Source organism: Marinobacter sp. THAF197a (genome assembly GCF_009363275.1).
Taxonomy (GTDB): Bacteria; Pseudomonadota; Gammaproteobacteria; order Pseudomonadales; family Oleiphilaceae; genus Marinobacter.
On record NZ_CP045324.1, the window covers coordinates 2,353,388 to 2,411,058 of the forward strand.

Genomic DNA, 57,671 nt, shown 5'->3' on the forward strand with positions numbered 1-57,671 from the left:
TGGGACCAGGTCAGCGGGTCTTCGAAATCGTGGCCGATGTGCTTGTAGAATTCTTTGTACTCTTCGTCCTTGATCTCGTTACGGGGCAAGGTCCACAGGGCGGTGGCGTCGTTAACGGTTTCCTCTTCGCCCTTCTTGTCCTCTTCCTCGGCCTCGGCCTTCATTACCACTGGGAAGGAGATGTGATCAGAATACTTTTTGACCAGGCTGCGCAGTTTCCAGCCGTCGGCGAATTCCTTGGCGTCGGACTTCAGGTGCAGAACAATCTCGGTGCCGCGCTGTTCGCGATTCACCGGCTCGATGGTGAACTCGCCATCGCCTTTGGATTCCCAGTGCACCCCTTCCTCTGCCGGTGCGCCGGCACGGCGGGTGAATACGTCGACTTTGTCGGCAACAATAAAGGCGGAGTAAAAGCCCACGCCGAACTGGCCGATCAGCTTGCTGTCTTTTTTCTCGTCACCAGACAGTTGCTTGAGAAATTCGGCGGTGCCAGAACGGGCGATGGTGCCGAGGTTGGCGATGACGTCGTCACGGGTCATACCGATGCCGTTGTCGGCCAGGGTGATGGTGCCGGCGTCTTTGTCGTAATCCAGGCGGATTTTGAGGTCGGAGTCGCCTTCGTAGAGTTTGTCGTCTTTCAGGGCGGCGAAGCGGAGTTTGTCTTCGGCGTCTGAGGCGTTTGAGATAAGCTCACGAAGGAAGATTTCCTTGTTCGAGTAAAGAGAGTGGATCATCAGGTGAAGCAGTTGCTTCACTTCGGTCTGGAATCCCAGGGTCTCTTTGTTTGTTTCTACCGTCATGGCTGTGTTTTTCTCCTACTCGGTCTATCTTGGGTGGAGCGGCGTGTTCGGGGCATGCTTTCCAAAACACGCTGTGAATACTTCCCTGTACGCTCTGCTCCGCCATCCATGGCTCCGCAAGGTTTTGGAAAGCATGCCCCGAACACACCACCCGACTGTTGCGCAATGTCGAAATCTGCACGGAGTCTGGGCGAGCAGGTGGGGACAGGTTTCCGGAACCGTGCGGAGCCAGGGATGGCGGAGCCCGAGCCGAACATGGACGTCTTGAGGCGTGTTTCGGAAACCTGTCCCCACCTGCTTGCCTGCACCGATACAGATCGGGATGACCAAAGAAATGGGGGCCGGCCGGAGCATTTCAACCCCGGCCTGGGGGCAAAAATCAGTCTTCGAGCAGGAAATGGGCCCGGGCAGTGGCAATGGGTTGGGAACGGGACTTTTGCCAGGCGGAGATCATCACATTGGCAACCCGGTTGCCCTGGCGGGTAAGGCGGCATTCTGCGTAGGTTTCGCGGTTAAGACCCGCACGCAGGTAATCCAGGGAAAAGTCGACAATTCTTGGCATCCGCAGTGTGTCCTGGGACATGATCAGGTAGATCGCTGCCGACATTTCCATGAAGCCACCAATCACACCGCCGTGAATCGCCGGCAAAATCGGATTGCCCAGGTTCTCTTCCTTCTTTGGCAACCGGAAAATCAGGTCGTCTCCGAAGCGGTCGCATTGCAAGCCAATCCAGGTGGCGTAAGGAATGCTCTCCAGCATGCGGGAGAAGTCGCCGGTTTGTTGGGTGTATTTGAGGATTTCCGGGTCGGTCATTCCTCGCCTCCGGTGATCAGGTCTCGGTAGGATTTCGGGGTGGCTTCTTTGCCGATTCTCATGAACGTGCCAACACAGTTGGCAATCGTCTCACCGCCCTCCTGATAGGCCTCGCAGCGGGTAAAGATGATGTTCTTGGTAATCTTGTAGGTCTCGGCCCGGGCGTAGACAGGTTTGTGGGGTTCGGCCGGGCGCATGTAGTCCACCCGCAAATCCAGGGTCGGGCAAAGTTCGAAGTCTTCCAGGGCACAGATCATGACCGACCCGGAGGCGGTGTCCATAAGGGTGGTAATGGCACCACCGTGGATGACGCCGGTGTCCGGGTTACCAATGATCTTGTCGCTGTACGGCAGTTCCATGACCAGATAACCCTCGCCCGCTTCCTTTGCACTCAGGCCCAGTTCACAGGCCTGGTTGAGGGTGTTCACAAACCGGTTAACCCGGTTAATTCGGGTTTCATCGTTCATTCAGGGATGTCCTGCAATTCAGCTTTTCGGAGTGGTTTCTGTAGCCTGCTTACCGGGCACGGGTTCTTCGAACACTTTCCCGGCACGCAGGGCAGCCAACGCATCAGACTGGAATTCCCGACGGTAGAGTACGACAACCACCAGGGTAGAAGCCGCTATAAACACCATGGGATGGATAAACCAGGCCACCACGGCCAGGGCGTAATAATAGGACCGCAACCCGAGGTTAAACGCGTCTCCTGCCAGGTTGCAGATGTTGCCGGCACTGCGGGCAAAGGCCTCCCGGGCGGCGGGGCTGGTTTTGGTGTCGTCCGGTAGGGGCGCGCTCCCTATCATCACCGCCACAAAGTTGTACATGCGCATGGACCAGGTGAACTTGAAGAAGGCATACACAAACACCACCAGCAACACTACCAACCGCAGCTCCCAGATTTCCCGGGTCGGTACGGCGCTGAAAGGCATGGTGGCGAACACTTCCATGGCTTCACGGGTGTAGCCGAGTGCAGTGATGATACCAGCCAGTATCAGCAGGCAGCTGGATGCGAAGAAGGCGCCATTGCGCTCCAGGTTACCAACCACAGAAGCGTCCGATATCCGGTTCTCCCGCTTGAGCATTACCCGCATCCAGTCTTCACGGTACATATCCAGCGTGTTCGAGAGGCAGGCGCGAGTACTAGCCCGATTTCGGGAATACCAGGTGTAGCCTACCCAGCACACCAGAAACCAGAACAAAGCGATTAGTTCCAGGTAATAGCCCATGCGTGGTTATCGATCCGTTGTAACGTATATGGCAGAGAGGTTGCGTGACAATGATACGCGAAGGTGCATGAACCGGCCACAACCCGGGTGGTCTGACACTAAAACACCGGTCGTACTGTGCTATATAATGAATCACTCAAATCAACAATTGCGCGTCCACGGAATCGGGCGCCCAAAGGAGTCGGATGTGAACCCCGGACAAATTCTGAGACTGACGTTACTCTCGGTTATGTTTCTTGCCATTGCGGGCTGTGCCGTAAACCCGGTCACCGGCAAAAAGCAGCTGTCTTTGATTCCCGAAAGCCAGGAATTGGCGCTCGGGGCCGAGCACTACACCCCAACCCAGCAAACCCAGGGTGGGCAGTTTTATCTGGACCCGGAATTGACAGTCTATGTTCGCGAGGTCGGCATGAAGCTGGCCCGGGTTAGTGATCGCCCCGATTTGCCGTACGAGTTTGTGGTACTCAATAGCAGCGTGCCTAATGCCTGGGCTTTGCCTGGGGGCAAGATCGCCATCAACCGGGGCCTGCTGGTCAAGTTTGAGGATGAAGCCCAGTTGGCCGCTGTGATGGGACATGAGATTGTCCACGCTGCGGCGCGGCACAGCGTGCAACGCATGCAACAGGGCATGCTGATCAGCGCTGGCGTAGCCGGCCTTGGTTTTGCGTTATCTGATAACGAATGGGCCGGGCTGATCATGGGCGGCGCGGCCGTGGGCGCACAGCTGGCCCTGGCACAGTACAGCCAGGGTGATGAGCTGGAATCCGACCATTACGGCATTCGTTACATGAAAGCCGCCGGTTACGACCCTCAGGCAGCGGTTGAGCTGCAAGAGCTGTTTCTGGAATTATCCCAGGGCCGGCAGACAAGTTGGCTGGACGGCATGTTCGCCACCCACCCACCTTCAGCCCGGCGGGTTCGGGAGAACCAGGCACTGGCCTCAGAGCTGGGAACCGGTGGCTTCCGGGGCCGCGACATTTACCAACGGCGCATTGCCCTGCTGAAAGAGCTCCAGCCTGCCTATGACGCCCACGACAAAGCCATGGAACTGGCATCCAAAGGTGATATGAACGCAGCCCTCGATTCCATCAACAAGGCAATCGAGCAGGAACCCCGCGAAGCTATGTTCTTCGCACTCAGGGGCCGAATCTACAAAGAACAGAAGCAGACAGAGAAAGCCCAGGCGGATTTCGACAAGGCGGTGTCGCTGTACCCGGAGATGTTCCAGTACCAGCTATACAACGGCCTGAACTCGCTGGCCATGAATAATCTGGACAAAGCCCGTGGACACCTTGAGAGGGCCAATCAGGTGGTGCCCACCTCCATTGCCTATCTGCGGCTTGGAGATATTGCCAGCCGTCAGAACCGTCGGAATGACGCCATTGGGCATTACTCGAAAGCCGCCGAAGCCGGTGGTGATGTGGGTGAGGAAGCCAAAAGAAAACTCGCCGATCTGTCTCAATAGGTGACAGGTAGCACAGCGAAAACCGGGGGCTTAACGCCCCCGGTTTTTTTATGGCTAAAGCATTTGCCACACTGACGCAGAAAAGCCGTCACAGATTGCATTGACTTTTAGAGCAATAACTCTAAAAATCAGTCAAACAAACAACAATCGGATGGCGATCATGCTCGTAAAGCGACTTCAACCGATGATTTCCCACGCAAGGCGGTCCTATGTGGAACTTATGTTCCAGGTAATGGGCCGGGCCCTGCAGGCAATCAGCGAAGTAGACGAACAAACCCGAAACGAAACTCGCGCCCTGCCCGAAGGATTTCTGTTCGAGATGCAGGTGATGCCCAATGGCCCCAAGCTGATCGTTGAGCACACCGGAGATGGCAAACTGCATTTCCACGGCGACAGTGCTCCCCGGCCGGTGGACCTTTCCATTCAGTTCAAGCATATGGCCCATGCATTCCTGGTACTGTCCTTCCAGGAAAAGACCTCGGTGGCCTTTGCCAACGACCGCATGCTGGTAGATGGTGATGTCAGTTACGCCGTGCGTATGACCCGTGTGCTCAACCGCCTGGAGTCATTCATCCTACCCAAGCTGGTCGCGCAGCGAGCGGTCAAGGAATACCCGGCCAACCTGCATCTGCCTGAAAAACTGATCAGCGGAGCCCGCATCTACCTGAAAGTCGCCACCAACTTTGTCGAGACAGTGAGAGCATAATGACCAACAAATACTACGAGTTCTTCTGCCCGGTAAAAGTGATTGCCGGCAAAGCCGCCCTGGAACACATTCCGTTTGAATTGACCGGCCTGGCAGCCAAGCGCCCGATGATTGTTACCGATAAGGGTGTTCGGGCGGCAGGCCTGCTTGACCCTGTGATTGCCGCTTGCGAAGAAAGCGGACTGGAAATCGTCTCTATTTATGACGACGTACCCCCGGATTCCTCCACAACGGTTGTTCGCGATATCGCCACGGTTTACCGCAAGGAAAAGTGCGATTCCATTATTGCCGTGGGCGGCGGTTCCGCCATTGATACCGGCAAAGCCGTCAACATTCTGGTCTCCGAAGGTGGCGATGACATCGCCAAGTACAGTGGCGCAGGTATTCTGAAGCATCCCCTGAAGCCCTTCTTCGTGGTACCAACCACAGCCGGAACGGGCTCTGAAGTCACATCCGTTGCCGTGATTACCGATGAGAAAAAAGGCGTGAAGCTGCCGTTCACCTCATCGTTCCTGTTGCCGAATGCGGCGATCATCGACCCACGGATGACGCTGACCCTGCCTCCCCATATCACCGCCGCAACCGCCATGGATGCCATGACTCACGCGGTCGAAGCGTTTACCTGCATGGCCAAGAATCCGCTGAGCGATGCCTACGCCACGGCTGCCATCAAAAAGGTGAGCCAGTCACTTCTGGCGGTGATGGACAACCCCAAAGACGAGAACGGGCGGCTTGAACTGGCCCAGGCCTCTACCATGGCCGGCATTGCCTTCTCCAACTCCATGGTTGGGCTGGTACACTCCCTGGGCCACGCAACCGGCGCGATCTGCCACCTGCCCCATGGCCTGTGCATGAGCCTGTACCTGCCGTATGTGCTCGAATTCAATATTGAAAGCATCCGTGAACCCCTGGGCGAACTGCTGCTCTACCTGGAAGGCCCGGAAGTATACTCGGCAACCCCTGCAGCCCGCCGTGCCGAGGCCAGCATTTCCGCCATCCGCAAGCTCAGGGACGCACTGCATAAACGCTGTGAGCTGCCCCGTACCCTGAAGGAAACCGGCAAAGTGCTGGAGAGTCAGCTGGAGGCCATCGCCGAAATGGCGCTGGATGACGGCTCCATCATGTTCAACCCGCGGGAAGTCACCAAGGAAGACGCCCTTTCGGTGCTGCGGCGCGCCTGGGCCTGATCGCAGAGTTGGCTGGGCTGACCCATCGTTCGATGGGTTAGCCTAAAGTCAGATTCACAATGATTGATTTATAGGAGGAAGTCGTTACTATTTAGCAACGTTCTGGCAGGGAGTTGGCCGGGTAAGTTTGATCGATATACCGCAGTGGCCTGCAACAACCTGAGTTTCTTTGAATGAAAGATCTATTGTCCAGAGCATCGCTTTTTTCACGCCGTAGCCTTGCCATCCTGACGGCGAGCCTGTGCCTGTCCATGGCGGCACACAGTGGCGAAGACCAATCCGGGACCTTCCGTTTCAACATATCCCCCAACGGCTATCCCCCATACCTGATTGTGGATGGTGAGAAGCCCTCCGGCATCATGTGGGACGTGGTCGCGCTGATCGTGCCGCGCCTCGGTTACGATCTTGAGTTCATGAAAATTCCAAGAAAGCGGGTCGACCAGATGCTGGCCGACGGTTTTCTGGACGGCACCCCCCGTGCCATCGAATGGACGGAAAAGCCCGAGCAGTATCTGTTCACCAACCCGGTTGTCCATGTAGAGGAAGTGTTCTTCTTCGCAAACGGCGCCGAATTTGAGTACAACCACCCGAGCGACCTGTTCGGAAAAACCGTGGTTACTCACCTGGGCTACATGTACCCAGCCCTTGATTCCTACTTCGAAAGTGAACAGATTCGGCGTTTTGACGTCTCCCGTGACCGGGATATGTTCCGGTTTCTGCTGCACGGCGAGCGCTTTGATACCGCCCTGGCTGACCGACTTGTCGGCCAGTGGATTCTGAAAACCGAAGGCATGGCAGAACATTTCAGCAGCTCCGAGACTGCCATCAGCCAGTATGGTTTCCGGATCATGGTTCGCCCGGAGTGGACGGAGTTCGTGCAGGCCTTCAACGAGGAGCTGCAGAGGGTTCGCGAGAACGGCGAGCTACAGGCCATTCTCGCGAACTATCGCTGACAGTTTATTCCAGCCGCCGCAACAGCAGCATGGGTGACACACTGAGAACCGGGCGCAACTGCCAGCGCCCGAACAACGCCAGCAGCACCGCGCTGATGAAAGGAATGGGCAGCATCACCTGCCAGTGCCAGCGGAAATTGCCCTCAAACATCCGGAGCTGTAGCGCATAGACCGCAGCCTCTGCCGCAAGAACCCCCATGATACCCGCCACAAAGCCCAGCAAGGCAAACTCCAGCATGGTACTGCGGGCAAGCAACGACTGCTGACCGCCCAGGGTGCGAAGCAAAGCGCCCTCCCGCTGACGATCCCGCAGTGTGGCGCTGACCACCGCCGCCATCACCACCAGAGCCGCCGCCAGGATCAACGCTAGAATGGCTTCGATGGCTTGAGTAACCTGGTGCACAATCTGCCGGATACGCTCGATGATATGATCGATCTCCAGTACCGAGACGGTCGGGAACTGGCGTGAAAACTCGTTCAGCGCCACTTTGTTACCCTCATCCAGATGGAAACTGGTAATCCAGGTGCCAGGCATATCCGTCAGCCCGCCGCCCGGCGGGAAGGCCATATAGAAGTTGGGTTTCATGCTGTCCCATTGCACCGTACGAATGCTTGTGACCGGTTCTGTGACTGTTTCCGAACCGATGGTGAAGGTCAGGCGATCCCCCATGACCAGCCCCATACGTTCCGCCAGCTCTGCCTCAACCGACACACCGATGGTGTCGCCGGGGGCAAACCACTCGCCGGCGACAATCTCATTATCTTCAGGCAGCTCCGCCATCCAGGTCAGGTTCAGCTCACGGTTCAGGGCACCAATGCGTTCATCCTTGCTCACGGCCTCCAGAACCGGCTGATCATTCAGTTCCGTCAAACGCCCGCGCACCATGGGATAGATTGTATCCAATGGGGCGTCACGCTCTGCCCAGAAGGCTTCCACATCGTCCACGGCATCCGGTGCAATGTTAATCAGAAAGTGATTAGGGGCATTATCCGGTAACTGGGCCTGCCAGTCGTCGAGCAAAGAGGTGCGTACCAGAATCAGCGTGGCCGCCAGCATCAGTGTCATGGCAAACACCGCCATTTGCGCCATGCTGGCCTGCCGATGCCGGTACAGACCTACCAGGGCCAGGCGCCAGGCGTTGCCGCCGCCCCGTACACGGCGCAGAACCGCCACCATCAGGCCACCAACCAGCGCCAAAACGGCCAACAGGAGTGCCAGGCCGCCCAACAAGGCAAACACCAGTGCAACCTCGCCAGCGTATAACCAGACCAGACCAAACACGGCCAGAATCGCAATCGCAATATCGGGGATCGCGTCTCGCCCACTTTCCCCGGGCTGCGCCCGCAAAACCCGCATGGCAGCCACGTTACGCAGCCGGCGAATGGGCGGATAGGCAAACGCGAACAGGGAAACCAGGGCCGTGAGCAAGGCCGGCAGCAGGGCCGAAGGCGCCAGATGGAAATCGACCGGCTGCTCCAGCACGTCACTCAACAGGCGAACCAGAATCCAGAACAGCGGCAGCGCCACCAGAAGACCACCAATCACCCCGGCGATACCCCACAGCGCCAACCGGCGCAGGTAAAGGCCGCCAATTCCCCAGCTAGACAGCCCGAGGGTCTTAAGAAGTGCCACGGTATCCCTCTGAGACAAGGCGTACTGACGGCTGGCAACCGCCACAGCCACTGCCGCCAGCAGAACCGCCAGGCTGCCACCGAGCAACAGGAAACGTTCAGCACGCTCCAGGGACCGGGAGAAGGTTTCGCCATCGCGTACGCTTTCCCATTCATGGCTTGGTTCCAGGCGCGGCTCCAGCCATTGATAGTAATCGTCAAGCAGGTTGTCCGGGCCGGCGAACAAGTACACGTACTCGGCACGGCTGCCTTCCTGTATCACGCCGGTGCCGGGCACATCGTCCACATGAATCATCACACGGGGTGCCAGGGAAGAGAGCCGGAAGCCGCCATCTGGCTCCCGTATCAGCAGGCTGGTGATCTCAAGTTCAAGATTGCCCACTTCGAGCGTTTCACCAATCTCCAGCTCCAGCAATCGCAGCAACCTGGGGTTGACCCAGATCTCGCCCCTCCCGGGGCCGGCGGCCACGGTTTGGCGAGCAGCATCCGCACCTGGCTGAATTTCGATCTCGCCACGCAACGGGTATTCGTCACTGACAGCCTTGACCGACACCAGCTGGAACCCACCCTCACCAAAGACCATGGTGGAGAATTCAATCAGCTGGCCGGTTTCCAGGCCCCGGTCACGGGCTTCGTCAATCCATTCACCCGGCACTGGCCGGCCATTTTCCGCCTCAAGCTGACGGTCCGCCGCCAGAAAGGAGCTGGCCGAAGACACCAGGGTTCTCTGCAGCTGGTTGGCGAACAGGGCAATGGTGGCGACGGTAGCCACGGCAATCACCAGGGCCACCAGCACAACCCGTACATCACGTTCGCGCCAGTCCCGGCGCACCGACATCAGTTTTTTTGCAGCCGCCATCAGTCAGCCAACTCCCGGGCCGCTTCCGGCTCTGTCAGCACACCGGCTTCAATGTGAAGTTGCCGGCCACACCGGGCTGCCAGGTGTTCATCGTGGGTGACCATGACCAATGTAGTGCCCTGCTCCCGGTTCAGATCCATCAGCAGATCCGACACCGCCTGGCCCGTGCGGTTATCCAGATTGCCGGTGGGCTCATCGGCAAACAGGATCACCGGGTCTGAAGCAAAGGCCCGGGCAATGGCGACCCGCTGCTGCTCACCACCAGACAATTGCCGTGGCGTGTGGCTCAGGCGCTCGCCCAACCCTACACGCTCCAGCAGCTCTTTGGCCCGCGCCTCCGGCGATTCCATCCCCGCCAGTTCAAGGGGCAGCATAACGTTCTCCAGCGCGCTCAGCGCCGGCAACAGCTGGAATGACTGGAACACGAAGCCAACCCGGCTTGCCCGGAGCTGGGCGCGCTGGTCTTCCGTCAGGCTGCTGATTTCAGCACCGTCCAGCTCTACTTTCCCTTCGGTCGGGGTGTCCAGCCCGGCAAGCAATCCGAGCAAGGTGGTTTTTCCGGAACCGGAGCGGCCAACAATGGCTACGGACTCTCCCCGATTGATTTCCAGACTGACCCCCTGCAAGATCGTCAACGTATCAGTTTCCAGGCTCACCCGGTGGGTAAGATCGGTCACCCGTAACATGGGGTTTGTGGCGGCTAACTTGGGATCCGTCATCTGGTTCACGGTGGCTCCGTTGTCTGGTGCTGTGTTTTATTGAATCTGTAAAGGGTATACGAATTTACTATGAATACGGTATCGGCGTTGGTCAGATCATTTGCCCTCTCAGCACTGATGTTGCTGTCGCTCTCCGCCCTGGCCAGCCAGAACACACTGCTGGTAGTCGGCGACAGCCTCAGTGCCGCCTATGGCGTGCCATCCGAAACCGCCTGGGTTCAACTGCTGAGGGACAGGCTTGATGAACAGGGCCTGAACTGGAACGTTGTGAACGCCAGTATCAGCGGCGAAACGACCGATGGCGGCCTTCGGCGGCTGCCTGACCTGCTTCAGAAAAACCAGCCAGACGTCGTGATCATTGAGCTTGGCGGTAACGACGGCCTGCGCGGCTTTCCACCGAATGTGATCGAATCCAACCTCGCCGACATGATCGAGCAAGTGCGGGATGTAGGTGCCATCCCGGTGCTGGTGGGCATGCAGATTCCACCGAACTATGGCCAGCGTTACACCCGCATGTTTGCGGACATCTTCCCGAACCTGTCTGACCGCTACGACACCCCCCTGGTTCCCTTCTTTCTTGAGGGCATCTACAACGCCGATGGGTTAATGCAGGAAGACGGCATTCACCCCACCGAAGCCGCCCAGCCGGTGCTGCTGGACAACGTATGGCCTCAGCTGGAGCCGTTAATTCTGGACAGGAACCCCAGCGCCCTGCGCTCAGACCAGTAATAACCATCACGGGCGTGTTCAACAAACCCCACATGCCCTCCCCACTTTGGCGCTTCAACGGTAACGTAGGCGCCGAGAACCTTACGGCCTTCCGGGAAACACCGGGCTGACAGGAAGGGATCGTCTACCGCATTAACCATCAACGCCGGTACCCGTATGTCCTTCAACCGAAACAGTGCCGAGCAGCTGGCCCAGTAGTCCTGGGCATCCCGGAAGCCATGCAGGGGTGCGGTGTAGCGGTTATCAAATTCGTGAAAGTTGCGGATGTTGTCGAACCCGGTTACGTCAATCAGGTCCGGAAACCGACGGGCCTTTTCCTGCATTTTGCCGTGCAGATCCCTCAGAAAGCGCTGCATGTAGATCCTGCGACTGGGCAGGGCCAGCATATCCGCGCTGCCAGCCAGGTCTGCGGGCACTGAGTAGGCAACGGCACCGCTGATGCGACTATCAACCCGCTCGCCCTGCTGGCCGAGGTAAAGCAGGGTGAGGTTGCCGCCCATGCTGAAGCCAGACAGGAACAGGTTGCTGTAGTGGCCTTCCAGCGCGTGGGACACAACCGTATGCAGGTCTTCCGTGGCGCCGCTGTGGTAGAACCGGGGTTGGTGGTTCATCACCCCTCCGCAGGATCGGAAGTTCCAGGCCAGCACATCCCAGCCATCCGCCATTAGTGCCCGCGCCAGCCCGAGCACATAGGGGCGCCTGCTGTGGCCTTCCAGACCATGGGACACGATGGCCAGGCGGTCACTGCCCTGACGGTACCAATCCAGGTGCAGTTCGTCGTTATCCGGCGTAGCCAGAACAGCGGCTTCCGGCTGTGGCATGGTCACGTTCCGGAACAGCGTTGGCCACACAGACTGGATGTGCCCGTTACGTAACCAGACCGGTGGGCGGTAGCCCGATTGACTGCGCTTGTGCAAATTTTGACCTTTCTTTTCAGGGGGTTGACGAACACTATTAAAGAACTTAATATGCCCGCCACTTGATGCTGTTCCCCGATAGCTCAGTTGGTAGAGCAACGGACTGTTAATCCGTTTGTCCCTGGTTCGAGCCCAGGTCGGGGAGCCACTTATTCCGAGAAAGCCGCTGATTCAACATCAGCGGCTTTTTCATTTCTGCCTCAGAAAACCTCTTCCCGCTGCATGAATTCCTTCAGGACCTGGTACAGGGTATAGCCATCCTGGCTCCCGATCATTTCCCGGATGGAATGCATGGCGAACTGCGGCACACCGATATCCAGCGTGGTCACGCCCAGATTACCGGCGGTCAGCGGCCCAATGGTGCTGCCGCATCCCATGTCACTGCGCACGACAAAGGTCTGGTGCGGCAGGCCAAGCTCATCACTGATATGCCGGTACAAAGCGGCCGACCGACTGTTGGTGGCGTAGCGCTGGTTGTGGTTAACCTTGATGACTGGCCCCTGGTTCAGGATCGGACCGTGGTTTTCATCGTGTTTGTCCATGAAGTTGGGGTGCACGCCATGGGCGTTATCCGCAGAGATCATCATGGAGCGGGCAATCGCCCTACCCTTGCCAGCGCCACACCAGCGCTCCAGAACGGCTCCCAGGAACGGCCCCTGGGCACCCTCCGCCGACATGCTACCCACTTCTTCGTGGTCATTGCACACCAGAAGCGCGGCTTCATCTCCAGAAGTGTTCAGCAGGGACTGCAGGCCAATGTAACAACTGAGCAGGTTATCGAGACGCGCCGACGCCAGAAACTCCTGGCGCAAACCAACGAAAGACGCGCCCTGGGCATCGTAGAAACTCAGTTCATAGCCCAACACTTTACGAATCTTCAGGCCGGATTCACTGATCAACTGCTCACGCAGCAAGTCAGCGAATGACGTTGTATCGGTTTCCGGCAGTTGCATAACCACCGGAGGCAGGTCTGTCTGGGCATTCACCGACCGATTGCTGTTGGCTTCCCGGTCCAGGTGAATGGCCAGGCTGGGAATAATCGCCACCGGCTTACGGAAGTCCACCAGAGTGTCCCGAACCTTACCGTCCTCATCCAGAACCGTGACCCGGCCAGCCAGCGACAGATCCCGGTCAAACCACGGGTTCAGCAACACGCCGCCGTATACTTCCACACCCAACTGGAAAAAGCCCTTGCGGCGGATTTCGGGGTTTGGCTTTACCTTCAGGCAGGGGCTGTCGGTATGGGCACCCACCATCCGGATGCCGGAAGTCACTACGTCATTCTTGCCGGTGCGGAAGGCAATAAGGGAGGAGCCATTGCGAATGGCGTAATAGCCCCGGCCCTGCTCCAGCGCCCACTCTTCCCGCTCATCCAGCTGCTGAAAACCGGCGGCATCAAGCCGGGATTTCATGGTACTGACTGCATGCCAGGGTGTTGGTGAGGCATTCAGAAATTCAATCAAGTCATTATTAAATTCAGTGTGTTCCATGATCTTCCTGATTGCATGATAATGGCTGCTACAGTATGGCATGAAGCCGGCCCAGCTCCTACCAGGCTGCCGGTTAGTCCCTATACGCACCCACTGATCAACGCCGGAGCCCACTGTGTCGATACCCCGATTCCTGGACATCGAATACTGTCAGACTGACGACGCCCTGTTTCCCGTCGCCATGGCCTGGTCGCTGGCAGACGGCCAGATGAAAACCGTGGTTATTGCCCCGGAGGAAGCCTGGTTGCCAGATGACAGCGACCTGGGGGACTTTGACCTGCTGTACCTCGAAGAACAGGGCGTGCCACTGCTCGAACTGGTTCAGGAACTCCATCAGGACCTGCCAGACCAGACCGTATACGTGGATGGCATAGACCCGGATGAAATTCTGATCGACCTGATTTTCAGTGCCGTCAGCCAGGATGCCCCTTTCGAGATTGCTCCAATTTCCGAACTGATTACCGGCATCGACCGCGACACCCTTGAAGACCGCCGTCGGCAACTGATGTTCGACGAAGGCCTGGAACCACAACTCCCGGAGAATGGCGTTTACGCCCTGCTGATGCTCGCGCAGGAGGAAGGTCTTCTGGCGGACCTGTAACCGGGCCAGCTGACACGGGGAAGTGTGACCGGCGTCTGCGTAACAAAGCGTTACACAAGGCAGAATCTGGCGTCAGCAACGTTACTGACAGGAAGCCGGATAATAATGAACAAGGTCGCACTACGTTTCCTCAGCTCCAGCCTGATGGCCATCAGCCTCGCCCCATTGGCGGCACAGGCACAAGATACTCCTCGTTCTGACAAGCACTACGTTGGCCTTCTGGTAACGGCGTTGGAGCACCGCTCAATCGGCGACCGCACCAAGGAGGATGCCTGGGGGCAAGCCGGCACGCTGGTTATAGGCGGCCACCTGAACGACCTGATTCACGCAGAGATCCGCCTGGGTGGCGGCTTCAATGATGCCGATGTCTCCGGTGGCGACCTGACCCTTGCGGTCGATTATTTTGCCAGCTGGTACATGGGCCTGCATTACCCGATCACCGATTATGCCAACGTTTACGCCCAGGCGGGCTTCACCCACGTAAAAGGCGAGGCGACCCTGGCCAACCGTGAGGAAGGCTACAACGCCCAGTTCCGGGACATCGAAGGCGATTACCCGGACAGCAGTTTCAGCATCAGCTGGCTGGCGGGGGTGGATTTCGAGGTGGTGAATAACACCTTCCTGGTGTTTGAGGGTGGGCGGTTGTTCAAAGACACTGGCAGTAGTGCCAATACGTTCCAGTTTTCTACGGGCCTGCGCTACGAGTTTTGAGTGTGCTGCTTTCTTCGGTACCGGTTAAGAGGGCCGGATATCCTTTCCTGGAAACGCTACGAGCACATCCATGTGCGCTTCGCTCCGGCCATCCATGGCCTCCGAGATTCCAAGAAAGGATATCCGGCCCTCTTAACACATACTTGAGTGCAGGCCGCTGTTAATCCGACCTTTAATCGGTGAGCTTGTGCTGGATATGCCAGCAGCGGTGAATCTTCTGGTTGCGTTGAAAATCCTTGTCCAGAGTACTTGCCGTTACCTCTTTGACTTCAAACTCTGCTTCAAGATCTTCGTCCAGTTTGAACTTCCGGAAATTGTTGGAGAATATCAACAGACCATCGCTGGATAACCGCTCCATACACTGGCGCACCATGGTGCCATGATCCCTTTGGATATCCAGAACCCCGGCCATTCTTGCTGAGTTCGAGAACGTGGGCGGGTCCATGAAGATCAGGTCGAAGGTCTGGTTGGCGGTTTTGCGGTCCGCCAACCAGGACAGGCAATCCGCCTGCTCTACCACGTGCTTCCTCAGATCGGCGCCGTTGAGGGCCAGGTTGTCCTGGGCCCAGCTCACGTAGGTTTTCGACATATCCAGGCTCAGGGACCGGCTGGCGCCGCCAACGGCAGCGTGTACGGTGGCTGCACCGGTATAACAGAACAGGTTCAGGAAGCGTTTCCCTCTGGCGTGTTGCTGTATCCAGTGGCGCACAGGGCGGTGGTCCAGGAACAGGCCGGTGTCGAGGTAGTCTTTCAGGTTTACCTTCAGGGTACAGCCGTGTTCTTGCACGTTGAAGTATTCGCCGGTTGCGGCCTGTTTCTCATACTGTTTGGTGCCGGTTTGGCGCTGGCGTTGTTTGCAAACCAGATTCTCGGGGTCAACGTCCAGCACTTCCGGTATGACCGCCAGAGCCTCGGCCAGACGTTCCCGGGCGGCTTTTTCGTCGATAGACTTCGGAGCCAGGTACTCCTGCACGTGTACATTGCCATCGTATAGGTCGATGGCCAACGCGTATTCAGGCATATCGGCATCGTAAAGCCGGTAACAGCTGATATTCTGCTTCCGCGCCCACTGACCAATGGTTTTCAGGTTCTTCTTCAGGCGATTGCGTAGCATGTCTGCCCGTTCGGGGTTGGCAATGCGTGGCATAACCTGCCCTGGCGCAGCCGGGTCTCGCGGTGTTCGGGCATTTTCGGGCTGCACATCGAACAACAACAGCTGCGCTGGCAGCTTGCCGTTGAACAATTTGTATTGTTTGAAGCTTCGCAGGCCAATCGACTTACCGAATTCCGGTGCACCGGTGAACACGGCCAGGCGCCAACCCGGGAGTTCACGCAAGACGGTTTCACCCAGGGTTTGATAGAGCGCGGCCAGCTCTTTGCGCTCGCTCAAGCGTTCACCATAGGGGGGATTGGTCAGCACCAGCCCCTTATCCGCCCAGTCCGGCTGCCGCTCAAAGGCAGATACCGGCCGCGGATCTACGCTTACGATGTTGTCCAGACCAGCCCGGCGCAGGTTGTTACGGGCCGTGTCGATCACCCGAGCGTCCTGATCGAAACCGGCAAATGCCGGTATGCGCTTGTTTTTGCCTTCATGTGCGCGGCGCTCAACTTCCTGGCGCAATGCCAGCCAAAGTTCCGGCTGGTGCCCAGGCCATTTTTCAAATCCAAAACGCTCTGTTTTCCGGCCCGGCGCAATGTCTAGCGCCATCAATGCTGCTTCAATCACCAGAGTTCCGGAACCACACATGGGATCAACAAAGTCGCCGCCGGCGTCTGCAATTTCCGGCCATCCGGCCCGCAGCAGCAACGCGGCCGCGAGATTTTCCTTCAACGGCGCAAGGCCCTGTTCAGTTCGGTATCCCCGCATGTGCAGGCTATGCCCGCTAAGGTCCAGCCCAACCGACAGCCGCCCCCGGTTCAGGCGGGCAGAGATGGTGACATCCGGATCTTTTGGCGCGACCGAGGGCCGTGGCAGGCCCGCGCCCCGAATGCTGTCTACGATACCGTCTTTAACTTTCTGGGCACCGAACTGTGTGTTCCGAATTTCTTCGTTCTGCCCCAGGAAAGTTACTCGAAAGCTGCCGTTGACCGGAATGTGCGATTGCCAGTCCAGAGCCACCACGCCCTCATAAAGTTCGTCCGCACTGCGGGCATCCACTTCGGCAATATGCAGGATGACCCGGTTGGCCAGCCGGGACCACAAACAGGCGCGATATCCGGCTTCCAGCTCCCCTTCTACCCAGACGCCCGCCGGCGCGTTGCGCACTTGAGCCAGGCCAAAGCTTTCGAGCTCATCGGCCAGGAGATACTCAACACCCTTGGGGCAGGTTACGAAAAAGACATGCTTGGACAAAATCAACTCCTGGTTTTCTGGATAGAGCCGGTAAACCGCCGGAATAGCGGTAAAACCCGAATTCGGGCCGTCATCGTTATTTCACAAACCTATAAGAAAAGCTTCATATAGATGAAATAAATAGTGTACATCCGCGCAAGGTTCGTCTTACCTTGTAGTTGACGCGTCGTTCTGGAAGCCAACTTAACCGTGCTTCCGTTAACAGGATCCTGACTGCTCTGGCCGGAACTGGCAATAGTGGGTTATCCCGGATGGGTGCCTCCTTTACCATGGCCACGGCAGATGTGTACACGCTTGTTCTGTTAATCCATCAGTGAGGAACGGCATGAAAAGACAGAAGAGAGACATGTACGCTCGTGCATTCAAGCGGGGTTATCTCGCTGGCGTGTCCGGCAAATCCAAAGACAGCTGCCCGTTAGACCAAGCAGAGGTACGCCAGGAATGGCTGAACGGGTGGCGAGAAGGCCGCACAGATAACTGGGAGGGCATGACCGGCGTCTCCGGCATCCACAAACTTGCCAACGTAACCGCAACGTGACCGCGGTGTTGGCATACCCCGTTTAACCTGATCTCTTTTAGTTGTAGCTACACCACAATCTGACGCAGTAACCAGAGCAACCAAAACGGGGCCTCCCGCCCCGTACCATGCGAAGAAGCGCTACGGGGTTCGTTCCCCGCAAGGGCCCGCTCAGCGGGCCCACCTTCTTTCTGGCCTCACTACTTATGCTGTTCTTTCCTGATCGCTTCTACTGCTTCGTTAATCAAAGCTGGGCCTTTGTAAATAAAGCCGGTGTAGATTTGCACCAGTTTCGCCCCTGCCCGGATTTTCTCCGCCGCACTCTCGCCATCAGTGATACCGCCAACGCCAATAATAGGGATTCTCTCCCCCAACTCGGCGTGCAACCCCTGAATAACCCGTAAAGACGCCTCGCGCACCGGTGCACCACTCAAACCGCCAGCTTCCTGCTCGTGCTTGTGTCCTTGCACCGCTTCCCGGCTAATGGTGGTGTTTGTGGCGATCACACCATCCAGGCCTGCCTCGAGTAATGCCCCGGCAACAAAGCGAATGCCTGCATCATCCATATCCGGGGCAATCTTCACGGCCACCGGTACATAGCGACCAGTATTTTTTTCGCAGATCGCCTGTTCGTCTTTGATCGCATGCAGTAGCTGCTTCAGCGAGTCGCCGAACTGCAGATCACGCAGCCCCGGGGTATTCGGCGAGGACACGTTTACCGTGATGTAGTCGGCATGGGGGTAAACTGCGGCGATACCCTTGCGGTAGTCCTGTTCGGACTGCTCATTCGGGGTATCTTTGTTCTTGCCCACGTTAATGCCCAGGATACCGCGATAACGACGCTTCTCAACATTGCTCACCAGATGACCAAGGCCTTCATTATTAAAGCCCATGCGGTTGATGATGGCCTGGTGCTCGGGCAGGCGGAACATCCGCGGCTTGGGGTTGCCCGGCTGTGCCAAGGGTGTGACGGTGCCCACTTCAATGAACCCAAAACCCAGGGCTCCCAAGGCATCCAGGTGGTCAGCATTTTTGTCCAGGCCCGCGGCCAGGCCTACCGGGTTGGGGAACTCCAGCCCCATGATATTAATCGGGCACGGCTCCGGGCGCCTTGAAACAACATTGAGAATACCGGTTTTGTAGGCCAGATCCAGGCCACTGAGGGCGACATTATGGGCCTGTTCCGGGGGCAGCCGGAAAAGTAAATTGCGTAGAATGCTGTACATCTTGGAGCTCCTTGCCGAGGGGTGGCCGGAGTATACCGGAAGTTTTCCACACCATCCTCCCGAACCTTCAATACAACGTAAAAGCCCATGCCTCAGCGGTTGGCGAGGCTTTTCCACGGAATCTGTGGATAACTCTGTTGAAAATGCCGGGGCAAGCGTCTCGACCCCTTGATAACTGCGCCAGCCTACAAATTGATCATTTTTTAACCAGTTAAATTTTAACTAAAAATCAATAACTTAAAAAGACAAAATAACCATTTGACGACTTTAGTTACAAAGTGGTAGCGGGTAACGACTTTGTCATCATGTGCATAAATCGACCTGCGTTTCCCGATTAATTCTCCCCAAATTTTCCATTCCTGCCGCTATACTGGCTACCAACAGAATTATCGGAGCCTGAGCCATGGATCAGCCCCCAAAGGCCCATCTACGGACTGACAAGGACTTGCAACAGGAAAAGCACGCCGCCTCCCGGGTCACCATCATTGGCATGGTCCTGGATGCAGTCCTTGGTGTGATAAAAATTATTGGCGGCACTCTTTTTCATTCCCATGCTCTGGTGGTGGATGGCATCCACTCGTTTACCGACGTTGTTTCAGACTGGGTTGTTCTTGCAGTGATGCGACTGTCACGTAAAGGTCCGGATGATGACCACCCCTACGGACATCAGCGCATTGAGACGCTCGGCACACTTTTGCTGGGGAGCATACTGATTGCCGTGGGCGCTGCCCTTGCCTGGGAGAATATTCTGCGCCTGGTCTCTGGAGAGGATCTCGCGGTACCGGGCTGGCCGGTTCTGGTTGCTGCGGGGATATCGGTCGCTTCCAAAGAATGGATCTACCGTTATACCCGCCATGTGGGCATGAAAATTCGATCCGACCTGCTGATCGCAAACGCCTGGCACAGCCGGACAGACGCGTTTTCATCGGTCGTTGTTCTGGTTTCCACTGTCGGTGCAATGGTCGGATATGTTTGGCTGGATACCCTTGCCGCTGTGGTTATCTCCGGCATCATTATTCATATTGGCTGGAAATTCACCTGGGACAGCGTTAAGGAACTCGTCGATACCGGACTGTCTGCGGAGGATACCCGGGTGTTGCGTGCCATTGCCATGGACACAAACGGCGTGCGCAATGTTCACGAGCTACGCAGCCGGCGTATGGGTCACGACATACTACTGGATGTCCATCTGGTTGTTCGGCCTGAGATAAGCGTTTCTGAGGGACACCAGATCGGCATGAAGGTGGTTTCCGGCATGAGGGATGCCATCGATAATATCCGGGACATCAACTTTCATATCGATGCCGAGAACGACGAACACACACCGCATCAGACCGACCCGCATTTACCCAGCCGCGAGGATATCCGCCACCTGCTGTCGCAGCAGCTCGGTGAGCTGCCGCCGCACAGCCGGCTGAGACTGCATTACCTCAAAAACCGGGTTCATATCGAAGTCTTCCTGGACGAACAGCATCCGGCACCCGCGTTGACCACCGAAAGCGTCCGGGAGGTGCTGTCACCCTATCCCTGGTTTGGTTCAGTCCGGGTTTGGGTGTCCGCAAGCTGATCAAGCGCCGGTATTACCGGCGCCGGTTTTCTTCCATGCGGGACAGGAACTCCTGCATGACCAGGGTATAAAGCTCGCCACCCAGGAATTTGTCTTCCACCCCGGAATCGATACTGGGGTTGTCGTTAACTTCAATGACGGCCACCCGGTTACCGGCCTGTTTGATGTCCACCCCATACAATCCATTACCGATCAGTCGGGTGGAGTTCAGCGCCGCCTGAATGACATTCCGGGGCACCTCATAGGTGGGCATGGTTTCAAACCCGCCACTTTCCACCGCCGCGCCACCGTGTTGGTAGATCTGCCAGTGCCCCTTCACCATCATGTATTTGCAGGCATAGATGGCACGGCCGCCCAACACACCAATGCGCCAGTCGTAATCGGTGTAAAAATACTCCTGGGCCAACACCAGTGCTGATTGCTTGAACAGCTCTTTAAGGCCCGCCCTCAGCTCTTTCTCATCCTTGGCTTTGGCCACACCCCTTGAGAAGGCGCCGTCCGGAATCTTGATGACCACCGGAAAACCCAGCTCACTGACCACTTGATCAACCGCATCTTTCTGATCTTTGGACAGGATCAGTGTTTTTGGAGTTGGCACCTTGTTGTTCTTGAGCAGGTCCGCCAGGAACACTTTGTTGGTGCAACGCAGTATCGAGACCGGGTCATCAATAACCACCATGCCCTCAGCCTCTGCCTTGCGGGCAAACCGGTAGGTGTGGTGATCAATCGCGGTGGTTTCCCGAATGAACAGGCCATCGTATTCCGGCAACCGCATGTAGTCCCGACGGGTAATTCTCTCTACATTGATGCCCAGCTTTCGCCCTGCCCGCTCGAATCTTTTTAGGGCAGCCTCATCACTCGGGGGCATTTCCTCTTCCGGGTTCACCAGCATGGCCAGATCAAAACGATAGCGCCGACGCGTTCTCGGCTTACGCCAGATCATGCTGCTGAAACGATCCAGCGCTGCCGCAAACACGTCCTGTTCGCGCTCATCCAGATCGGCCGGGGCGGCCGGTTTCATGGATTCAATCTGCCATTGCTTGCGGTGGCGGAACACCACTTCCAGGATTGGGCAGGGAAAGCGCTCAAACAAGGCCCGGGCTACCGGCTTGAGATCCGCATGCTCCGCCTGGCCAAAATAGGTGCGAATGCGCACTTCGTGGGTGGCGTCCCGCTCATCAGTGGCCGGGTCGATTTCCCTGGCTTCCTGCTCCAGCCACTGAATGACGCTGTGATCCAGCTCCTCCAGCTCCAGCGAGAACAAGCCCTTGCGGCTCAAATCGTTCAAGGTCATCACCGAGGGCACCACATGGTGGCCCCGGGCCTCTGCCAACAAGGAGCAGTAATAACCCCGGCTCAGGTATTTCGCGCTCTGGCAAAGGTTGATCACGCGCACCCGGCTATTGGCGGGGGCAGAAAAATTCAGATACTGATCAAAGGTCAGTACATCCTCGCTGGGGTAATAGGGCGACCAGTCTTTGGCACGGTCCACAACGATTAACAAACGGGACATTAAAGGCGTTCCTCCCTGAAAGGTTCAGCCGGGTAATGGGCGCAACAATACGCCGCTGTGACGTCTGGTACAATCCAGGCTGGATGCGTGCTTTTACGCATGATCGCCCGCTATCGAAACCGACCTGTCTCTACCATAATAGCTGCGGTGGAAGTGCTCGCCAGCTTCTGCGATTTTCGCGACCGGGATTTGTTAACCATGCATGATGTTTTGCTTCGACAAGCAGTCGCCGACGATCTGACTGCCCTGGTGCAGTTGGAAAATCGTTGTTTTACCGAAGACCGTATTTCCCGACGCAGTTTCCGACGGTTTCTGGAAATGCCACGGGACCGCCTGATAGTGGCGGAGCAAGGCTCCGAGCTGGTGGGCTACTGCCTGGTACTGATGAATGCCGCCACCCGTTTGGCACGGATTTATTCAATCGCGGTATCGCCAACCGTGCGAGGCAGGGGCGTGGGCGAGCAATTGGTGCGGGAAGCGGAGAAGGAAGCCGTAGAGGCAGACCGCATCATCATGCGCCTGGAGGTTCGGGAAGATAACGCCGGCGCCATCAATCTATACAAACGATTGGGCTATCGCCAGTTCGGCACCTACCGGGACTATTACGAAGACCATGGCGATGCCCTGCGCTTCGAACGGCGTATTCTTTACTACGAACCTTCCCGGGAGTATCTCCCGGTACCCTATTACCCCCAAACCACCGAGTTTACCTGCGGCCCCTCTGCCCTGATCATGGCCATGGCCGCCCTGGACGAAGACCAGCAGCTGAACACCCTGGAAGAATTGAAGATCTGGCGAGAGGCCACGACGATCTTCATGCTCGCCGGTCACGGTGGCTGCGGGCCCCATGGCCTGGCCTTGTCAGCCTGGCACCGAGGCTTTGAGGCCAGCGCCTGGATCAGTCAGGAAGGCGCCCTGTTTAAGGATACCGTGCGTAACGACGATAAAAAGCGGGTACTGGAACTGGTGCATGAAGGCTTCCTGCACGACATTGGCCAGACCGGCATCCAGCTGCACCACGACCCACTGACCCTGGAAGCCATGGAAGCCGCCCTGCATGAGGGCCGCATCCCGGTCATCCTGATCAGTACCTGGCAGCTTAACCGCAGTCGTGTACCCCACTGGGTGACCGTATGCGCCATGGATGAAGACTTCGTGTACCTGCACGACCCGGAGATCGACACTGACGTGGACGAGACCGTGGCCGACAAACAATATTTGCCTGTCGACAAACGGGTATTTGGCAAGATGTCCAGCTACGGCCGCAACCAACCCTTGCAGGCGGCCGTGATCGTCGGGCCGAAACGGCCCTGATCAGCCGGTACGAATAGCCGCTTCCTTGAGTTCGGAGATCTGGTCCCGCAATCGCGCTGCGGTTTCGAAATCCAGGTCGGCGGCGGCCTTGTACATGTCATCCTCCAGGCGCGTCACTTCCTTCAGCAACTCTTCCGGAGAACGCTTGCCTGCCTTGACCATGTAACCTTCCGCCTCTTCCGCAGCCTTCTGGCCCGGGCGTTCCGCCTTGCGACGACCGCGTCCACCGCCGGTGGCTCCCTCCATGACATCGGCGATCTTCTTGTTCAGTCCTTTCGGCGTAATACCGTGCTCTTCGTTATGGGCCGTTTGCTTCGCTCGCCGGCGTTCGGTTTCGTCAATGGCCCGCTGCATGGAACCGGTGATGCGGTCCCCGTACAGAATGGCTTTACCATTGAGGTTACGGGCGGCACGGCCGATGGTCTGGATCAACGAGCGTTCGCTGCGCAGGAAGCCTTCCTTGTCTGCGTCCAGAATCGCCACCAGAGACACTTCCGGCATATCCAGGCCTTCCCGCAACAGGTTGATGCCTACCAGCACATCAAACTCGCCCCGGCGTAAATCCCGGATAATCTCGACGCGCTCCACGGTGTCGATGTCTGAGTGCAGATACCGAACGCGAATGTCGTGTTCCATAAGGAAATCGGTAAGGTCTTCGGCCATGCGCTTGGTCAGGGTAGTGACCAGCACCCGCTCCTCAACAGCCACCCGAGCGTGGATTTCCGAGAGCAGGTCATCCACCTGGGTAGACGCTGGCCGCACCTCGATCACCGGATCCAGCAGTCCGGTCGGCCGAACCACCTGCTCCACCACCTGGCCAGCGTGCTCCGCCTCATAGTTACCCGGCGTGGCCGAAACGAAGATCATCTGGGGTGCAATCCGCTCCCACTCCTCAAACCGCATGGGCCGGTTATCCAGTGCCGACGGCAGGCGAAAACCATACTCAACCAGCGTTTCCTTCCGGGACCGGTCACCTTTATACATGGCGCCAATCTGGGGAATGGTCACGTGGGACTCGTCTACCACCAGCAATGCGTTGGGCGGCAGGTAATCAAACAGGGTGGGTGGCGGCTCGCCAGGCGCCCGGCCGGACAGATAGCGGGAGTAGTTCTCGATGCCGTTGCAGTAACCCAGCTCCATCATCATTTCCATGTCGTAGCGGGTGCGCTCCTCAAGGCGCTGGGCCTCCACCAGCCGGTGGTTATCCCGCAACTGCTGCAAACGCACGTCCAGCTCCGCCCGGATATTCTCTACCGCATCCAGCACCTTCTGCCGGGGCGTCACATAGTGCGACTTCGGATAGATGGTTACCCGTGGCACACGGCGCAGTACCTCGCCGGTCAGCGGATCGAAGTAACTGAGGTTTTCCACTTCATCGTCAAACAACTCGATGCGAATGGCTTCCCGCTCCGATTCCGCCGGGAACACATCAATCACATCGCCCCGAACCCGGTAATTGGCGCGGTGGAACTCGATATCATTACGAGTGTACTGGAGCTCTGCCAGTCGGCGCAGAATCGAGCGCTGATCTATCTGATCACCCCGGTCCAGGTGCAGCATCATCTTCAGGTAAGATTCCGGATCACCCAAACCGTAGATGGACGACACCGTCGCCACGATGATCGCATCCGGCCGTTCCAGCAACGCCTTGGTGGCAGACAAACGCATTTGCTCAATGTGTTCATTGATGGAGGCATCTTTCTCAATGAAGGTGTCAGACGACGGCACATAGGCTTCCGGCTGATAGTAATCGTAGTAAGACACGAAATACTCCACCGCGTTATCCGGAAAGAACTCCTTGAACTCGCCGTACAACTGCGCCGCCAGGGTCTTGTTATGGGCCATGATGATGGTGGGCCGCTGCACGTCCTGGATCACATTGGCAATGGTGAACGTCTTGCCTGAGCCGGTCACCCCCAGCAACGTCTGGTGCGCCAGCCCGGAATGAATGCCATCCACCAGGCCGGCGATGGCCTTGGGCTGGTCACCGGCCGGCTGATATGGGGAATCAACTCGGAACACACCTTCACGGGAAGCGCTGGATGCTTTACTGGCCATAACTGGCGATTAACCTCCGGGTTCGGCGCCGGCCGCAATACGGCACAACCCCTACAAGAAATTTAGTGTTCTGGCTGCTTCATGATACCATCTGTGCGATCGACGGCTGGGAGAAAAACAGCCAGCACCTTTGGCTCCATAGTTGCCCGGCCGATCGCAGCCCATAAGACGCAGCTTTAAGGAGCTCAAGTTTGGACCTTCAACTTTCCAGCCGAGTACAGGCGATCAAGCCTTCCCCCACCCTCGCAGTCACCAACAAAGCCGCAGAACTCCGCGCGGCCGGCCAGGATATTATCGGCCTGGGTGCTGGCGAGCCGGACTTCGACACCCCCGAGCACATCAAACAGGCAGCCATTGAAGCCATTAACAACGGCCAGACCAAGTACACCGCCGTTGATGGTACGCCGGCCCTGAAGAAAGCGATTATTGCGAAGTTCAAACGGGACAACGGCCTGGATTATGAAGCCAACCAGATCCTGGTAAGCAGTGGTGGCAAACAGAGCTTTTTCAACCTCGCCCTCGCCACATTGAACCCGGGCGACGAAGCCATTATCCCCGCGCCTTACTGGGTTTCCTACCCGGACATGGTGCTGGTGGCTGAAGGCAAGCCGGTGATTATTGAAACCTCTGCCGAGACCCGCTTCAAGATCACCCCCGAGCAGCTGGAAAACACCATCACCGAGCGCACCCGCCTGTTTGTGATCAACAGCCCCTCCAACCCCAGCGGCATGGCTTACACCCTGGAAGAGCTGCAGGCGATTGGCGAGGTGCTGAAAAAGCACCCGAACATCATGATTGCCACCGACGACATGTACGAGCCGATCCTGTGGACTGGCAAGCCGTTCTGCAACATCCTGAACGCGTGCCCGGAGCTGTATGACCGCACCTTCGTACTGAACGGCGTGTCCAAGGCCTACTCCATGACTGGCTGGCGTATCGGCTACGCCGCAGGCCCGGCGAAGATCATCGGCGCCATGAAGAAAATCCAGTCCCAGAGCACCTCCAACCCGGCCTCAATCTCCCAGGCCGCCGCCCAGGCAGCCCTGGACGGCCCGCAGGAGTGCGTGGGCGAGATGGTCAAGGCGTTCAAGGAACGCCACGACTGGCTGGTAGCCGCCCTGAACAAGTTGCCTGGCGTTGAGTGCCTGAATGGCGACGGCACCTTCTATGTGTTCCCAAGCTTCCAGGGCGCGATCGATGCCACTGACGGCGTGAACACAGACGTTGAGTTTGCCGAGAAGCTGCTGACCGAAGCGGGCGTTGCCCTGGTTCCGGGTTCTGCTTTTGGCAGCCCTGGCCACATGCGTCTGAGCTTTGCGACCAGCATGGATAACCTGCAGAAGGCCATTGAGCGTTTGCAGAAGGCGCTTGGCTAAAAATTTTTAGTCAGAGGGTTGACGAGGCGGTATAGCCAACTTAATATACGCGCCTCGTCACATGACGACGTTCCCCGATAGCTCAGTTGGTAGAGCAACGGACTGTTAATCCGTTTGTCCCTGGTTCGAGCCCAGGTCGGGGAGCCACTATTCCGAAAGCCCGCTAGTTCTTTGAATTAGCGGGCTTTTTTGTTTGCTCTCGTTTGTTTCTATTGCCTGCAACTTTTGGCGGTTTTGCCGGACTCCTGCCCTAGCCTGCTTGTTTTGGTGGGGTGTCAGGGTGGGATAACCTTTCCAAAAAACGCTACGAGCACATCCATGTGCGCTTCGCTCCGGCCATCCATGGCCTACGAGATTTTTGGAAAGGTTATCCCACCCTGACACTCAGCGAGCGCAAGTATAGGCAATTAAGAATCGGGAATCTGGGAATGGAAAAAAGCTGTTACCACTGAAAAGAATCCGGAAAGCTCCTTCAACGCACTTTGACTACACCTCCATTTGCCTGAAGGGCGCGGATGGGTGTCCCTCCCGAAAATCTCGGAGGCCATGGATGGCCGGAGCGAAGCGCACATGGGTGAGGCAAGTGTTTATGAAGCAAAGCTTCATGCGCCGCCGAACGACAGCAATCTATGATTGCTGGCTGGACCCGCTTGCGGGTGCTCGTAGCGTTTTTCGGGAGGGACCCCCATCCGTGCCCTGCCCGTCAACCGGGCAGGCTAGGGACAGAGGCCACACCAAAGCACGAAAGTCAGGCCGAAACCACCTCAGCGTGAATAGCCTCCAAGGCGGCCAGAGGATCGGGCGCCTGGGTAATCGGGCGGCCGATGACGAGGTAGTCGGAGCCGGCTTTGAGGGCATCGGTTGGGGTCATGATGCGTTGTTGGTCGCCTTTGTCGGCGGTCAGCGGGCGGATTCCCGGGGTGATTAGCTGGAAGTCGGCGCCCTGCTCTGCTTTCAGTCTGGGGGCCTCCTGGGCGGAGCAGACGACGCCATCCAGGCCGCAGTTTTTCGTCAGGGTGGCCAGGCGGGAAACGTGAGCTTCTGCAGAACCGGTGATGCCGATACCGGCCAGGTCCGCATCGGACATACTGGTCAGCACCGTGACGGCGATCAGCAGCGGCTTGTCCGCCCCGAACGACTCCAGGCGCTCCCGGCAGGCGACCATCATCTTTTCACCGCCCGAGGCATGCACATTCACCATCCACACACCCAGGTCCGCTGCTGCAGCAACCGCCGCGGAAGTGGTGTTCGGGATGTCGTGGAATTTCAGATCCAGGAACACGTCAAAGCCCCTGCCCTGCAGTGACTTGACCAACTCCGGGCCGGAACGGGTGAACAGTTCCTTGCCTACCTTCAGCCGGCACTTGGCGGGGTCCAGCTGATCAGCCAGCGCCAAAGCAGGGTTTTGGGAGGGGAAGTCCAGGGCGACGATGATTTTCGGGTCATTAAGGTTTCGCACGGTCAGATTCCGGTTCAAAAGGTTAAATCATTATTCGGCTTCAACGCCCTGGATGGGACGCACCGTTTCCCACTGCTTACAGCTCGGGCAAAGCCAGTGAAGCTGCTGGCCTGAGAAACCGCAACTAACGCAACGGTAAACCGGCCGGTTGGCGAGTATCAGGTGGCCAATACGGCTGACAAGGCGGCCTTCGTCTGTGGTCATGCCTTTTTCATAGCCGGCCATTTCCACCAGCCGGAGCAGGCCACGAACAGAAGGCCGAATTTCCAGCTCCTGCCGGAGCAGATCAATAGCAGCAGGGCGACCAAAGGAACGCTCCACCGATTCCACCAGCGCCAGCAATAAACTGGTACTCGGATACTGTTCATAGAGTTTGCGGAGTTTTTTGACCAGCCTGCCTACATCACCGTGTTCCCGCTCGAGCTTCATCAGGCGGTCGATGGCCTCCGGACCAAACTCCGGGTTCTGATCAAACACCTTCAGGCTTTGATTGCCCGCTTCCCGGAAGTTGCCCTGGCGGATCTGCTGCTTCATCAGCAACAGCGTCGCCCGAACACAGGAGCGGTCGTAGTCGAGGGCTTCTTTGGCCAGTTTCTGGGCAGTCCAGCGATCGTCTTTGGCCAGGGCCGCATCGGACAACTCGCAGGTAATGTACGCCAGTGTTTTGACCATCGCAGGATCTGCGTCGCTTCGGGTAAGGGTCTGCGCCACCTGGGCAGCCTTTTCCCACTCCCGCTCCTGCTGATACAGCTCAATCAAGGCCGTGGCTGCCCGGCGACCATACTCCCTGTCACCCATCAACTGGTGCAGCAGGGCTTCCGCCCGATCGTGGAGGCCGGCATTGAGATAATCCATTGCCAGCTCCAGGGTAACCTGGGGCGTATAGCGCGCCGGCAGTTCGGGCCGGGCCAGCAGGTTTTGGTGGATCAGAATGGCGCGATCGGTTTCGCCCTTATTGCGGAAATGGCTCCCGATAGATAAATGCAGGCTAACGGTATCTTTATTGACGGCCAGGGACTGCACAAAGTTGTCGACAGCCTGGTCAGAGTAGTTGGTAAACAGAAATTGCAGACGGTCACGAACGGAATCTTCATCGGAAATGGCCCGGGAGCGGCGCTTGCCCTGGCTACCAAACCTGCCGACCACCCAGCCGGCAGCGACCGCTACCGTCAGAAGCAGCCACTGTAGAACTATTTCCATCAAATTGCCCGGTCGTTCTGTGCCCTGGATTTCTCTAACGCGTGCTCAGCACGCTCGAGCCTTTTCTTGAGAGTCCGCCGGGACACCGACGTACGGAATGTAGCCAGTAAGGTAATCAACACCCCTACAAGGGCGCCAATCACAAACGACATGATAATCCAGACGGCAACACCATGGGGCTGCGTTTCAAACAACAGGAAGTTGAGCGAAACGGCCATCTGATTGTTCAGAGAAAACACCAGCGCCAGGAGTATCAGAACCAGAACCAGAACGGTGATTAGGATCTTCTGCAGTCCTGCCATGTCAATATCTCTCCAGACGGGCGCCAGGCCCGATAGTGCGGTGTTCCATCAGCATTGCCTGGAACCGGGTTTAAAAACCCTTCTTCAAGCTGTCATTCACCTGCTCACGCAATTCTTTGCCGGGCTTGAAGTGCGGAACATACTTGGCAGGCAGCTGCACCGCTTCACCAGTTTTCGGATTACGCCCGGTTCGGGCTGCCCGGTGGTGCAGGGAAAAGCTGCCAAATCCCCTGATTTCAATACGCTGACCATCGGCAAGGGCCTGAGACATATGCTCGATGATGGTCTTAACCGCTAACTCCACATCCTTGACGGAGAGCTGTGTTTGCTTGGAGGCAATCAGTTCAACCAGTTCGGACTTCGTCATGAGGCGTTTCCCTCTGTCATTATTATTCCGCAGTCAATTACCGGGTCCCAGTGCCTCTAGTTTAGCCAAACCAGAAAAAAACACAAAAAAAACGGGCTCTTAGAGCCCGTTTTTTTGATGCCAACCGGAAAATTAATCCTTATTGGCGTTTTGCTGCTGCATCTGCTCTTTGATCAGATCACCGATGGTGGTCGCACCAGAGGATTCTGCAGTCTTGCTACGTACGTTTTCCAGAGCCTGCTTGTCGTCTTCAACGTCTTTGGACTTGACAGACAGGTTGATTACGCGGTTCTTGCGATCGATGCTGATGATCTTCGCTTCAACTTCTTCGCCTTCTTTCAGAACGTTACGCGCGTCTTCAACGCGGTCACGGCTGATTTCAGAAGCCTTCAGTACCGCCTCAACTTCCTCGTTCAGGGCAATGGTAGCGCCTTTGGCGTCTACTGCAGAAACAGTACCCTTAACGATGGAGCCCTTGTCGTTCAGCTGAACGAACTCGGCGAACGGATCGCTTTCCAGCTGCTTGATACCCAGGGAGATGCGCTCGCGCTCTGGATCAACAGACAGGATAACGGTTTCAACTTCGTCGCCTTTCTTGTACTCGCGAACGGCTTCTTCGCCAGTCTCGTTCCAGCTGATGTCAGACAGGTGAACCAGACCGTCGATGCCACCGTCCAGGCCGATGAAGATACCGAAGTCAGTGATTGACTTGATCTTACCGGAGATACGGTCGCCCTTGTTGAACTTGCCGGAGAAGTCTTCCCACGGGTTGGCAACGCACTGCTTGATGCCCAGGGAAATACGACGACGCTCTTCGTCGATATCCAGGATCATCACTTCAACTTCGTCGCCTACCTGAACAACCTTGGACGGATGGATGTTCTTGTTGGTCCAATCCATTTCGGATACGTGAACCAGACCTTCAACACCCTCTTCCAGCTCGGCAAAGCAACCGTAGTCAGTCAGGTTGGTGACGCGTGCAGTAACCTTGGCACCTTCAGGGTAACGGGCCTTGATTTCTACCCACGGATCTTCACCCAGCTGCTTCAGACCCAGAGATACGCGGTTACGCTCGCGATCAAACTTCAGGACCTTAACATTGATTTCGTCGCCCACATTCACGATTTCGCTCGGATGCTTGATGCGCTTCCAGGCCATGTCAGTGATGTGCAGCAGGCCGTCAACACCGCCCAGATCTACGAACGCGCCGTAGTCGGTCAGGTTCTTGACGATACCCTTGATTTCCAGACCTTCGGTCAGGGTTTCCAGCAGAGCTTCGCGCTGCTCGCTGTTTTCAGCTTCCAGAACGGCGCGGCGGGAAACAACCACGTTGTTACGCTTCTGGTCCAGCTTGATAACCTTGAATTCGAGTTCTTTGTTCTCCAGGTGCGCAGTGTCGCGAACCGGACGAACGTCTACCAGGGAACCCGGCAGGAAGGCACGGATGCCAGCCAGATCAACAGTGAAACCACCTTTGACCTTGCCATTGATAATACCCTTGACCACTTCTTCCGCTTCGAAGGACTTCTCAAGTACCTTCCAGGCTTCAGCGCGCTTGGCCTTCTCACGGGACAGACGGGTTTCACCGAAACCGTCTTCAACTGCATCGAGAGCCACATCGACAACGTCGCCGATAGCTACTTCCAACTCGCCTTTTTCGTTCAGGAACTGGGAGGCGGGGATAACGCCTTCGGACTTCAGTCCGGCGTTAACGGTGACCCAGTCGTTATCGACGTCTACAACGGTTCCCTGAACAATGGAACCTGGTTGCATATCGATTTCTTTCAAACTTTCTTCGAAAAGATCCGCAAAGCTCTCGCTCATTATGTGCCCTATATGATCAACGCAAGTGTGCTCCGTGCCGCCAGCAACACGGTCTGTTAACGATTTCCGGAATCAGCCAGCGGCTGGCAATTTAGCGCTGTTTCCGGCATTCCAACAACAAAAAGGTGTAGTCAGGCCTGACCTGCTGCGGCCATACACCTGTCTAACACCTCTTCTATACTCAAACCCGTAGAATCAATGACTTGCGCATCATCCGCAGGCTTGAGAGGGGCCGCTGACCGGTTCATATCCCGATCGTCGCGCACCCGTATCTCTTCCAAAAGGGCGTCAATGTTAACATCGACCCCTGCTTGCTTCAACTGATTATAACGGCGCCGCGCCCGCTCCTCGGCACTGGCGGTCAGGAATATCTTTACCGGCGCATCGGGGAAAACCACCGTCCCCATATCCCGACCATCTGCCACCAGCCCGGGCAGCTGCCGAAAATCCCGCTGGCGCTGCAACAGGGCATCTCGCACCGGCTGTATCACCGCCACCTTTGAGGCATTGTCGCCACAGGTTTCAGTGCGGATTTCCGAGGTTACGTCCTCACCTGCCAGCACCACCTTGACCGGGTGGCCTTCGCCGGTGGGCTCGAAAGCCACATCCAGGGTAGCCGCCACCTTTACCAGACCGGCTTCGTCATTCAATGCCACGCCCTGTCGCATAGCCGCCAATGCCGTCAACCGATAAAGTGCCCCGCTGTCGAGCAGATGCCAGCCAAGCTTTCTGGCCAGCATCTGAGTGATGGTACCTTTACCGGAACCTCCGGGACCATCAACGGCGATTACCGGTGCCTTGCTTTGGGTCATTAAAACTCGCCTTCTGTACTGATTTGAATGCCAGTCTGTTTGGCCAGGTCAACAAAGCCCGGAAACGACGTAGCCACATTTGCACAATCGTTGATGCGGATAGGGCCAGTGGCTCGCAGAGAGGCAACGGCGAACGACATGGAGATCCGGTGATCTTCATGGCTTTCAACCGTGCCGCCACCAATGGTCTGGCCGCCTTCGATGACAATGCCATCCGGGGTGACCGTGGTTTCAACACCCAGAGCCGCAAGCCCGTCCGCCATGACCTGAATCCGGTCACTCTCTTTTACCCGAAGTTCTTCGGCCCCGCGCAACACGGTGCGGCCCTTGGCGCAGGTTGCAGCAATAAACAGCACCGGGAATTCGTCGATCGCCAGCGGCACCTGGTCTTCCGGAATATCAATACCGCGCAGCTCTGCGGACCGAACACGCAGGTCAGCCACAGGCTCACCGCCAATCACCCGCTCTTCGAGCACCTCAATGTTGGCGCCCATCTGGCGAAGGATATTGATCACCCCTACCCGTGTCGGATTCATGCCAACATGGCGCAGGGTCAGGTCGGAATCCGGGGCGATACTCGCCGCCACAAGGAAGAATGCCGCTGAGGAAATATCCGCCGGCACGTCAATGGCGCAGGCTGTCAGCTTGCCACCACCGGTGACGCTGGCTGTGGCTCCATCACGGTGAACGTGGTAACCGAAGCCCTCCAGCATTCGTTCGGTATGGTCACGGGTCGGTGCGGGTTCCGTTACCGACGTCACGCCTTCGGCGTACAGGCCCGCCAGCAGCAGGCAGGATTTGACCTGGGCACTGGCAACCGGCATTTCATAGTGGATACCGGTCAACGGGTTACCGCCGCGGATCCTGAGCGGTGGGCGACCGCCCTCGGCGGTATCAATCACCGCACCCATCGCACGCAGCGGGTCAGCAACCCGGCCCATTGGGCGCTTGGACAAGCTGGCATCGCCGGTTAACTCGGAGTCAAACGGCTGTGCCGCCAGCAGGCCAGAGAACAGGCGCATAGCCGTACCGGAGTTACCCAGGTACAGAGGGCCGCGCGGTGCCTGGAGCCCGTGCATACCCACGCCATGAATGCGCACGAAGCCGTCTTCCGGGCCCTCAATGGTTACGCCCATATCCCTGAATGCCTGCAAGGTGGCCAGGCTGTCTTCGCCTTCCAGAAAGCCCTTCACCTCGGTAATACCTTCAGCCAGGGCGCCCAGCATGATCGACCGGTGCGACATGGATTTGTCACCCGGAACCCGAATGTCACCCCGAACGGAACCGCCGGGCTGCATAGAAAAAATAACCTGCTTGTCGGTATTGTTAGTCACGTAAGCCTGTCCTGAAAGCATCTTCGAAAAATGTTCCCGCGCCGCTTTGGCGCGACTGAAAACCCGCAGCAGGGTTGCTCCATCGCCGTTGGCAATGGCTGCCCTGAGCTGATCCAGGTCTTGGGTGAAATGGTCAATCACGCGCAACACGGCATCGCGGTTTGACAAAAAAATGTCATGCCACATTACCGGATCACTGGCGGCAATGCGGGTGAAGTCCCTGAAGCCACCGGCGGCGTACCGGAAAATGTCCATATTCTCGTCTTCGCCCGCCAGGGTGTCCACCAGGGAAAAAGCAATGAGATGGGGCAAATGGCTGGTGGCAGCCAACACTTCGTCGTGATACGCCACCGACATGGTCAGGACCGTTGCACCGGTGCCCTCCCACAGCGCCGCAAGCCCGGAAAGCGCTGCGGCATCGGCATCGTCGGCCGGGGTCAGAATGACTTTGTGATTGGCGAACAGGTCCGGGTTGGCCGCCCGGATACCACTTTTCTCGGAACCGGCAATCGGATGCCCGGGGATCACTCTTGGCGACAGGTTGCCGAATACGGCTTTAACATCTGCGACGAAACTGGACTTGGTGCTGCCGACATCGGTCAAAACCGCGTCACTCGCCAGCCAGGGCCTTATCTGTTCAAGCACCACCCGCGTTGCCCGTACCGGCACGGCCAGGACCACCAGATCACTCCCTCGCACCGCCTGTTCGAGCGTGGTCGCTGCCTGGTCAATAACACCGAGGTCCACGCCCAGTGCCGCGTCTTCCGGTTTTTGATCAAAGCCCACGACAACCCGCGCCAGGTTGTGGCTGCGAATGGCGCTGGCCAGGGAACCACCTATCAGCCCAAGGCCAATGACAGCAACACGCTGAAAAAGAGGCTGGTTATCAGCCACCTCAACCCCCCTGCCCGGCAGCCGCCAGGGACTGGGACAAGGCATCCAGGAATCGCTCGTTTTCCTCTGGGAGCCCCACCGACACCCGCAGGTGATACGGCATGCCATAGCCGGCGATCGGGCGAACAATCACACCATGAGACAGCAGCGCCTGATAGATTCCCTGGGCCTGATCGCCCACTTCAACGGCAATAAAATTACCCGCAGACGGAATATAAGGCAGGCCCATTAATTCAAAGGCTTCCGATAACTGACGCAGGCCAGCCTCATTCACTTCCCGGGAACGATTTAGATAGGCTTCATCCTGCAAAACCGCAGTGGCCGCCGCAAGGGCGACCGAGTCAACATTAAACGGCTGCCGCACCCGGTTCAGGATATCAGCAATGGCCGTCGAGCTGATGGCATAGCCAACCCGCAAAGCTGCAAGCCCCCAGGCTTTGGAGAACGTGCGGCAAACAATCAGATTAGGATAACGCTCAAGCAGTTTGATGCCGTCCGGGTATTCACTACCGGTCAGATACTCGCAGTAGGCTTCATCCAGAACCACCAATACCCGCTCCGGAATTTGATCCAGAAATGCCTCAATCGCCTTCGCCGTGTGCACGGTACCGGTAGGATTGTTGGGGTTGGCCACGAACACCAGCTTGGTGCGTTCGGTCACCGCGGCCGCCATGGCGTCCAGATCGTGCCCCCACTCTTTGGCGGGAACCGGCACCCCTTTGGCACCAATGGCCTGGGTAACGATGGGATAAACCGCAAAGGCATATTGGGAAAACACCACTTCACTATCGGTGTCGGCAAAACAGCGGGCAATCACCTCGAGCACATCATTAGAGCCGTTACCCAGGGTAATCTGATCCATACCCACGCCAAACCGGTTGGCCAGTGCCTGTTTCAGCTCAAAGCCGTTGCCGTCCGGGTACAGGCAAAGTTCTTCCAGCGCTTTACGAGCGGCCGCCAGGGCCTTCTCGCTGGGCCCCAGAGGGTTCTCGTTGCTGGCCAGCTTGATGATCTCCGCGGGATTCAACCCCAGTTCCCGGGCAAGCTCCTCAATGGGCTTACCGGGCTGATACGGAGACAGAGCCTGAACACCTTTTACCGCAAGACTCTGGTAATCCACTGCCATTCAACTTTCCTCCCGTTGAGGTCTGTTCAGGAATCAAAGCACGCCGATGGGATAGGAGCCCAGGCGCTTCAGCTCCACGGCTTCCTGGTCGATTTCTGACAACACTTTCTTTACCTGCTCATCTTCCACGTGCCCCTCGAAATCGATGTAGAACACATAGGCCCAGGTACCACTGGGCGATGGCCGGGTTTCGATGCGAGTCAAGCTGATGCCATGGCGATGGAAAGGCTCCAGCACCGCATACAGGGCGCCAGGCTTGTTGCGCATGGACACCAGTACGGATGACTTGTCCTGGCCGCTGGCCGGCACCTCTTCGCGCCCGATAATAAGGAAGCGGGTGGTGTTGTCCGGGCGGTCCTCAATGCTGTTGGACAGCTTTTCCAACCCGTACAGCTCTGCGGCCATATCACCAGCAATCGCAGCGGAGCCGGGCTCTTCCGCCGCCCGGCGGGCCGCTTCCGCATTGCTGGACACGGTGATTCGCTCAATGCCGTAGCGGTGCGTATCCAGCCACTGGCGGCACTGGGCAAACGACTGCTGATGGGAATAGATGCGAGTAATGTCCTGGTCTTTGTGTTTGGGCGAGACCAGCAAATGGTGGTGTATGCGCAGCTGCACCTCACCGCAAATCTTCAACGGCGAGGAAATAAACATATCCAGCGTGTGGTTGACCATGCCTTCGGTGGAGTTCTCCACCGGCACCACACCGTATTGGGCCGCACCGGATTCCACTTCGCGGAACACTGCGTCGATGGCTGGCAGCGGAACGCTGATAACCGAATGGCCAAAGTGTTTGAGCGCCGCCGCCTGGGTAAAGGTGCCCAAGGGCCCCAGGAACGCGATGTGCATCGGCTTCTCCAGGGCCAGGCAGGCAGACATGATCTCCCGGAACAATCGGGCCATCTCTTCCGCTGGCAGTGGGCCGGGATTCTGTTCCTTAATGCGGCGCAGCACCTGGGCTTCCCGTTCGGGACGGTAGAAGAACACGTCCTGGCCAGGATTGGCAGCCATCTTCACATTGGCCACTTCCTGGGCACACTTGGCGCGAGCGCTGATCAACTGCATGATCTGTTGATCAAGACTGTCTATTTCGTCCCGCAGTTCGCCCAGGCGGGTCTTCTCATCCGTCATGATCAGCCCCGCTCCTTCGCAAATTCCGCCATATAGTCAATCAACGCATCCACGCCCTCTTCCGGCATGGCGTTGTAGATACTGGCGCGCATACCACCCACAGAGCGATGCCCCTGCAAGTTGAGCAACCGGCGCGCTTCTGCACCCTTAAGGAACTCACCATTAAGAGCATCGTCCGCCAGGGTAAACGGTATATTCATCCAGGAACGGAAGCGCGGCTCAATGGGGTTGGCGTAGAAATCGTTGGTGTCGATGAAGTCATACAACTTCCGGGCTTTACGGGCGTTGATTTCGCCCATGGCTTTGACGCCGCCCTGCTCTTTCAGCCATTTGAACACCAGGCCAGACAGATACCAGGAATAGGTGGCCGGGGTGTTGTACATGGAGCCGTTATCCGCGATGACCTGATAGTTCATCATGGTCGGCGTTTCCTTGCGAGCCTTACCCAGCAGGTCCTTGCGGATAATCACCACCACCAGGCCAGACGGCCCGATGTTCTTCTGGGCGCCGGCGTAAATCAGCCCGAACTTGTTGATTTCCAGCGGGCGCGACAGCATGGTGGACGACATATCCGCCACCAGCGGCACACTGCCGCTGTCCGGAATGAAGTCGTATTCCAGGCCACCGATGGTTTCATTTGGGGTGTAGTGCAGGTAAGCGGCATCGGCACTGGTGTTCCAGGTTGACTGATCCGGAATGGTGGTAAACCCGCCATCCTCAGAGCTGGCCACCACATTCACGCTACCGTAGCGCTTGGCCTCGGCAATGGCCTTTTTGGACCAGATACCGGTGTTCACATAATCGGCCGACGACTTGTCACCAAGCAGGTTTAGCGGGATGGCGGAAAACTGACTGGAAGCTCCACCCTGCATGAAGAGTACGGCGTAATCATTTGAAATGCCTGCAAGTTCCCGAAGGTCCTTTTCAGCCGCATCGGCAATGGCCACAAACTCGTCACTACGATGGCTCATTTCCATAACCGACATACCGGTGCCACGCCAATCCAGCATCTCGTCACGAGCCTGCTTCAGCACGGCTTCCGGCAAGGTGGCCGGACCGGCACAGAAATTAAACGCCCTGCTCATTCTTCGGTTTCCTCGCCTTCTACTTCGACGTCGTCGTCATCAGACTCTGCAATACGCTCCACACCCACCAGGCGCTCATCCTCCTGAGACAGGCGAATCAGGCGCACACCCTGGGTATTCCGGCTAAGCACGGAAACCTCGTCGGTACGGGTACGCACCAGGGTGCCCTTGTCGGAGATCAGCATCATCTCGTCGCCTTCAAACAGCTGAAGCGCCGTTACCAGATTACCGTTACGCTCGGAGCACTGCATGGCGATAACGCCCTGGCTGCCACGGCTGTAAGCCGGGAACTCATCAATCGCGGTACGCTTGCCGTAGCCGTGCTCACTGGCAGTAAGAATCACACCGCCTTCCTGCGGGATAATCAGGGACACCACATGGTGGCCTTCCGGCATCTTGATACCACGTACACCACGGGCGGTCCGGCTCATCGGGCGTACCTGCTCCTCCTGGAAGCGAACGGCTTTGCCCGCAGTGGAAAACAGCATCACTTCGGCGGAACCATCGGTAATGGCCGCGCCAATCAGGGTATCGCCTTCGTCCAGATTCAAAGCAATCAGACCACTGCTGCGCGGACGGGAGAAGTTAGGCAGCGGGGTTTTCTTGACCACACCGGCAGAGGTGGCCATCAATACAAACTGGTCTTCCGGGTAATCCCGCACCGGCAGGAAAGTGGTAATACGCTCACCTTCTTCCAGGGGCAGAATGTTGACCATCGGCCGACCACGGGAACCACGGCTGCCACGGGGAATCTCGAACACCCGCAACCAGTACACCTTGCCACGGTTGGAGAAACACAGAATGGTGTCATGGGAGTTGGCCACCAGCAGCTTCTCGATGAAGTCTTCGTCTTTCATCGATGTGGCCGCCTTACCACGGCCGCCACGGCGCTGGGCCTGGTAGTCTTCCACGGCCTGGGTCTTGGCATAACCGCTGTGGGAAATCGTCACCACCAGGTCTTCTTCATCGATCAGGTCAGCAATCGTCAGGTCGCGCTGCGAACTGGTGATCTCGGTGCGGCGCTCGTCACCGAACTCGGCAACCACGGCTTGCAGCTCCTCACGGATGACCTGCATCAGGCGGTCCGGATCCGCCAGAATTTCCAGCAGGCCGGCGATCTTCTCAAGAATATCCTTGTACTCGTTCTGGAGCTTTTCGGTTTCCAGACCGGTCAGGCGGTGCAGACGCATATCCAGAATCGCCTGGGTCTGCTCCGGAGACAGGTAATACAGGCCATCACGCAGGCCGTAGATCTCCGGCAGATCGTCCGGGCGGCAGGCGTCTTCACCGGCACGCTCCAGCATGGCCAGAACATCACCCGGCACCCAGCCCTTGGACATCAGCTTTTCTTTGGCTTCCACGGAGCTCGGTGATGCTTTGATCAGCTCGATCATTTCATCGATGTTGGCCAGAGCAACCGTCAGACCTTCCAGGATATGGCCGCGTTCGCGGGCCTTGCGCAGCTCATAGATGGTCCGGCGCGTCACCACTTCACGGCGGTGGCGAACGAACGCATCGAGCATTTCCTTCAGGTTCAGAATCTTCGGCTCGCCGTTAATCAGCGCCACCATGTTAATACCGAACACGGTTTGCAGCTGAGTGTGGGCGAACAGGTTGTTCACGATCACTTCGGGGTTTTCACCACGGCGAAGCTCGATCACCACCCGGATGCCTTCCTTGTTGGATTCATCACGCAGCTCGGTGATGCCTTCCAGGCGCTTCTCTTTAACCAGTTCAGCAATCTTTTCGATCAACCGTGCCTTGTTCAGCTGGTACGGCAGTTCGGTGATGATGATGGCGTCGCGATTGGTTTTCTTGTCGTGCTCAATCTCGTGGCGGGCGCGGATGTAAATACGGCCGCGGCCAGTGCGGTAAGCTTCAACAATGCCGGCCCGGCCATTGATAATGCCCTGGGTCGGGAAATCCGGGCCGGGAATAAACTCCATCAACTCGTCAATGGACAGGTCCGGGTTATCAATCAGCGCCAGACAACCATTGACCACTTCCGTCAGGTTGTGGGGCGGAATGTTGGTCGCCATACCCACGGCAATACCGGAAGAACCATTTACCAGCAGGTTCGGTACACGGGTAGGCAGGACTTCCGGAATACGCTCGGTGCCGTCGTAGTTGTCGACGAAATCCACGGTTTCCTTGTCCAGGTCCGCCAGCAGCGAATGGGCAATTTTCTCCATGCGGATTTCGGTGTAACGCATGGCGGCAGCGTTGTCGCCGTCGATGGACCCGAAGTTACCCTGGCCATCCACCAGCGGGTAGCGCAAGGAGAACGGCTGGGCCATACGAACAATGGTGTCGTAGACGGCAGAGTCACCGTGGGGGTGGTATTTACCGATAACGTCACCCACCACACGGGCGGATTTCTTGTATGCCTTGTTCCAGTCGTTACCCAACTCGGACATGGCGAACAGTACCCGACGGTGCACAGGCTTGAGGCCATCACGCACATCTGGCAGAGCCCGGCCGACGATAACGCTCATGGCGTAATCGAGGTAGGACTGCTTCAATTCGTCTTCAATATTGACCGGCAGGATCTCTTTGGCTAACTCACCCATCGAGAAAGGTTCCTTTGCGTTATCTGGAAGTCGTACCGGGGCCGTTTCCGGGCCCCGTCTTTATTCTTCAACAAGCCGCCAAGCATACCACAGTCCAGTGCCCCGAGGGGCGACTGTGGCACAGCCTTAATCGAACACTACGGTCTTGTTTTCGTAGGTAATCACACGGTCTTCGATGTGAGACCGAAGACCACGGGCCAGCACGTTCTTTTCAACGTCTTTGCCCAGGCGAACCATGTCTTCAATGGAATCGCTGTGGCTGATGCGAATCACGTCCTGCTCAATGATCGGACCTTCGTCCAGGTCCTGGGTCACGTAGTGGCAGGTGGCCCCGATAAGCTTCACACCCCGGCTGTAGGCCTGGTGATACGGGCGGGCCCCGGCAAACGACGGCAGGAAGCTGTGGTGAATGTTGATCACCTTGCCAGCGTACTTTTCGCAAAGCTCAGCCGGCAGAATCTGCATGTAACGGGCCAGCACCACCACGTCGGCATCGTACTTCTGGAAAAGCTCTTCAATGTGAGCAAAAGCCTCTGCCTTGTTTTCCTTGCTGACCGGTATATGGTGATAGGGAATATCGTGCCACTCCACCATCCGGCGCAGGTCATCGTGGTTGGAAATAACCGCCACCATTTCGGCGTTCAGTTCCTTGCTGTGCCAGCGGTGCAGAAGGTCCGCCAGACAGTGCGATTCCTTGCTGCACATCAGGATGACACGTTTGGGCCGGGCGGAATCAGCGATGTGCCAGCGCATGTTGAATTCGCGGGCAATCGGTTCGAACGCGGCGCGGAACTGATCAAGCCCGAAGGGAATCGACTCAGCCTTGATCTCGTGACGCATGAAGAACCAGCCAGACTGGGTGTCTGAATGGTGGCTCGCCTCGGTAATCCAGCCGTTGTAGGTGGACAGAAAATTACTCACCTTGGCAACAATCCCTACCCGGTCCGGGCAGGAAATAACAAGACGATAGGTATGCTCCATTAAGCCTTTCCTTAACTTGAATCCGGGAAAGCGGGTGCGCCGGAAAACCACAGACATCCGCCTGCGGTGGCGTGCCTGGGCGCACCGGTAAAAATGACCGGCTATGATAGCCTATCTGGCAGCCAGAAACGAGGAATCCGATGACAGACAGAGTGATCCACAGCCCCCGGCCAAGAATTCCACTGAGGCGCCTGTGGGGCCTGACAGCCGCACTGATAGCGTTACTGGCACTGAATGCCGCCCACGCCAGCAATCAGGCCATCCTTGAGGGCGAGCGATTCCACCCGGTTCAGGCCACCCAGGGCATGGTAGCCACCAGCCACACCCTGGCCAGCGAGGTGGCCCTGCAGGTTCTCAAAGACGGTGGCAACGCCATTGATGCAGCAGTCGTCGCAGGTTTTGCACTGGCGGTCACCCAGCCTCGCTCCGGCAACATCGGTGGTGGCGGCTTTCTGCTGTATGCGCCCGGTGACGGCAGCGCGCCAGAAGCCATCGACTACCGGGAAACCGCCCCGGCCGGCGCCAGCGAAACCATGTTCCAGGATGACGATGGCAACGTCGTCAGCCAGCGCAGCCGGTTCAGTCACCAGGCCGCCGGCGTGCCCGGCACCGTCGCTGGCCTGGCCCTCGCGCTGGAACGGCACGGCACTCTGTCGTTAAGGGAAGCCCTGGCCCCGGCCATCCGGCTCGCTCAGGAGGGCTTCGTGGTTCCCCATCGTTTCACCGAAGGCCTGGAACAAGCCAGAGAACGCCTGCAACGCTGGCCCGCTACCAAGGCGACCTTTTATAAGGAGGACGGTTCGGCACCGCAACCGGGGGAAGTCTTCAAGCAACCTGACCTCGCCGACACCCTTAAGCGCATTGCAGAGCATGGCCCAGAGGGTTTTTACCAGGGGAAGACCGCCCAGTTGATTGTCGAGGAGATGCAACGCCACGACGGCCTGATCACCCTGGATGACCTCAAAGCCTATCGGCCCGCCGTCCGGCAACCGGTGCATGGCCAATACCGTGGATACGACATCTACTCCATGTCGCCACCCTCCTCCGGCGGCACCCATATCATCCAGATCCTCAACATCCTTGAGGGCTTCCCCATTACCGAGATGGGCCACAATTCCGCCGCGACCATTCATCACATGGCCGAGGCCATGAAACTGGCCTATGCCGACCGGGCTGAATACCTGGGCGATACCGATTTCGTGGAGGTTCCGCTGCGCGGGCTGACCAGCAGGGCCTATGCAGCAGAGTTGCGAAAAGGCATCAACCCGGCCAAAGCACGGCCCGCCAGCGACATCAAACCCGGCCAGCCGGCTGCCTATGAAAGCCCCGAGACTACTCATTTTTCCGTGGTGGACCGCTGGGGCAATGCGGTATCCAACACCTACACCATCAACTTCAGCTATGGTTCCGGCATTACCGTGGCGGGCGCTGGCTTCCTGCTAAATAACGAAATGGATGATTTCAGCGCCAAGCCGGGTGAGCCCAATGCTTACGGCCTGATCGGCGGCGAGGCCAACAAGATCCAACCGGGCAAACGCATGCTCAGTTCCATGTCCCCGACCGTGGTGCGCAAAGACAACCGCAACTTCCTGGTAACCGGAAGCCCTGGCGGCTCCCGCATTATCACCACTACCCTGCAGGTTCTGATGAATGTGATAGACCACAACATGAACATCCAGACCGCCGTTGCCGCGCCCCGCATCCACCATCAGTGGCTGCCCGACGAAATCCGCATGGAACAGGGCATCAGCCCGGACACCGTGCGCCTGCTGGAGGCCAAAGGCCATGAGGTCACCACCAGCACCGCCATGGGCGCTATCCAGAGTATTATGATTGGAGAAGACGGCACCCTCTACGGCGGTGCCGATCCACGCCGGAGCACGTCATCGGCGATGGGCTTTTAACCGGGCGGGAATTGACCCGCCTCAGACTGTTTGGGAGGCAAATCATGTATCTTTCTGTACAGCTGAGCTGTTATCCGCTTAAAGACGATTACAAGCAACCGATCTGGGATCTGATTGATCGCCTGAAACAAACCGGCCTGGAAGTCTATCCCGGGCGTATGAGCACCGAAATTTTCGGCGACTATGATGAAGTAATGACTGTGCTGTCCGATACCATGAAGTGGTCTTTCGAAACCTACGGAAAATCGGTGTTCGTGGCCAAGATCATGGAGGGCGACCGGAGGCCAAGATGACCCATCCGAATGAACCAGGCAAACCCGATAACAACGACAAGCCTCAACCAGCCATACCGAACCAGTATTCATTCCTGTGGCTGAGCGCCGCCTTTTTCCTGATGTTTTTGTGGCTACAGGACACCGGTCGCCCGCAGCAGCAGGAACTGGCCTATTCCGAGTTTAAAGGAGCGGTACTGAACGGGCAGGTGCAGGAAGTCACCCTGCGCAACGAAGAAATCCGTGGCCGGTTTACCGAGGCCGGTGCCGCCCGGTTCAGTTCCGATACCGGGCGCAGCACAGAGAATTTCCTGACGTTACGGCCACCGGTCGACGATCCGGATTTGCTGTCATTGCTGGAGCGGCAAGAGGTTGTCATTCGTGGCGCGCCTTCAGGCCGGCCCTGGTGGCAGGACCTGATTCTTGGCTTTTTGCCCTGGATACTGTTGCTGGCGCTGATGTTCTGGTTCTGGGGCGCCGCACAAAAACGCATGACCCAAGGTGGCGGACCATTCGACTACGCCAAATCCCGAGCCCGCCGGGCCCGCAAGGAAACCTCAAGCACCACCCTGGACGACGTGGCAGGCATAGAATCCGCGAAGCGCGACATCGCGGAGATCATCGACTTCCTGAAGTCGCCCGAAAAATACCGGCGCCTCGGGGCAGTGATGCCCAAGGGTGTGCTGCTGGTGGGGCCACCGGGAACCGGCAAAACCCTGTTGGCGAGAGCCATTGCCGGGGAGGCAGAAGTACCCTTCTTCAGCATCAGCGCCTCGGAGTTTATTGAAATGTTCGTGGGCGTAGGCGCCGCACGGGTTCGGGACATGTTCCAGAATGCCCGCAAGGAAGCACCCGCACTGATCTTCATCGACGAGCTTGATGCCATTGGCCGCTCCCGGGGCGCAGGCCTGGGCGGCGGACACGATGAGCGGGAACAAACCCTGAACCAGATCCTGACCGAGATGGACGGCTTCGAAGCCCACGAGAATGTTCTGGTACTGGCCGCCACCAACCGCCCGGACGTTCTGGACAGCGCCCTGCTCCGCCCCGGCCGTTTTGACCGCAAGATTACCCTGGATCGCCCACACAAAGAGGCCCGGGAAGCCATCCTCAAAGTGCACGTGCGCAAAGTGCCATTAGCCGCCGATGTGGACCTTGCGCAGTTATCGGCCCGCACCACGGGTTTCTCGGGCGCAGACCTGAAAAACCTCGTCAACGAAGCGGCCCTGACCGCTGCCAGGGAAAATCTGGACGAGGTTAACGCCCACTGTTTTGAGCAGGCCCGGGACCGACTGATTCTTGGCGAGGAGCGGGATGCCCAGCTAACGCCGGAAGAACGGGAAGTGGTGGCCTACCACGAGTGCGGGCACGCCATCATGGCCTATTACATGCCCAAGGCCGACCCACTCACCAAGATCACCATCATCCCCCATGGCATGGCCATGGGCGTAACCGAACAAACGCCCCGGGAAGACAAATACAATTACACTGAAAGCTACCTGCGGGATCGCATCAAAGTCATGCTGGGCGGCCGCTCCGCCGAGAAGATCATCTATGGCGAAGTCAGCACCGGTGCCCAGAACGATCTTAAAGAAGCCACCAAGCTGCTGCGCCGAATGATCGGCCAGTGGGGCATGAGTGAGAAAGTGGGCCCGCTGGGACTGGGTATTGGTGAGGAGCATGTATTCCTGGGGCGGGAGATGGGTGCCCCCCGGGAGTACAGTGAAAAGCTGGCCGACCTGATCGATTCGGAAATCCAGTCGCAACTCATGGACCTGGAATCCTACACCGTCAACTTCCTCAAGGAACACCGCAAGGAGTTGGACGCCTTGGCCAAGGCGGTGATGAAACACGAAACCCTGTCCACCGAGGAAATCACTGAGGTGTTGAGCAAAGCCGGCGACCGGAAAATTGCCTGATTCTCCGAAGGCTTCAGGGTGTTACCGTCACCGGCAGGTTCATTTCAATCAGCAGGGTATCCGCACCCTGCTCACGGAACAGGCTGCACTGCCGGCTAAGCACCAGTTGCGAGGCGCCCTCCTCCCTGATCACCCGTGCAACAGCTCCGGCACTGGCCATGGGCAAGAAACTGACCCGGGCGGTAATACCCTCGCTTTCCATACAGGCCAGCAAATCCTCAGCGATACGCTCATCACGGCCGGTTTCGGTTCGCAGCAGGATCGTCAACGGCTGCCGGTTACGCCTTGCCAGCTCAGCGCCAACCCTGACAGCCCGATGGTTCGCCCCTTGATCGTGATTCAGCAACACCACAATGCGATTTCGGGACCGCATGGGCGGATCGGCCCACAACAACACATCCCCGAGTGCCTGGCTCACCAGAACCCTGGCCGTGGACCCAAGGCGAGAGCCCGGTATGCCAGACCAGCCCACGCGGCCTAACACAAGCAAATCCCCTGGCCGCGCCAGATTCAGTACTTCATCTGCCACACGGCCACGACACAAGGTTAGCGCCTGGGCAAGCCCCCGTTGCGCCATGGCACGCTCCAGCGATCTTCTCGCCTGCTCAGCCAGCGAGCGCATCCGGGCCTCAATAGCCGCAAGGTCCATTGGCCGGCTGACTCCGGAACTTCTGCCCACTTCCCTTGTGAACCCGTAGCCCGCGCTTCGCAACAGGTTCACCTCTTCCACGAACACCCCCAGCACTTCGGCTTTGCGCGCATGGGCAATGTCCGCCGCGGCTTCCAGAGCCGCCAAACTTAACCTTGAACCATCCAACAGAATCAGCACCCGGCCCACTGGCTCAACCGGTAGCTGTTGCTCAGCGGTCACCGTTCTTGCCTCCGCTGTCGTTATCCTGGGCGTCTTCCTTCTTTTGCCCTACCTTTGCATACTCAGCCAAACGATCAGCCACGCGACGGTTGAAGCTCCCTTCCGGATAACCACCCTCATCGTCAGGCGAGCCTGGCGCCATGCCGGTCATCAGCTCAATGGCCTGATCAATGTGGGTCATCGGATAAATGGCAAACACGCCCTCCCGAACCGCCGTGCGCACCTCTTCATTCAACATCAGGCGCTCAATGTTACTGGCGGGCAGCAACACGCCGTGGCCATTTACCCCACCGTTTTTCTTGCAGACATTGAAGAAACCCTCGATTTTCTCATTCACCCCTCCCACTGCCTGAACCTCACCGTGCTGGTTCATGGAGCCGGTCACCGCCAACGACTGTTTCAGCGCCACGCCGGTAATGGCAGACAACAGCACACAGGTTTCCGCTACCGAGGCAGAATCCCCTTCCACGCCACCGTAGGATTGCTCGAAGGCGAGGCTCGCAGACAGGGATAAATCCCCCATGGGCGCATAGCGGCCTGCCAGAAAGCGGGACAAGATCATTACCGCCTTACTGTGAATGGGCCCGCCAAGTTTCGCCTCACGCTCAATATCCACCACCTGGCCTTTGCCAGGCCGGGCGGTGGCCGTGATGCGGGTAGGCTGACCAAAACGGGTGGCACCTATCTGCAACACAGACAGGCCATTCACCTGCCCCGCCTGCTCACCGTCTGTGGCAATCATCACCACACCCCGGTAGATCTGCTCCAGGCTACGTTCCCGAATACGGCTGGCGCGAAACTCCCGCTCATCAATCGCCTGTTGAATATGCCCGATGCCGATGTGTTTGCTGTCGGCACGGGCAGCCCAGTGATTTGCCTCGCTGAGCAGGTCTTTCAAGACCCGGTCATGGGCGGTCAGTTTTTTCTGGTCACCAGCCAGGCGACTGGCATGCTCAATCAAACGCCCCACGGCGGGCTTGTCCATTGGCCGGGCCTTTACAGATTTGGCCATGGTGGCAAGCATTCTGGCGTAGAGCTGATAGCTCGCCCCGTCCCGGTCCAGATCATCCTCGAAATCTGCTTCAACCTTGAACAGGTCCAGGAAGTCCGGGTCGTAGTGTGCTAACAGGTAATACAGGGTCCGGTCGCCCACCAGCACCACTTTCACTTTCAGCGGGATCGGTTCAGGCTGCTGACTGACGGTAGTGGCAAGGCCATAGAGGCGCTCGAGGGATTCAATACGAATTTCATTGGAAAACAGAATACGCTTCAGGCTTTCCCAGGCCATGGGCTGGGTCAGAATGCGGCGGGCATCCAGGATCAGAAAACCGCCGTTGGCCCGATGCAGCGAACCGGCCCGGATCAATGTGAAGTCGGTGTACAGGTTACCCTGGTGAGCACGATGCTCAATCTGACCAGTCAGGTGCTGGTGATTGGGCAGGTCCTCATACACCACCGGGGCGCCCTGCGTTTCCGAATTATCCACCAACAGGTTCACCCGGTAACGATTGAGCAACCCGGCAGGGGCGCCGTTCTCACTATCCTGGAAGGCTTCCGCGTGCTCTACCACGTCTTCCCGAACCGCATCCAGGTAGGCAACCACCTCCGACAGGTGCGACCACTTCTCGCGCAATTCGCCAATGGGGCCGCCCAGGGTCAGCTGAACCATCTCTTCGTTCAGAGCGTGGATACGCTCCCGCACTTCCTTGCGCAGCCGCGGCACTTGCTGGATAGCCTGCTGCAGTTTCTTCTGCAGGTCTTCAACCTTGGCCTCCACCAGCGCCTTCTCATCATCAGAGAAGGTCTTGTATTCCTCCGGCTCAATCACTTCGCCGTTACGCATGGGCGCAAAGGTAAAGCCGGCGGGGGTTGTCAGCATGGCTATATTGTTCGCGTTGGCCTCTTCCTGGATGGCGAACAGGCCCTTCTGCTGACGACGAGTCACCTCTTCCTGAAGCTCCTGAATGCGAGCCTGGTACTCCTCACTTTCAAAGGTAGCCGGAATGGCGGTTTTCAGCTCCGCTGCCAGGTCACTCATATCACGCTTGAATACCCTGCCTTCACCCGGCGGCAGCTCAATGGCCTTTGGTTTGTCGGATTGCTGAAAGTTGAACACGTGGCACCAGTCGGATGGCACCGGCTGGCCTTCGGCGTGCTTGTCGAGGAATTGCCTGACCAGTTCGTGCTTACCCGCTCCGGATGGCCCCAGCACAAACAGGTTAAAGCCACTGGCCTCCATGCTGGCGCCAAACTCCATCGCGCGCAGCAGGCGCTCCTGCCCAAAAGGAAGTTCCAGTTCTTCCAGCGTTGCCGTTGTCTCAAAGTTCAACTTGTCCAACGGGCAACGGTGATAAATCTGGTCTTCGGTTAACGCTGCAGGTAGCGCCATTGTTCCTCCTTATTTTTCACCGTCCAGCTTGTCCTGAGTACGCAAATCAAAGTCACTGGCATCATGCCGCTCGTGCAGCTGGGAAGACGGCTCACCCCAGGCCCGGTTTACCATGCGGCCACGTTGCACCGCGGGGCGCTTGGCCAGCTCATCTGTCCAACGCAAAATGTTCTTGTAGGTGTGGGCTTCCAGGAACTCCGCCGCCTCGTACACCGTGTTCTTCACCAGCGAACCATACCAGGGCCAGATTGCCATATCGGCAATGGTGTATTCGTCACCGGCGATGTACTGGTTGTCCGCCAACTGGCGATCCAGCACATCCAGTTGCCGCTTCACCTCCATGGTGTAACGGTTGATCGGGTACTCGTATTTTTCCGGGGCATAGGCATAAAAATGCCCGAAACCACCACCCAGGATCGGTGCACTGGCCATCTGCCAGAATAGCCAGTTCATCGTCTCTGTGCGCCGGGCCCGGTCGGTTGGTAAAAAGGCACCGAACTTTTCCGCCAGATAGACAAGAATAGATCCGGATTCAAACACCCGCACGGCCGGGTTCTCGCTGCGGTCCAGCAACGCCGGAATCTTGGAGTTCGGGTTTACCTCAACAAACCCGCTGCTGAACTGATCTCCTTCCATGATGTTGATCAGCCAGGCATCGTACTCTGCCTCCTTGATACCCTTCTCCAGCAACTCCTCAAACATCACCGTCGCTTTTACGCCATTGGGCGTGGCCAGGGAATACAGCTGGAATGGATGCTCCCCCACCGGCAACGCTTTGTCGTGGGTAGGCCCGGCAACGGGACGATTAATGTTGGCAAACCTGCCTCCGTTACTGCTGTCCCATTTCCAGACCTTTGGAGGCGTATAGGTTGAATCACTCATGTTTGGTCTCCGATTGACGGCGAGTAAGCTATTTACCGACTTTACCTGATTGCCCCGGCCGTTAGCACCCGTGTTCGCATTGAGAATGCGCCGGATCAAATCCGGGAGATTCCAACAGGCTATACTGGTCGTGATCTGTTGTTTACGAAGGGAGTCGTATTATGGCTGCATCCGCGCTATCAGGCGCTCCGGTATTTCACACCCGCGGCCTCACCAAAACCTACCAGCAGGGCGAAGTGCAGGTGCACGCCCTGCGCGGAGTGGATCTCGACCTTTACGCCGGTGAACTGGTGGTGATGCTGGGTGCCTCCGGCTCTGGCAAATCCACTCTGCTGAACATTCTCGGCGGCCTGGATGTGCCGACCAGCGGTGAAGTCAGGTATCTGGATACCGACCTTGCCCGGGCCACCGATAAGGAACTCACCCGCTACCGCCGGGATTACGTAGGCTTCGTGTTCCAGTTCTACAACCTGATCCCCAGCCTGACCGCCCGGGAGAACGTCGTCGCCGTTACCGAAATCGCCCGTAACCCCATGGAGCCGGACCTGGCGCTGGAACTGGTTGGGCTGGCCAACCGGGCCGATCATTTCCCGGCCCAGTTGTCTGGCGGCGAACAACAACGGGTTGCTATTGCCCGGGCCATCGCCAAGCAGCCCAACGTGTTGCTGTGCGATGAGCCCACAGGCGCCCTCGATTCCGCTACAGGTGTTCTGGTACTCGAGGCTCTGGAGAAAGCCAACCGGGAAACCGGCACCACCACGGTAATCATCACCCACAACGCCTCTATTGCCCTGATGGCAGACCGGGTGATCACCCTCTCAGATGGTCTGATCAGCGGTGAGCAGCGCAATGCCCACCGGCAAGACCCGAAAACCCTGAGCTGGTAGCGCCATGGTTCCCTTTGGTACCAGCATCCTCCACACCAAGCTGCGCCGCGAAATCTGGCAGATGCGCGGCCAGATGCTGGCCATCGCCCTGGTGATTGCCGGCGGCATCGCGGTTTGCCTGTTGTCGTTGGTGAATTACGCATCGCTCAGTGCCACCCGGGACCAGTATTACCAGGAACACCAGTTTGCCGACGTCTTCGTAAACCTCAAACGAGCGCCCAAACAGGTGCTGGCGCAGGTTGCCGACATCCCCGGTGTTACACGCCTGAGCGCACGGGTGGAAGGCGTAGCCAAACTCGACGTGGCCGGTTTTCAAGACCCGGTATCCGCACGGCTGGTTTCAGTGCCTGCCACCGGTCAACCCGCCGTCAATCAGCTCTACCTGCGCCAAGGACGGTTGCCGGATGCCAGCCGCACCGACGAAGCGGCGATTATCGGGAGCTTTGCCGATGCCCACGACTTGCAACTGGACGATCGGATAACCGGCATTATCAACGGCCGACAACAACAGCTGACCATCGTGGGCATCGCGGAATCACCGGAATTCATCTATGTCATTCCACCCGGTGGGATGTTGCCGGACTACGAGCGATACGGAGTTATCTGGATGCCCGAGGAGGCACTGGCCTCCGCCATGGACATGCGTGGAGCCTTCAACAGCCTGGTTCTGCAAACAGCCCCTGATCACCCGGTTGAGGATGTGATCGACCGCCTGGATCGGTTACTGAACCGCTACGGCAGTGCCGGTGCCTTCAGCCGTGAAGACCAATTCTCTCATCGTTTTCTGAGTGATGAGCTTGAGCAGCTCAAAGCCATGGCCACTATCTTCCCTGCTATTTTCCTGGGCGTTGCCATGTTCCTGCTGAACGTGGTGGTCAGCCGGTTGATCAGCACTCAACGAGAAATCATCGCGGTGCTCAAGGCCTTTGGCTACAGCAACCGGCAGATTGGCTGGCACTACAGCCAGCTGGTACTCGTTATTGCCTTGATCGGATTGGTTATCGGCACATTGGCGGGGCTTTGGCTCGGCCGGGCGTTGGGTGAACTCTATATGGAGTTTTACCGCTTCCCCGAACTGCTGTTCCGAATCAACCCGTTGTGGGTTTTGCTGCTCGCCGGCATCAGCCTGGGCGTCGCCTGGCTTGGTGGATGGCGCGCTATTCGCGCGGCTGCCATGCTGCCTCCAGCCCAGGCCATGCAGCCGGAAGGCCCGGCCCGCTTTCAAATCAGCGCACCGGAACGCCTGCTGGGCTGGGTCCGGTTCACTCAGCCGTCTCGCATGATCGTTCGGCACCTGTCACGGCGGCCCGGCCGAACCCTGCTTTCGATCACCGGCATTGCCATGGCCACTGCAATCGTGGTGGTGGGTAACTTTCAGTTCAGTTCCGTCTCGCTGATGGTGCACACCCAGTTTGCCAAGGTTCAGAAACAGGACCTCACCGTCAGCCTGACAGACCCGGTAAGACAGTCAGCTATGTACGGCTTAGCACGGCTTCCCGGCATCTGGTACACCGAAGGCCGTCGGGTTACGGCGGTAGAGCTGATTAACGGCCACCGGCGCTGGCGAACCGGGCTGACGGGCATCCCTGACGACGCCAAACTGCAATTTGTGGTCGACCACCAGCTTCAGAACGTCAACATCCCCCAGGCCGGCATACTGCTGACCGATTTCCTGGCAGACTCCCTGGGCCTGCGCCCGGGTGACACCGTCACCGTGCGTGTACTGGAAGGCCAACGCCCTACCCTCAAGCTGCCTGTTTCCGGTGTCACCAGCGAATTTCTCGGCGTGGGTGCCTATATGAACCTGGACGCCATGAACCGGACGTTAAGGGAAGGCCCCGTCATCAACCAGATACTGATGAACCTGGACCCAGACCTCACCGAAACGGTTTACCAGGAACTGCGCGATACACCCAAAGTGATGGCCCTTAATCTACGCCAGGCCATGCTCGACAGCTTCTTTGAAACCCTGGCCAAAACCTTCCTGACCTATACCTTCATTATCAGCTTGCTGGGCGGCATCATCGCGTTTGGCGTGATCTACAACACCGCCCGAATCTCACTGGCAGAGCGAGCGCGAGATCTGGCCAGCCTGCGTGTGCTGGGATATAGCCATAACGAAGTGTCCCACATACTGTTGGGGGAGCTTGCGGTATTGTTGATCGTGGGCATACCACTGGGCTGGGCCATCGGCACTGGGCTTGGCCAGCTCGTGGTAACAGCCATGCAAACCGAATTATACCGGGTGCCACTGATCATCACCGGTAAAACCCTGGCACTGGCAGCCAACGTAGTGATCGCCTCTGCCGTGATCTCCGGCTTCATCACCTGGCGCAGGCTCCGTAAACTGGACCTTGTGGCCGTACTGAAAACCCGTGAATAAACTCAACTTGCAGGGAACACCCCATGGCCGTGCGTAACCACATCACCGGCAAAAGACTTTTCTGGTCACTGATGGCAGCACTGATCGTGGTGACTTTCGCGTTTATCCTGAGGCCAGAGCCGGTTTGGGTGGATCTGTCTACCGCGCAACGGGGGCCGCTGGAGGTCACTGTGCTGGAAGAAGGAAAAACCCGGGTGAAAGACCGCTACCTGGTCTCTTCTCCGGTAACCGGCTTTGTGCACCGGCTTGAACTGGACGTGGGTGACACCGTTATCCCCGGCGAGTTACTCACCCTGATAGACCCCATGCCCGCCAGCATCCTGGATGCCCGCAGCCGCGCCGAAGCAGAAGCCAGGGTGGCTGCCGCCCGCTCCGCGCTCCAATCCATCCGCCAGAAGGCCGCCGCGGCCGAGGCCGACGCAGACTTCAGCCAACAGGAATACCAGCGATTACTGGCACTGAAGCCCTCCAGCTTCGTTTCCGACGAACAGCTACAACAGGCTCGAACCACCGCCGCCCGTGCCCAGGCTATTTTGCGCTCTGCCAGGTTTGATGAAGAAGTGGCCAGCCACGAACTGGCGGCTGCCCAAACCCGGCTGCAGGTGTCCAGCGCCGCCAACGGAGGCAAACCGGCCGAACGCGTTGCCGTGCGCTCGCCCATTCACGGTGCGGTACTCGGGCTGGTCAGAAAAAGTGAAGGCATTGTCCAGGCCGGAGAACCATTGCTGGAATTGGGCGATCCGGGCACCCTGGAAGTGGTGGTAGACGTTCTGAGTTTCGATGCGGTGAAACTGGAGCCCGGGCTGGCCACCCGCCTTACGGGCTGGGGTGGCCCCACCCTCGATGCCGTAATCCGGCGAGTAGAGCCGGTCGGCTTCCAGGATGTCTCGGCGCTTGGCGTTGAGGAACAACGGGTAAAAGTCATTGCGGATATGCTCAGCCCCCACGAGCACTGGCAACTGCTGGGCGATGGCTACCGCGTGGATGCTGAATTCATCCTTTGGCAAGCGGAGGACACCCTGCAAGTCCCCGCCTCCGCCCTGTTCCGCCATAACAACGGGTACGCGGTATTCAAGGTGACCGGAGACCGCGCCAACATCCAGCCCGTGGAGACAGGCCCAGGTAACGGACTAAGCACCGTCATCCTGTCGGGGCTCAATGAAGGCGACCGCGTTGTGCGGCATCCGGGGCGTGGCCTGGATGACGGGGATCGAATCCGGGTTCGTTGAGCCGCTCAGAGGCCAATCAACCCTCCCCGATCACCGCCTCACGCTCCCGCTTGTACTCTTCGTATGTCTTACTGGAACGCTCTATACATTCCTCATATTGGGCAGGCGGGGCACTGTTACATTCCTGGCGATTATTGTGCTGTATATTGTCATACACAGCCTTGCTGCTGCACCCAGTCGTCACAACAAAGACGGCAGAAACAAGCCAGATTTTCCTCACGATGTATTGCTCCTTCTCTGCATAGCGCGCGGCGGAAAGCCGTCACCGCGCTGCCATTCGTTGGCATCTATGTTTTTCTAGCAACTAAGAATATCGATTCATGACTGGTTTGCCACTCTCGTTCAATAGTAAAACCTGATTTCAGTAGCTTGGAAGTAAGCTGACTCCTGGTAAGTCGGCTGACATAAGGAGCCAGACCAAACAACTGCATGCCAGAGATCAACAACCGATAAGCCAAGTTGATTTCTGCTATTAGCGATGTGCTGGAAACAAAAACACCACCTTCTTTCAGAAGTCGACGAATGTTAATAATGGCACCATCAACATCCTCCAAAAGATGCAACACATTAAGCCCCAAAACAGCGTCGAAGCTTTCATCCTGAAATTCGAGGGTGTCTAGAGTGCCTTGCTGAAACGTTACATTTTCAGCACCCGCCTCGACGGCCTTTCGCCGGGCCGCCTCTATCATCTTGTCGGATATATCCGTCGCGACGACGTGTTTCACATACGCGGAATGCCAAATAGCGGTGGCGCCACTGCCGCATCCGAACTCGAGTACCTTCCAGTCCGATTTCAGGAACGCTTGAGTAATGGCCAACTTCTGCTGATACGTAGCTTCATCTTTGATAGGGCTTTTTATGTATTTCTCTGCACAGTTGTCCCAAAATTTCTTTGAATCTTTCATGACGCTTGTACCCCAGTCGCGATCCGGCCCATATGACATGCTAAGTGTTTACGTATCGCAACCAACGTAAATTTCACGACCATGTATTTCGCCGAACCAAAAAGGTTCGTGGTCCTCAGGACCAAAGAATTGAATCAGGATGAAGTTCGGATTTTGGAAAACAACATCCTTTGGCTGTAACTCTTCGATTTCAGGATGCCTGTTCTCGGGGTACTGAGCTCTAGCTACTGATTTAATTCTGGAAACTGTGTTTTCAAGAAAGCCTGGTTGCTTGAGGGTTTGAGTGACGAACTGTGCCAAATCCTCTTTTGGCTTGGCGAGACCATCGTATGCAACGCTTATTGTTGTTCCGCTGAGCGTACCAATCCAATACTTCGAATCGGCATCCCAGTCTAAAGAACCGGCCCCTTCAATGGTGACTGTAGGTTCGGGCACTTCCTTTTTGCCGAACAGATTTTTAAAAAATTGCACTGTATTTCCTCAGTCACTTAACACCGTGGTAATTGGCGGCAACGGAGCGCAGCGGATTACTTGTCCGACCGAAGAACATTTTCAGGATTGATACTCCATGATCAGTTCAGGGTGACCAGTATGCTCGTCGACTTGCTCATCAAGGAAAATAAACCCATGTTTTTCATAGAAATTGAGACCAGGAACATTCTCTTTGTAAACGGAGAGCCGCAAGCTGTCTCGCCTATTTTTAGCGTCATCAAGCAATGCGGTTCCCATTCCCTTGCCCTGTAAATCTGGAGCCACAAAGATCGCAGCCAGAGTGTTTCCGTGTAGGCTATAGAATCCGTTAATCTTCTTCTCAAATTCCAGTACAAATGTCTCCGATGCAGGAATGTATACATCCCGCATCTCACTGACCTTTGACTCCCAAAATTGAGGTTCGATGAAATTATGAGCTTCGATCGAAGCAGTAAGCCAAATCGCTAAGACTTGATCAATATCGGCTTTCCTATACTCGCGAATCATCTGACTATTTCCTATTACTCACACCATCTGGCTCATTTGCGCCACTTTGCGCTCAAATGGAGCTACTTGTTAATCGCTTTCACGTAGCACGGAATGAAGTAAATCAGGAATCCACTCTGGCTTGAACTGAGACGCTTTTTCTTCTCGCATTTCAGCTAAACTCCACCATCTCCATTTTTGAATGGTACTCTTTTCCTCATCCGTCCATTTCGCTGCGAATACATCTGCACCTGAGGGCCATTTAACTAAGAAGTATTTTTCGAGCCAGCGAGCTGGTACCGACCTCGCTACTGCGTATACTTCATCACGATCTCTTAGCACCTCTCCAACGTCCTGTATTAGCCCCGTTTCCTCATACAGCTCTCGATTAGCAGCATCGAAATAGCCTTCACCAGGCAACAGCTCTCCTCCCACTGTTGCCCAAAACGGAGACTCGTGCTCGTCATTGTATAAAAACAGCAATAACCGTCCTGATTCGTCAACGATTATGAGCCGTGATGATTTTCTTGTTTCCATTGCCTAAAGCCCCGTGGCCGCTTCGGACGTTTAACGCCCGGCTCACGCTGTGCAGCCGATTGTTATGTTCTCTTTGAAGTGCTAGATTGTGTATAGAAATCGAACCTTATACACATAGGTGCCCTATGAGAACGAACATCGTCATAGACGACCAGTTGATGGCCGAAGCCCTTAAAGCCTCCGGCTACAAAACCAAAAAAGAAGCCGTTGAGCAAGGCCTGAAACTTCTGGTCCAGCTGAGCAAGCAGCAGGAAATTCGAAAGTTGCGAGGCAAGATCAAGTGGGAAGGCGACTTGGATGAAATGCGGAGTGCCCGATGATACTGGTGGACACCAGCGTCTGGATCGACTATTTCAACGGAGTCAAAAATCCTCAAACTGATCTGCTGGATGCCTCGATAGTCCAAGGTAGTGTCGCCATCGGCGACCTCATCTTTCTAGAAATCCTGCAAGGCATTCGCAACGACAAACAATACCGTCAAACCAAACAAAGCCTGCTCGCGCTGGAACAGTATGAAATGTTGGGCAAAGACATGGCAGTTGTTTGCGCTGACAATTATCGAGCGCTTCGTAAAAAAGGCATTACCATCAGAAAAACTGCCGACGTGATCATCGCGACCTTCTGCATAGAGAAAGAGCTACCACTGCTGTTTCTAGATCGCGACTTTATCCCTTTTGTCGATCACCTTGGACTTGAGCCTGCTCTGAGAGAAGCCTAA

50 protein-coding genes and 2 tRNA genes (1 of these 52 cut by a window edge) are annotated in these 57,671 nt (G+C 57.3%); 21 read left to right on the plus strand and 31 right to left on the minus strand.

Translation table 11 applies throughout. The features are described 5' to 3' along the window. From htpG to FIV08_RS10915, 4 genes are all read right to left on the minus strand, one after another. Positions 1 to 800 carry the 5' end (the start) of a molecular chaperone HtpG gene (htpG, locus tag FIV08_RS10900; protein WP_152438321.1) on the minus strand. 1,093 nt of this gene lie to the left of the window's left edge, so only the first 800 of its 1,893 coding nucleotides appear in the window; the start codon lies at positions 798 to 800; its stop codon lies beyond the left edge, outside the window. A 379-nt stretch (positions 801 to 1,179) separates the two neighbouring features. Continuing rightward, positions 1,180 to 1,614, minus strand: a complete 435-nt coding sequence (locus tag FIV08_RS10905; protein ID WP_058090563.1) for a PaaI family thioesterase — start codon at positions 1,612 to 1,614, stop codon at positions 1,180 to 1,182. After that, the gene (locus tag FIV08_RS10910; protein ID WP_072677116.1) at positions 1,611 to 2,081 is read right to left on the minus strand and encodes a PaaI family thioesterase; all 471 of its coding nucleotides are present in this window, start codon (positions 2,079 to 2,081) and stop codon (positions 1,611 to 1,613) included. The genes FIV08_RS10905 and FIV08_RS10910 overlap by 4 nt, the downstream gene beginning before the upstream one ends. An 18-nt stretch (positions 2,082 to 2,099) precedes the next feature. Continuing rightward, positions 2,100 to 2,840 carry a DUF599 domain-containing protein gene (locus FIV08_RS10915; RefSeq protein ID WP_152438322.1) on the minus strand — a complete coding sequence of 247 codons (741 nt, stop codon included), beginning with the start codon at positions 2,838 to 2,840 and terminating at the stop codon, positions 2,100 to 2,102. Positions 2,841 to 3,069: 229 nt separating this feature from the next. Between FIV08_RS10915 and FIV08_RS10920 the strand changes: the two genes are divergently transcribed. From FIV08_RS10920 to FIV08_RS10935, 4 genes are all read left to right on the plus strand, one after another. Then, the gene (locus FIV08_RS10920; protein WP_152439643.1) at positions 3,070 to 4,305 is read left to right on the plus strand and encodes a M48 family metalloprotease; all 1,236 of its coding nucleotides are present in this window, start codon (positions 3,070 to 3,072) and stop codon (positions 4,303 to 4,305) included. Positions 4,306 to 4,465: 160 nt separating this feature from the next. Next, positions 4,466 to 5,011 carry a hypothetical protein gene (locus tag FIV08_RS10925; protein ID WP_058090560.1) on the plus strand — a complete coding sequence of 182 codons (546 nt, stop codon included), beginning with the start codon at positions 4,466 to 4,468 and terminating at the stop codon, positions 5,009 to 5,011. Then, on the plus strand, positions 5,011 to 6,198 hold the full coding sequence (locus tag FIV08_RS10930; RefSeq protein ID WP_152438323.1) for an iron-containing alcohol dehydrogenase: 1,188 nt from the start codon (positions 5,011 to 5,013) through the stop codon (positions 6,196 to 6,198). Before FIV08_RS10925 ends, FIV08_RS10930 begins: the two co-directional genes overlap by 1 nt. Before the next feature lie 173 nt (positions 6,199 to 6,371). Then, positions 6,372 to 7,151, plus strand: a complete 780-nt coding sequence (locus tag FIV08_RS10935; RefSeq protein ID WP_058090558.1) for a substrate-binding periplasmic protein — start codon at positions 6,372 to 6,374, stop codon at positions 7,149 to 7,151. Between the two features lie 4 nt (positions 7,152 to 7,155). Here FIV08_RS10935 and FIV08_RS10940 read toward each other — a convergent pair whose 3' ends face one another. Both FIV08_RS10940 and FIV08_RS10945 read right to left on the minus strand, forming a co-directional pair. Beyond that, positions 7,156 to 9,642, minus strand: coding sequence for an ABC transporter permease (locus tag FIV08_RS10940; RefSeq protein ID WP_152438324.1), 2,487 nt, complete (start codon positions 9,640 to 9,642; stop codon positions 7,156 to 7,158). After that, on the minus strand, positions 9,642 to 10,361 hold the full coding sequence (locus tag FIV08_RS10945; protein WP_061332812.1) for an ABC transporter ATP-binding protein: 720 nt from the start codon (positions 10,359 to 10,361) through the stop codon (positions 9,642 to 9,644). The genes FIV08_RS10940 and FIV08_RS10945 overlap by 1 nt, the downstream gene beginning before the upstream one ends. Positions 10,362 to 10,430: 69 nt before the next feature. On the opposite strand from FIV08_RS10945, the gene FIV08_RS10950 reads away from it, so the two are divergent. After that, positions 10,431 to 11,090, plus strand: coding sequence for an arylesterase (locus tag FIV08_RS10950; protein WP_152438325.1), 660 nt, complete (start codon positions 10,431 to 10,433; stop codon positions 11,088 to 11,090). Here FIV08_RS10950 and FIV08_RS10955 read toward each other — a convergent pair. Further along, positions 11,033 to 11,911 carry a YheT family hydrolase gene (locus tag FIV08_RS10955; RefSeq protein WP_152438326.1) on the minus strand — a complete coding sequence of 293 codons (879 nt, stop codon included), beginning with the start codon at positions 11,909 to 11,911 and terminating at the stop codon, positions 11,033 to 11,035. The genes FIV08_RS10950 and FIV08_RS10955 overlap by 58 nt on opposite strands. Positions 11,912 to 12,079: 168 nt before the next feature. Here FIV08_RS10955 and FIV08_RS10960 point away from each other — a divergent pair. After that, positions 12,080 to 12,155, plus strand: a tRNA-Asn gene (locus FIV08_RS10960). A gap of 52 nt (positions 12,156 to 12,207) precedes the next feature. On the opposite strand, the gene FIV08_RS10965 is transcribed toward FIV08_RS10960, so the two are convergent. Further along, the gene (locus tag FIV08_RS10965) at positions 12,208 to 13,497 is read right to left on the minus strand and encodes a M18 family aminopeptidase (protein ID WP_152438327.1); all 1,290 of its coding nucleotides are present in this window, start codon (positions 13,495 to 13,497) and stop codon (positions 12,208 to 12,210) included. 115 nt (positions 13,498 to 13,612) lie between these two features. On the opposite strand from FIV08_RS10965, the gene FIV08_RS10970 reads away from it, so the two are divergent. Further along, positions 13,613 to 14,098 carry a hypothetical protein gene (locus FIV08_RS10970; RefSeq protein WP_152438328.1) on the plus strand — a complete coding sequence of 162 codons (486 nt, stop codon included), beginning with the start codon at positions 13,613 to 13,615 and terminating at the stop codon, positions 14,096 to 14,098. Between the two features lie 105 nt (positions 14,099 to 14,203). Beyond that, positions 14,204 to 14,809, plus strand: a complete 606-nt coding sequence (locus tag FIV08_RS10975) for an outer membrane beta-barrel protein (protein ID WP_152438329.1) — start codon at positions 14,204 to 14,206, stop codon at positions 14,807 to 14,809. A gap of 172 nt (positions 14,810 to 14,981) precedes the next feature. Here FIV08_RS10975 and rlmKL read toward each other — a convergent pair whose 3' ends face one another. Continuing rightward, the gene (gene rlmKL / locus FIV08_RS10980; protein ID WP_152438330.1) at positions 14,982 to 17,162 is read right to left on the minus strand and encodes a bifunctional 23S rRNA (guanine(2069)-N(7))-methyltransferase RlmK/23S rRNA (guanine(2445)-N(2))-methyltransferase RlmL; all 2,181 of its coding nucleotides are present in this window, start codon (positions 17,160 to 17,162) and stop codon (positions 14,982 to 14,984) included. Between the two features lie 325 nt (positions 17,163 to 17,487). On the opposite strand from rlmKL, the gene rmf reads away from it, so the two are divergent. Next, positions 17,488 to 17,700, plus strand: coding sequence for a ribosome modulation factor (gene rmf, locus FIV08_RS10985; protein ID WP_058090550.1), 213 nt, complete (start codon positions 17,488 to 17,490; stop codon positions 17,698 to 17,700). Positions 17,701 to 17,879: 179 nt separating this feature from the next. On the opposite strand, the gene FIV08_RS10990 is transcribed toward rmf, so the two are convergent. Continuing rightward, complete coding sequence (locus tag FIV08_RS10990; RefSeq protein ID WP_152438331.1) at positions 17,880 to 18,905, minus strand: quinone-dependent dihydroorotate dehydrogenase; 1,026 nt, start codon at positions 18,903 to 18,905, stop codon at positions 17,880 to 17,882. 403 nt (positions 18,906 to 19,308) lie between these two features. Between FIV08_RS10990 and FIV08_RS10995 the strand changes: the two genes are divergently transcribed. After that, positions 19,309 to 20,472: a cation diffusion facilitator family transporter gene (locus tag FIV08_RS10995; protein WP_152438332.1), complete on the plus strand. Its 1,164-nt coding sequence runs from the start codon at positions 19,309 to 19,311 to the stop codon at positions 20,470 to 20,472. Positions 20,473 to 20,485: 13 nt separating this feature from the next. On the opposite strand, the gene FIV08_RS11000 is transcribed toward FIV08_RS10995, so the two are convergent. Continuing rightward, the gene (locus FIV08_RS11000; RefSeq protein WP_138437592.1) at positions 20,486 to 21,985 is read right to left on the minus strand and encodes a RimK family protein; all 1,500 of its coding nucleotides are present in this window, start codon (positions 21,983 to 21,985) and stop codon (positions 20,486 to 20,488) included. Positions 21,986 to 22,183: 198 nt separating this feature from the next. Between FIV08_RS11000 and rimI the strand changes: the two genes are divergently transcribed. Next, positions 22,184 to 23,299: a ribosomal protein S18-alanine N-acetyltransferase gene (gene rimI / locus FIV08_RS11005; protein WP_152439644.1), complete on the plus strand. Its 1,116-nt coding sequence runs from the start codon at positions 22,184 to 22,186 to the stop codon at positions 23,297 to 23,299. Here rimI and uvrB read toward each other — a convergent pair whose 3' ends face one another. After that, positions 23,300 to 25,357, minus strand: coding sequence for an excinuclease ABC subunit UvrB (uvrB, locus tag FIV08_RS11010; RefSeq protein ID WP_058090546.1), 2,058 nt, complete (start codon positions 25,355 to 25,357; stop codon positions 23,300 to 23,302). A 191-nt stretch (positions 25,358 to 25,548) separates the two neighbouring features. Here uvrB and FIV08_RS11015 point away from each other — a divergent pair, with 191 nt between their 5' ends. Together FIV08_RS11015 and FIV08_RS11020 are read left to right on the plus strand one after the other, a co-directional pair. Continuing rightward, positions 25,549 to 26,733, plus strand: coding sequence for a pyridoxal phosphate-dependent aminotransferase (locus tag FIV08_RS11015; protein ID WP_152438333.1), 1,185 nt, complete (start codon positions 25,549 to 25,551; stop codon positions 26,731 to 26,733). Between the two features lie 71 nt (positions 26,734 to 26,804). Further along, positions 26,805 to 26,880: transfer RNA gene (locus tag FIV08_RS11020), tRNA-Asn, on the plus strand. A 601-nt stretch (positions 26,881 to 27,481) separates the two neighbouring features. Here the strand turns inward: FIV08_RS11020 and pyrF are convergent. The 12 genes from pyrF to purU form a co-directional block, all read right to left on the minus strand. Beyond that, positions 27,482 to 28,192 (minus strand): orotidine-5'-phosphate decarboxylase, encoded by a 711-nt coding sequence (gene pyrF, locus FIV08_RS11025; protein WP_152438334.1) that lies wholly within the window; start codon positions 28,190 to 28,192, stop codon positions 27,482 to 27,484. A 30-nt stretch (positions 28,193 to 28,222) separates the two neighbouring features. Continuing rightward, complete coding sequence (gene lapB, locus FIV08_RS11030) at positions 28,223 to 29,392, minus strand: lipopolysaccharide assembly protein LapB (RefSeq protein WP_072677099.1); 1,170 nt, start codon at positions 29,390 to 29,392, stop codon at positions 28,223 to 28,225. Then, a complete protein-coding gene (locus FIV08_RS11035) occupies positions 29,392 to 29,694 on the minus strand; it encodes a LapA family protein (protein WP_061332743.1) in 303 nt (100 codons plus the stop codon). The genes lapB and FIV08_RS11035 overlap by 1 nt, the downstream gene beginning before the upstream one ends. Positions 29,695 to 29,764: 70 nt before the next feature. Then, positions 29,765 to 30,061 (minus strand): integration host factor subunit beta, encoded by a 297-nt coding sequence (locus tag FIV08_RS11040; protein WP_058090541.1) that lies wholly within the window; start codon positions 30,059 to 30,061, stop codon positions 29,765 to 29,767. 132 nt (positions 30,062 to 30,193) lie between these two features. Continuing rightward, positions 30,194 to 31,885, minus strand: a complete 1,692-nt coding sequence (gene rpsA / locus FIV08_RS11045) for a 30S ribosomal protein S1 (protein ID WP_058090540.1) — start codon at positions 31,883 to 31,885, stop codon at positions 30,194 to 30,196. Positions 31,886 to 32,016: 131 nt separating this feature from the next. Further along, positions 32,017 to 32,697, minus strand: a complete 681-nt coding sequence (gene cmk, locus FIV08_RS11050) for a (d)CMP kinase (RefSeq protein WP_061332741.1) — start codon at positions 32,695 to 32,697, stop codon at positions 32,017 to 32,019. Further along, positions 32,697 to 34,925 carry a bifunctional prephenate dehydrogenase/3-phosphoshikimate 1-carboxyvinyltransferase gene (locus FIV08_RS11055; protein WP_152438335.1) on the minus strand — a complete coding sequence of 743 codons (2,229 nt, stop codon included), beginning with the start codon at positions 34,923 to 34,925 and terminating at the stop codon, positions 32,697 to 32,699. The genes cmk and FIV08_RS11055 overlap by 1 nt, the downstream gene beginning before the upstream one ends. Position 34,926: 1 nt before the next feature. Further along, a complete protein-coding gene (gene hisC / locus FIV08_RS11060; RefSeq protein ID WP_152438336.1) occupies positions 34,927 to 36,051 on the minus strand; it encodes a histidinol-phosphate transaminase in 1,125 nt (374 codons plus the stop codon). A gap of 33 nt (positions 36,052 to 36,084) precedes the next feature. Beyond that, the gene (gene pheA / locus FIV08_RS11065) at positions 36,085 to 37,182 is read right to left on the minus strand and encodes a prephenate dehydratase (protein ID WP_072677094.1); all 1,098 of its coding nucleotides are present in this window, start codon (positions 37,180 to 37,182) and stop codon (positions 36,085 to 36,087) included. 2 nt (positions 37,183 to 37,184) lie between these two features. Further along, positions 37,185 to 38,267: a 3-phosphoserine/phosphohydroxythreonine transaminase gene (gene serC / locus FIV08_RS11070; RefSeq protein ID WP_152438337.1), complete on the minus strand. Its 1,083-nt coding sequence runs from the start codon at positions 38,265 to 38,267 to the stop codon at positions 37,185 to 37,187. After that, a complete protein-coding gene (gene gyrA, locus FIV08_RS11075; RefSeq protein WP_072677092.1) occupies positions 38,264 to 40,837 on the minus strand; it encodes a DNA gyrase subunit A in 2,574 nt (857 codons plus the stop codon). The genes serC and gyrA overlap by 4 nt, the downstream gene beginning before the upstream one ends. Before the next feature lie 126 nt (positions 40,838 to 40,963). Next, on the minus strand, positions 40,964 to 41,818 hold the full coding sequence (gene purU, locus FIV08_RS11080) for a formyltetrahydrofolate deformylase (RefSeq protein ID WP_058090533.1): 855 nt from the start codon (positions 41,816 to 41,818) through the stop codon (positions 40,964 to 40,966). Between the two features lie 140 nt (positions 41,819 to 41,958). Between purU and ggt the strand changes: the two genes are divergently transcribed. Genes ggt through ftsH form a run of 3 tightly spaced genes read left to right on the plus strand, consistent with a single transcriptional unit; the run spans position 41,959 to position 45,913 of the window. After that, the gene (gene ggt, locus FIV08_RS11085) at positions 41,959 to 43,722 is read left to right on the plus strand and encodes a gamma-glutamyltransferase (RefSeq protein WP_152438338.1); all 1,764 of its coding nucleotides are present in this window, start codon (positions 41,959 to 41,961) and stop codon (positions 43,720 to 43,722) included. A gap of 44 nt (positions 43,723 to 43,766) precedes the next feature. Continuing rightward, positions 43,767 to 44,015, plus strand: coding sequence for a YkoF family thiamine/hydroxymethylpyrimidine-binding protein (locus FIV08_RS11090; protein WP_061332734.1), 249 nt, complete (start codon positions 43,767 to 43,769; stop codon positions 44,013 to 44,015). Then, positions 44,012 to 45,913 carry an ATP-dependent zinc metalloprotease FtsH gene (gene ftsH, locus FIV08_RS11095; RefSeq protein WP_152438339.1) on the plus strand — a complete coding sequence of 634 codons (1,902 nt, stop codon included), beginning with the start codon at positions 44,012 to 44,014 and terminating at the stop codon, positions 45,911 to 45,913. Before FIV08_RS11090 ends, ftsH begins: the two co-directional genes overlap by 4 nt. Before the next feature lie 13 nt (positions 45,914 to 45,926). On the opposite strand, the gene FIV08_RS11100 is transcribed toward ftsH, so the two are convergent. Genes FIV08_RS11100 through yghU form a run of 3 tightly spaced genes read right to left on the minus strand, consistent with a single transcriptional unit; the run spans position 45,927 to position 50,055 of the window. Continuing rightward, positions 45,927 to 46,784 (minus strand): universal stress protein, encoded by an 858-nt coding sequence (locus FIV08_RS11100; protein WP_072677089.1) that lies wholly within the window; start codon positions 46,782 to 46,784, stop codon positions 45,927 to 45,929. After that, a complete protein-coding gene (locus tag FIV08_RS11105; protein WP_152438340.1) occupies positions 46,774 to 49,173 on the minus strand; it encodes a Lon protease family protein in 2,400 nt (799 codons plus the stop codon). The genes FIV08_RS11100 and FIV08_RS11105 overlap by 11 nt, the downstream gene beginning before the upstream one ends. A 9-nt stretch (positions 49,174 to 49,182) precedes the next feature. Next, positions 49,183 to 50,055, minus strand: coding sequence for a glutathione-dependent disulfide-bond oxidoreductase (gene yghU, locus FIV08_RS11110; RefSeq protein WP_152438341.1), 873 nt, complete (start codon positions 50,053 to 50,055; stop codon positions 49,183 to 49,185). Positions 50,056 to 50,216: 161 nt separating this feature from the next. Between yghU and FIV08_RS11115 the strand changes: the two genes are divergently transcribed. Genes FIV08_RS11115 through FIV08_RS11125 form a run of 3 tightly spaced genes read left to right on the plus strand, consistent with a single transcriptional unit; the run spans position 50,217 to position 54,554 of the window. Continuing rightward, a complete protein-coding gene (locus tag FIV08_RS11115) occupies positions 50,217 to 50,942 on the plus strand; it encodes an ABC transporter ATP-binding protein (RefSeq protein WP_152438342.1) in 726 nt (241 codons plus the stop codon). A 4-nt stretch (positions 50,943 to 50,946) separates the two neighbouring features. Then, entirely contained in the window at positions 50,947 to 53,325 is a 2,379-nt protein-coding gene (locus FIV08_RS11120) for an ABC transporter permease (protein ID WP_152438343.1), read from the plus strand. A 23-nt stretch (positions 53,326 to 53,348) separates the two neighbouring features. Continuing rightward, complete coding sequence (locus FIV08_RS11125; protein ID WP_152438344.1) at positions 53,349 to 54,554, plus strand: efflux RND transporter periplasmic adaptor subunit; 1,206 nt, start codon at positions 53,349 to 53,351, stop codon at positions 54,552 to 54,554. Between the two features lie 287 nt (positions 54,555 to 54,841). On the opposite strand, the gene FIV08_RS11135 is transcribed toward FIV08_RS11125, so the two are convergent. The 4 genes from FIV08_RS11135 to FIV08_RS11150 form a co-directional block, all read right to left on the minus strand. Then, positions 54,842 to 55,459: a class I SAM-dependent methyltransferase gene (locus FIV08_RS11135; RefSeq protein ID WP_152438345.1), complete on the minus strand. Its 618-nt coding sequence runs from the start codon at positions 55,457 to 55,459 to the stop codon at positions 54,842 to 54,844. Between the two features lie 48 nt (positions 55,460 to 55,507). Beyond that, complete coding sequence (locus FIV08_RS11140; protein ID WP_152438346.1) at positions 55,508 to 55,930, minus strand: hypothetical protein; 423 nt, start codon at positions 55,928 to 55,930, stop codon at positions 55,508 to 55,510. 81 nt (positions 55,931 to 56,011) lie between these two features. Beyond that, entirely contained in the window at positions 56,012 to 56,437 is a 426-nt protein-coding gene (locus FIV08_RS11145; protein WP_152438347.1) for an N-acetyltransferase, read from the minus strand. A gap of 69 nt (positions 56,438 to 56,506) precedes the next feature. Continuing rightward, positions 56,507 to 56,953 (minus strand): NUDIX hydrolase, encoded by a 447-nt coding sequence (locus FIV08_RS11150; protein ID WP_152438348.1) that lies wholly within the window; start codon positions 56,951 to 56,953, stop codon positions 56,507 to 56,509. 125 nt (positions 56,954 to 57,078) lie between these two features. Between FIV08_RS11150 and FIV08_RS11155 the strand changes: the two genes are divergently transcribed. Further along, a complete protein-coding gene (locus tag FIV08_RS11155; protein ID WP_152438349.1) occupies positions 57,079 to 57,273 on the plus strand; it encodes a type II toxin-antitoxin system VapB family antitoxin in 195 nt (64 codons plus the stop codon). After that, on the plus strand, positions 57,270 to 57,671 hold the full coding sequence (locus FIV08_RS11160; protein ID WP_152438350.1) for a PIN domain nuclease: 402 nt from the start codon (positions 57,270 to 57,272) through the stop codon (positions 57,669 to 57,671). Before FIV08_RS11155 ends, FIV08_RS11160 begins: the two co-directional genes overlap by 4 nt.

What these genes read in the sequence shown, in the direction of transcription:
- FIV08_RS10965 (WP_152438327.1), bottom strand. Translation starts at nt 13,497, where the DNA reads ATGGAACACACTGAATTTAATAATGACTTGATTGAATTTCTGAATGCC.
- gyrA (WP_072677092.1), bottom strand. Translation starts at nt 40,837, where the DNA reads ATGGGTGAGTTAGCCAAAGAGATCCTGCCGGTCAATATTGAAGACGAA.
- purU (WP_058090533.1), bottom strand. Translation starts at nt 41,818, where the DNA reads ATGGAGCATACCTATCGTCTTGTTATTTCCTGCCCGGACCGGGTAGGG.
- cmk (WP_061332741.1), bottom strand. Translation starts at nt 32,697, where the DNA reads ATGACCCAAAGCAAGGCACCGGTAATCGCCGTTGATGGTCCCGGAGGT.
- FIV08_RS10950 (WP_152438325.1), top strand. Translation starts at nt 10,431, where the DNA reads ATGAATACGGTATCGGCGTTGGTCAGATCATTTGCCCTCTCAGCACTG.
- ggt (WP_152438338.1), top strand. Translation starts at nt 41,959, where the DNA reads ATGACAGACAGAGTGATCCACAGCCCCCGGCCAAGAATTCCACTGAGG.
- FIV08_RS10920 (WP_152439643.1), top strand. Translation starts at nt 3,070, where the DNA reads ATGTTTCTTGCCATTGCGGGCTGTGCCGTAAACCCGGTCACCGGCAAA.
- FIV08_RS10940 (WP_152438324.1), bottom strand. Translation starts at nt 9,642, where the DNA reads ATGGCGGCTGCAAAAAAACTGATGTCGGTGCGCCGGGACTGGCGCGAA.
- FIV08_RS10935 (WP_058090558.1), top strand. Translation starts at nt 6,372, where the DNA reads ATGAAAGATCTATTGTCCAGAGCATCGCTTTTTTCACGCCGTAGCCTT.
- FIV08_RS10925 (WP_058090560.1), top strand. Translation starts at nt 4,466, where the DNA reads ATGCTCGTAAAGCGACTTCAACCGATGATTTCCCACGCAAGGCGGTCC.
- FIV08_RS10915 (WP_152438322.1), bottom strand. Translation starts at nt 2,840, where the DNA reads ATGGGCTATTACCTGGAACTAATCGCTTTGTTCTGGTTTCTGGTGTGC.
- FIV08_RS10905 (WP_058090563.1), bottom strand. Translation starts at nt 1,614, where the DNA reads ATGACCGACCCGGAAATCCTCAAATACACCCAACAAACCGGCGACTTC.
- serC (WP_152438337.1), bottom strand. Translation starts at nt 38,267, where the DNA reads ATGAGCAGGGCGTTTAATTTCTGTGCCGGTCCGGCCACCTTGCCGGAA.
- rmf (WP_058090550.1), top strand. Translation starts at nt 17,488, where the DNA reads ATGAAAAGACAGAAGAGAGACATGTACGCTCGTGCATTCAAGCGGGGT.
- FIV08_RS11155 (WP_152438349.1), top strand. Translation starts at nt 57,079, where the DNA reads ATGAGAACGAACATCGTCATAGACGACCAGTTGATGGCCGAAGCCCTT.
- FIV08_RS11000 (WP_138437592.1), bottom strand. Translation starts at nt 21,985, where the DNA reads ATGTCCCGTTTGTTAATCGTTGTGGACCGTGCCAAAGACTGGTCGCCC.
- FIV08_RS10910 (WP_072677116.1), bottom strand. Translation starts at nt 2,081, where the DNA reads ATGAACGATGAAACCCGAATTAACCGGGTTAACCGGTTTGTGAACACC.
- uvrB (WP_058090546.1), bottom strand. Translation starts at nt 25,357, where the DNA reads ATGGCCAGTAAAGCATCCAGCGCTTCCCGTGAAGGTGTGTTCCGAGTT.
- FIV08_RS10930 (WP_152438323.1), top strand. Translation starts at nt 5,011, where the DNA reads ATGACCAACAAATACTACGAGTTCTTCTGCCCGGTAAAAGTGATTGCC.
- FIV08_RS11160 (WP_152438350.1), top strand. Translation starts at nt 57,270, where the DNA reads ATGATACTGGTGGACACCAGCGTCTGGATCGACTATTTCAACGGAGTC.
- FIV08_RS11145 (WP_152438347.1), bottom strand. Translation starts at nt 56,437, where the DNA reads ATGATTCGCGAGTATAGGAAAGCCGATATTGATCAAGTCTTAGCGATT.
- FIV08_RS11135 (WP_152438345.1), bottom strand. Translation starts at nt 55,459, where the DNA reads ATGAAAGATTCAAAGAAATTTTGGGACAACTGTGCAGAGAAATACATA.
- FIV08_RS11040 (WP_058090541.1), bottom strand. Translation starts at nt 30,061, where the DNA reads ATGACGAAGTCCGAACTGGTTGAACTGATTGCCTCCAAGCAAACACAG.
- FIV08_RS11105 (WP_152438340.1), bottom strand. Translation starts at nt 49,173, where the DNA reads ATGGCGCTACCTGCAGCGTTAACCGAAGACCAGATTTATCACCGTTGC.
- hisC (WP_152438336.1), bottom strand. Translation starts at nt 36,051, where the DNA reads ATGGCAGTGGATTACCAGAGTCTTGCGGTAAAAGGTGTTCAGGCTCTG.
- FIV08_RS11115 (WP_152438342.1), top strand. Translation starts at nt 50,217, where the DNA reads ATGGCTGCATCCGCGCTATCAGGCGCTCCGGTATTTCACACCCGCGGC.
- FIV08_RS11125 (WP_152438344.1), top strand. Translation starts at nt 53,349, where the DNA reads ATGGCCGTGCGTAACCACATCACCGGCAAAAGACTTTTCTGGTCACTG.
- FIV08_RS11035 (WP_061332743.1), bottom strand. Translation starts at nt 29,694, where the DNA reads ATGGCAGGACTGCAGAAGATCCTAATCACCGTTCTGGTTCTGGTTCTG.
- FIV08_RS11090 (WP_061332734.1), top strand. Translation starts at nt 43,767, where the DNA reads ATGTATCTTTCTGTACAGCTGAGCTGTTATCCGCTTAAAGACGATTAC.
- pheA (WP_072677094.1), bottom strand. Translation starts at nt 37,182, where the DNA reads ATGACGGATGAGAAGACCCGCCTGGGCGAACTGCGGGACGAAATAGAC.
- FIV08_RS11150 (WP_152438348.1), bottom strand. Translation starts at nt 56,953, where the DNA reads ATGGAAACAAGAAAATCATCACGGCTCATAATCGTTGACGAATCAGGA.
- lapB (WP_072677099.1), bottom strand. Translation starts at nt 29,392, where the DNA reads ATGGAAATAGTTCTACAGTGGCTGCTTCTGACGGTAGCGGTCGCTGCC.
- FIV08_RS11120 (WP_152438343.1), top strand. Translation starts at nt 50,947, where the DNA reads ATGGTTCCCTTTGGTACCAGCATCCTCCACACCAAGCTGCGCCGCGAA.
- FIV08_RS10945 (WP_061332812.1), bottom strand. Translation starts at nt 10,361, where the DNA reads ATGACGGATCCCAAGTTAGCCGCCACAAACCCCATGTTACGGGTGACC.
- ftsH (WP_152438339.1), top strand. Translation starts at nt 44,012, where the DNA reads ATGACCCATCCGAATGAACCAGGCAAACCCGATAACAACGACAAGCCT.
- FIV08_RS10995 (WP_152438332.1), top strand. Translation starts at nt 19,309, where the DNA reads ATGGATCAGCCCCCAAAGGCCCATCTACGGACTGACAAGGACTTGCAA.
- FIV08_RS10955 (WP_152438326.1), bottom strand. Translation starts at nt 11,911, where the DNA reads ATGCCACAGCCGGAAGCCGCTGTTCTGGCTACGCCGGATAACGACGAA.
- yghU (WP_152438341.1), bottom strand. Translation starts at nt 50,055, where the DNA reads ATGAGTGATTCAACCTATACGCCTCCAAAGGTCTGGAAATGGGACAGC.
- rimI (WP_152439644.1), top strand. Translation starts at nt 22,184, where the DNA reads ATGCATGATGTTTTGCTTCGACAAGCAGTCGCCGACGATCTGACTGCC.
- FIV08_RS10975 (WP_152438329.1), top strand. Translation starts at nt 14,204, where the DNA reads ATGAACAAGGTCGCACTACGTTTCCTCAGCTCCAGCCTGATGGCCATC.
- rpsA (WP_058090540.1), bottom strand. Translation starts at nt 31,885, where the DNA reads ATGAGCGAGAGCTTTGCGGATCTTTTCGAAGAAAGTTTGAAAGAAATC.
- FIV08_RS10990 (WP_152438331.1), bottom strand. Translation starts at nt 18,905, where the DNA reads ATGTACAGCATTCTACGCAATTTACTTTTCCGGCTGCCCCCGGAACAG.